Here is a 56096-nt window from a genome sequence, read left to right on the forward strand (position 1 = left end):
GACAGGCGGGACAGGCACACGGGAGTTCCTCGAGGTCCTCGAGGAAGTACTCGCCCTCGGTCGTGAGGTACTTGCCCTGCGTGCCCTTGATGGTGGCTCTCGAGGCGTCGACGGCGTCGACACCGGCGTAGGCGAGCAGGGCGACGTTGCGCGGCGTGGCGACCCCGGAGAGACAGAGGGCGGTGTCGGCGGGGATCGCCTCGCGGGTGGCGAGGACCGCCTCGACGAACGCGCGGCCGTGGCCGACGGCCGACCCCGCGTCGGCGAGGAGGTAGGCGTCGGTACCCTCGTCTCGAGGGTCTTCACTCGAGAGCACGGCGGCGCTCGGATAGTCGACGTCGGGGGTCGCGACGGCGAACGCCTCGCGGACCTCGGGGGCGGTGCCGCCGGGGAAGCCGCGGTGGGGGAGCACCGTCAGCGCCGCCGGGTCGCCCGCCGGAACCTCGCGCTCGCTCGCCCACAGGCTCCCGGCGTCGACGAGCAGGTCGTCGACGAGCGCGGGTGTGGTGCGCGGCGACTCGAGGCGGAGTTCGCCGAGGCGCGCGGCCCCGTCGCGCGCGTGGACCTCGAAGTAGTCGGTCATACCCACACTCGGACGGGGAGGGCGAAAGAGGCTGTCGATGCGGCGCGCGGACGGGTATACAGTACCACCAGCAACATCCAGCAAATCGTGCTCGAGGCGGAAACCAACAGTGTCGTCAAATGGGAGAAGGGTTTTATGATTGTGAGAATATCGTCCATATACCAACACATTCGTCATGAAACGACGTGAACTCCTCGCTACAGCTAGTGCTGGACTGATCCTTGGGGTGAGTGGCTGCCTCAGTAACCACGTGGATGTGAATTCAGATCGGGACAACGGAGGCAATCAACCGGAGGAGAAACAATTCCCTGAACAGCCGGAGACACTCGATACTGACGATGTGCGTGAATTCGTTGCAGCATACGAAGAGACCCATATTTACAATCATAACAAAAGTCCGTCGTCGGTAATCGAAGTCGACTGCGTCGAAGAGCAATCAGTGGTCAACTATACAACTGAAAAGGAGAAGTACGTGAGTATAATCGATTGTGAGTTTAACGAATTTAGAAGGGAGGGAGGAAATGGAACCGGAACTGGAGCGACCCCTCCTGCACTATATGCAGTCACACGGGAGCGGTCAGTACGGATCGAGCCAAGAATTGAACGATATTCCGACCCGTATATCACCGACGAACAAACGTCGAGAGATGCAACTGGAATCTGGCTCTCTAACTTCAGCCGACAGTCCCACACCGTATCGGTAAAAGTGGTCCATCGAACTGATGGGGACAGCCACATTCTCGAAGAAAAGTACGAGATGGCGTCCGAAAGCGGGTTACACATGATAGACATGATTGGTATGCCTGGAGCGTACGAAATACATGCAGAACTCGAGACCGGGGAAAGTGACGAAGGAATATTCAATCATGCTAACGAACAATACAGTATCTTACCATTTGCAGCAATCACCATCACATCAGGTGGACAGCTTATCGTTGATACCCTCGAATTCGCAGCAGAGGCAGATGATCGATCTCCGGTCGTGAAGTAGTAGCAGTGAATCTGTGAGCACGACTCGACTGCCACATTCCGACTACACGAAGTGCTCTTCGACCCCAAAGAGAAATACCGGGAGCATCGCCGGAGATACAGTCGCGGCTTCGAACAGGCAGGGATCGCTCGAGTGCGCAACGGAAACAGTCGGGGCGGACACTCAGCGCGCGCTACCGGCGCAACTGCCTCGCCTCCTCCTGCGTGACGTAACAGCCACAGGAAGTCTGAATCGTAAACGGACCGGTGGCGGTTACGCCGACGACCACGCTCTCACAGTGGGGACAGCGTGGCGGGTTCCAGTCGTCGCCACCCCAGCGGGCATAGTCGTCGTCGCTCATCGGCCGTCTCCGGGTGTGCGAGGTGGGAGGAGGGCGAGCAGCGGCGCTCGAGTGCGCAGTGAGAGACACACTCGAGTGACAGGGGTGGTGCTCCGAGTGACGGTGTCGTAACTCGAGAAACCGGCGTTTCGCGGGCTGTACGGTGCGTTTGCGAGCCTTTTATGGTCGCGTGGTTGGTAGGGAGTCATGGCTTCGGAACTCAACCTGAGTAGGAAGCCACGTCTCGGGTGGTAGTGACACCCGGGGCACTTTCTTGAGAGCGTGCCCCTAACCGGTGTGCGGCGGGCGCAGCTTCCACGGGCGAGTTTCACGAACAGATACATATAGTTTCTGGAAATGGTCGTCGGTGATGCGGGTAATGGGGTTGGTGACTGACCGACTCGAGGGTGAGAGCCACTCGAGTGTCCAAACAGCAACACATAATGCAACCGACCAATAACGGTCTGACAAGTACCAATGCGACGAGATACGAGGTGGAGCGGGTGAGTTTCGACCGCCGACGGCGGGAGGCGAGCGCGAACGAGAACGACGAAATGGGCCAGCGACGCACTCGAGCGCAGCCACAGACCCAGCGCGGGGCGCGGCCACACCAGTATCTCTCGAGCGTCCTGCGCCCCTCGCCCGAGCAGGCGGCCCAGCTCGACGAATTGATCCAGACGCGCGGGTTCGAGCAGGTCCAACGGTGGGGCGAACGCGGTGAACTGCCCGAAGGCATAAACACGCCGACAGGCGAGCAAGTGCGCGTCGCTCGAGCGCGCAGTCGGGCGGCAGGCGTCGAACTCGACACACCGAGTGCGATGCGCTCGGTGGAGGCACAGGCTGAGAGCGACCTAGCGGGCGAGACCGCGACGCCGGACGTGGTTCGGCGTGTGATCTCGCGACCAGGGAAGCCACTCGAGGGCTCTGTCCGCGAGGAGATGGAGGAACGGATGGGCGACTCGTTCAGTGACGTTCAGCTTCACACCGGTCCCGAGGCCGCAAAAGCCGCGAGCGCGCTCGAGGCACGTGCGTTTACGACCGGGAATCACATGGTGTTCAACCGCGGTGAGTACGACCCCGAGAACGTGGAGGGGAAGTATCTGCTCGCGCACGTCCGCCAGCAAACTGGTGGCCAGATCAGTATGCTCCCACAGAAGGGAAGTTCGCTCGTGATCGATCCCGATCCGGAACTCGAACGCGAAGCCGACGAAGTGGCTAGAAATGCACTGGAACGAGGAGACAAACCGATTATCACCCACTCGGCAGGGATTGGCATCCACGTCCAGCGGGCACCACCGCAGTCGAGGTTCGGCCGTGACGGCACCTGGGAACGGGACCCGAGCGAACTACCCGAGGTCGGCACAGCGCTCGAGATCGTCGAACGAATCGTCGCGACGATCGAAGCACGCGACCTGCTGTCAGGGCGGTCCGCCACACCGGATGGGGTCAGAAAGACGCTTGCGAAGCTACTCGAGAGCGGTGAGGTCGGGGTAGCGCAACTTGAGCAGTTCGAAGCGGACCTCGAGACTCTGCTCAAGGGTGGTGTGAAGGGTGTTGGACACGTTATCAACGACGACATTGCTAACAGTTCGCGGAACAACGTCGTCGGTGCGTTGTACGAATTCCACGTTGCGAGTGGATATGTACAGGGACAAGCGGAGGTGGACGCGATTGGGGAGACGAAGCGAACGGTTCGGTACGACGAACTGAGTGCGGCTCAGATCGACGAAATCGTAGACGAGTTCGCGGCAGCGGCAGTACCGGAGGAAATCGCTGCAGCGGATGGATCCTCGCTCGAAGCGCTTTCTGATGATGTGGTCGACGAGTATATCCGCAAAGCGGCGTTCCTCAGAGGGATTAACTCGAGAGCCGACCTACGGTTACGAATCGAAAGGGCGCTAAATCCGGCACGTGATGGAGCGAATAGCTTGACGAGTGAGTTCGACGTGATGACGACCGACGGATCGTATATCGAAGCAAAGTCCGGAAGGGTACGAGGTGGAGATATTCTGGACAAAGCGATTCGGTTCAAGGCCCACCAACTCAGTGGTGACGTCAGTGCTGAGGGGACCATGACAGTTGTTAGTCCGCAGGAACAAACGTTCATTCAAAAAGATAGGAAACCGAGAAGTGTGACACAGCTTATTGACGCCGTAGGGTTCCTCTCGTGGGACGTATTTGGAGGAGAACAATGACCGACGATCGGTTGTATATCGAGTACATCTATCGAGGTGGTACGGACAGTGAGTTGAGTGAGCAACATCGGAAAGCGATCGAATCGACAGAGCGGTACGAGTACGTAGGAGCAGGCATCCTGTCTACACAGTACGTCGGAGACGTCACAATAGAGCCATACATCGATGTACACGACCGGTGGTCGTTCGTACATGGTGGATCGCTTAGTCATACCACGCCCGATGGAGAACAGTGGGATCTGACCGACTGTCCGCTCATCGCGTATCGGTTCGACGAAAATAGGTTCCTGATCGGAGGGGACACTCATCCCTGGAGCGACAACGAACACGAACCGTTAGAAGCAGTTATCGATCTCGTTAAGCTCGGATACACTGCGACGGGTGACCGGCCTGTTGTGGTCTACGCAGAGACACCAGATATGCCACATATCGGCCACCCACCGTGTACTGCCCGATCTCTGGCAGATTGGAGACTAACTCATCTGTGCTGGCTAACGATTTTCACGCCGAATCTGGTCGACACGTATGGCCGTGAGACGTTGCTCTCCGCACCTGCCTGGCACGTCGAAGAACTCGAGGACGGGGCAATTCTCCTCGTCTGTCACGACGACCCAACCTGGGAGACGTCCCTCCAGCCGGTCGCAGACCACATCGGCCTTCCGACGCCCGAAGATGTATACCGGAACAAACGCCGCTAGAGATTCGGCCAATGGTCCCGAACAGGCCCGCATCGCTCGAGTGCGCTACCGGCGCAACTGCCTCGCCTCCTCCTGGGTGACGTAACAGCCACAGGAAGTCTGGATGGTGAACGGTCCCGTGGCGGTCATACCGACCACCACACTCTCACAGTGGGGACAGCGCGGCGGGTTCCAGTCGTCGCCACCCCAGCGGGCATAGTCGTCCTCGGTCATCGGCCGTCTCCGGGTGTGCGAGGTGGGAGGAGGGCGAGTCGCGGCGCTCGAGCGAGCAGTGAGAGACACACTCGAGTGACGGGGGTGGTGCTCCGAGTGAGGGTGTCGTAACTCGAGAAACCGGCGTTTCGCGGGCTGTACGGTGCGTTTGCGAGTGTTTTAAGTTCGCGTGGTTGGTAGGGAGTCATGGCTTCAGTACTCTCGCGAGTTGGAAGCCACGTCTCGGGTGGTGCAACACCCGGGACATTTCCCATGTCCGCTCGTTCTGGATGACGCGGCTTCCGTGAGCGTGTTGTATACTGGTTGACTTATAGGTATTGGTTATTGTCTCGAGCGCTGGCCACTCGAGCCGCCACCGGTGCTCGGTGTCCGAAAATGGCTCAGACCGGCGTTTCGACGCCGCTGATCTCGAAGCGTGCGCCGCCGGAGTCGCTCTCGGTCACCTCGATTTCCCAGCCGTGGGCGTCGACGATCTGTGAGACGATGGCGAGACCGAAGCCGGTGCCCTCGCTCGAGGTCGTGTAGCCCGACTCGAGGACGCGTTCGCGTTTGTCCTCGGGGATGCCGGGACCGTCGTCCTCGAGTGCGAAGCCGAAGCCGTTCTCGAGCGGTTCGACGGTGACGGTAACGGTCTCGCCGGCGTGTTCGACGGCGTTCTCGCGAGCGTGCGAGCGAGGGCTCGTGGAACCGTGTTCCACGGCGTTGCGAAGCAGGTTCTCGAGGAGCTGGCAGAGGCGTCCCTGGTCGGCGAGAAAGTGCGTGTCGTCGGCGATTTGGAGCGTCGCGTCGGCGGTCGAGACCTGTTCCCAGGCCGCCTCGACGGTGGCGCGCAGCGAGACGGGTTCGGGTTCGAGGACGGAGTTACCCTGGCGGGCGAGGGTGAGGACGTCCTCGATCAGGTGTTCCATCCGCTCGAGCGACTCCTCGACGTCGCCGAGTGCAGAGAGGTCGTCGGTCTCGGTGGCGAGCTGGACGTAGCCGCGGGCGACGTTCAGCGGGTTTCTGAGGTCGTGGGCGACGACGCTCGCGAACTCCTCGAGTCGCTGGCGCTGGCGTTCGATCTCCTGCTCGTGGCGTTTCTTCGCGGTGATGTCGGTGGTGGCACCGACGAGACCGCGGACCTCGCCGTCGGGACCGCGCCAGGGCACCTTCGAGGTGAGCGTCCAGCGGATCTCGTTGACCGGCGTCCGGTACTGCTCGACCTTCTCTAAGACCGGCGTCTCCGTCTCGATGACGCGGCGGTCGTCGGCGTAGGACTCCTCGGCGAGGTTCGGCAGGTAGATGTCGAAGTCGGTCAGGCCGACGAGGTCGTCCGGTTCCGAGAGGGTCGTCCCGTCCGGGGTCTCGAGCGGCGGCGTCACCTGTTCCCTGCTCGCGCGCAGGTGCCGGCCCTCGGTGTCTTTGGCGTACAGCGAGAGCGGCAGGCCCGCCAGCATCGAGTTCAGCATCGACGACTCGTCGCGGAGCGTCTCGAGTTCGGCCGGGCCGGGTGTCGGGTGGACGAAACAGGCGACCGTCCCGTCGTCGAGTTCGACGAACGTGTGTTCTCGCTCGAGGGCCGTCCCGTCGTTCGTCATCGTGAGCGGGCCGTGCCAGCGCTCGGCGTCGCCGGAGACGACGGCGAGCGGAGCGGACGGGAGTGGGCCGTAGACGGTCTCGAGTGACGTTCCACGGAGGGCCGTCGGGTCGCGGCCGACGAGCGCGGCGAACGCGGTGGAGACCTCGCGGAACACGCCGCTGTCGTCGACGGTCGCGGTGGCGTCGGTCGTCGTGTCGGCGAGCGCGCGCGTCGTCCGCTCGAACCGCTCGGCGCGAGCGGTCGCGAGCGTCGCCTCGAGTCGGGCGGTGAGGAGGGCGAGCGCGCTCTCGCTCGCGGCGTCGACGTGGGCGGTGATGGCGTCGTGATCGACGGGCTTCTCGGAGAAGTGGACGACCGGAAGCGAGGGGTGCTCGCGGGCGAGCGTCGAGAGCAGCGCGCGTTCGCCCGACGCGTCGACGAGGACGACACAGTCGGGCCGTGCGTCACTCAGTTCGGTTCGGGCCGCCGGAGCAGACACCGTGACGAGGTCGAACGGACTCGCACCGTCGCCCGCGTGCTCGAGGTGCGAAGCGAGCCGTGCTCTGCGCTCGCCGGAGGGACCGACGAGCAGGACCCTGGATCGACCTCGCGCGCGACCGGGTGGGGGCGGCTGCATAGTTGGCAGTACTCGACATGCATTCGAGAGGTGATCATATGAAAGGTGCGGCCCCGACATCGAACCGAGACTGGTGCCGGTGTGAGCGGACGTGTCTCAGGCGCGCTCGAGGAATGCCGCCCGTGCGGAGGTGTGGCCGCGGTTGAACGAGAGAATCTTGACGCGAACCGCGTCGGTGAGCGCGACGTCGTCGGGGACGTCCTCGACGAAGACGACGAAGCCCTCGACGCGGCCGACGGCGCGGCGCGCCCCCGAGTGGTGGTCGGTGAACTCCTCGATGCCGAAGGTGCAGACGTCGCCGACGTCGACCGGTGGCTCGCGCGCCTGCGCCTCGTGGTGGCGCTCGAGCGATTCGCGCGCCTGGGCGGAGCGCCCGCCGCTGCGGACCCGGCGGACGAGCCACGTAACCGCGATGACGATCAGAACGATTCCGAGAACGAGCGAGCCCGTCTGAAGCATACGAGAGCGAGGGCGGCAGGACCTCTTTGCAGTTCTGGTCGCCGGTCACTCGGTGGCCGGGCTGGAATCGGTGTCAGTCACTCGGCCGTCAGGTCGAGCAGTGAGACCGCGTCGGGGACCAGCTCGAGCGCCTCCCGATGCCAGCCGCGATGACCCAGCGTGACCGTCGCGTCGGGATTGGCTTCGACGAGGCGGGCGATACCGCGGGCGGCGGCCTCGAGTGCGGCGCGGTCGGGTTCGCCGGGCAGCTGGGCGGAGAGCGGGTAGGTCTTCGAGAGCGCGCGCGGGAACGGTCCGAACGGCGGGAGGACCCGCCAGGAGGTGTCGTAGGCGTCGTCGCTCGAGGAGGCGCCCTCGGTGAGGAACACGGAGTCGGGGAGCGAGAGGCGTTCGAGGCGGCGGTGGTGGCGCAGCACTTCGGGGCGGGCGGCGCTCTCGTGGGAGGTGTAGAAGAACGCGCCCTTCGAGACGGGGTCGGCGCGCTCGAGCTGGGCGGCGTGAGAGAGCAGCGCGCGGTAGCCCTCGAGCATGGCGGGGTGTGAGCGCGCGCGCTGGTCGACGAGTTCGAGGAGGGTGCCGGTGCGGATTGCCTGTTTGATGCGGCGAATCTCGGCGAAGGAGACGTGGAGGTTGTGGGCGGCGAGGGTCGCCTCGCGGCGGTCGTCGGGGAGCGCGCGGAGGTCGTCCGGGGTGTGCTCGAGACAGACCGGACAGGAGCAAGGGAGGTACTCGAGGTCGGTGAGGTGGCGGGTGCCGCTGACGGTGAGGTAGCGGTCGTCGCGGGCGTAGAGGGCGTAGGCGGCCGAGTCGAACAGGTCACAGCCCATGGCGACGGCGAGGGCGAACATCATGGGGTGGCCAGCGCCGAAGAGGTGGACGGGTGCGTCTTCGGGGAGACCGCGTTTGGCGGCGGCGACGGCGTCGATGGTGTCGGCGTAGCGGTAGTCGTTGAGCAGCGGGACGACCGCGCCGACGGGGAAGACGTCGAGACCGCTCGAGGCGGCGTGCCCACCGGCGCGCTCGCGGAGGTCGGGATAGGTCGATCCCTGGATGGGGGCGTTGACGAGCATCTCGCCGGTGTCGACGGTGGCGGCGAGTTCGAGGCGCTCCTGGGTGGTCTCGAGTTCGTCGGTGGCGCGTTCGCGGGAGACGTCGGGCGGGGTGGGGATGTCGACGGGGGTGCCGATGTCGGAGCCGATGTCGCGCTGGAAGGCGAGGATCTCTTCGGTGGTGACCGAAATTTCGCCGTAGGCGGCGAGCTGGAACGAGCCGGAGTCGGTGGCGATGACGCCGGGAAAGTCGAGCAGATCGTGGAGCCCCTCGGTGAGCGCGCGTTCGCGGAGGCCGTCGGTTTTCGAGATGATGTAGGAGTTGGTGATGAGGATCTCCGCACCGAACTCGTCGGCGAGGCGACGTGGGGAGATCGTCACCACGTTCGGGTTGATCACCGGCATGAGTGCAGGTGTCTCGACGGTGCGGTCGGCACTCGGGACGGACAGGTTCCCGATCCGACCACAGACATCGGTGTCGCGGAGTTCGAAGGTGGCGCCCATTGGGAGGTCGTTCGCGAGCGCGCCGGTAAACGTTCCGTTCTCTTCGTCACGCGTCGATGGATTCATCAGTGGCGGCACGCGCAAGGGTGGAGAGGATACCTGTGCGTACACCCCCGGAAACCCCCAGTGGAGTGAACGCTCTCCAGGGGAGAAATGTGAAAGACGGATTAGTGACCGTTGCGGGCGTTCTAACTGGGTTTTTCTTCGAGACAACGCTGTAACAGTCTCCTCGTTTTAGCCCCGATTTCGGTGTACTCCTGGACGCATGGTTTCACGACCACACACAATCGGTGTCGTTGTAGTCGCCGTACTCGTTGCCCTCTCGGGGCCCGCGATGGCCGGGGCAGCGGCGACCGACGACGCCGGAGACATGAGCAGTGTAACGTTCGAGAACGTCCAGGTCGGCACACTCGACCTGGATACCGTCACCGTCGAGAACGCCACGATCGAGGAACTCACGGTAGAGAACCTCGATATCGAGGACGAGGCTGAACTCGAAGAAGAACTCGACGCTGACGACGACGAGAACGAGACGGACGACAACGGCGTCGATGACAACGACGAGAACGATGTCGGCGTCGACGATGACGACAACGGCGTCGACGACAACGACGAGAACGATGTCGACGAAGAGATGGACGAACTCACCATCTCCGACGTCCACCTCGAGTCGCTCGCACTCGAAGGCGTCTCCATAGACGACCTCGAATTCGACGAAGACGAGAACGACGTCGGCGTCGACGACGATGACGAAAATGACGTCGGTGTCGACGACGAGAACGACCACGACGACAACGACGAAAACGACGTCGATGAGAACGACCTCGACGACAACGACGAGAACGACGTCGGCGTCGACGACGAGGACGAACACGACGACGCGGACGTGATCGACGAAGACGCAGACGAGATCACGATCGAGGACCTCACCATCGAGGAGATGAACGTCGAGCAGATGACCATCGAGGAGCTGAACGTCGAAGATGACGACGGCGTCCTCGAGGGCATCGGTGACTGGTTCGACGGTCTGTTCAACGGCGACGACGAGGCCGAGGACAACGAAACTGACGAGAACGGTGTCGACGACAACGACGAGAACGGTGTCGACGATAACGACGAGAACGACGTTGGCGTCGATGACGACGAGAACGATGTCGACGAGGACGAGAACGACGAGCACGAAACGCAAGAGATCGACGAACTCACCATCGAGACGTTCGACATCGACGAGGTCACCGTCGAATCGATGACGGTCGAGTCACTCGAGGAAGACGACGAGAACGATGTCGCCGCTGACGACGAAGACGAGAACGACGTCGATGACAACGGTGTCGACGACAACGACGAGAACGACGTCGGCGTCGACGACGAAGATGAGAACGACGAGAACGACGTCGGCGACGGCGAGACCATCGAGTACGTCTCCGCGAGCCAGATGACGATCGAAGACGCGACCGTGGGGACGCTGACGATCGGTGACGCCGAGGAACTCGAGGAGGAACTCGACGAGGATGACGAGATGGACGACGACGAGATGGACGAAGACGAGATGGACGACGACGAGGAGAACGACACTGACGACGGACAGCCAGTGATCGGCCTGCTCGGCTGAAGCGGTAACCGAAGTCGGAGCGACCGAACACGGCCCAGAACGTGATCTCTGGGCCGCCCCACTTCTTCCTGAACTTACTCGCCGAAGAGCCGGTAGTACGAGACGCCGAGGACGGTTCGACCGTCACGGATCTCGCCGGTCTCGAGTCGCTCGAGCAGCGCTTCGAGCGTCGTCGTCGTCACGGCGATGCTCTCGTTGTGATCGAGGTCGCGTTCGCCCGTGGGGCGACAGCCGTGTGCGACGAAGAAGTGCATCACGCTGTCGCTGACGCCGTTGGCGGGTTCGACGGTGGTGAGTGCCTCGAGCGTCTCGGCTTCGTAGCCGGTCTCCTCCTCGAGTTCGCGTCTCGCGGCGGTCTCGAGGTCGGCGTCGTCGGCTTCGGTGCTGCCGACGGGGAGACCGTAGCTGACGCGTCCGACTGCCTGTCGCCACTCCTCGATGCAGACGACCTCGTCGTCGGGGGTGAACGGCAAGATGGCGACGCTCTCGGGTTCCGAGAGGTAGTCGAAGTCGGTCTCCGATCCGTCGGGCAGGCGAACGGATTCGTTAACGATCTCGAAGCCCGGACACGTGTAGGCTACCCGGCGCTCGAGCGTCTCCCAGGAGAGGTGATCTGGCGGCATACCGGCCGCTACGGAGGTCTGGGTGAAAAACACCGCGTTCGGAACGCTGGACGGGCGAGGTGTGCGGGCGAGACCTGTCGCCGGCAGTTACCGTGTGCTACGACCTACCTTCTCACAGCGGCCGTGACGTACCTGCTGAATAACAAAGCCACGAACGGGTGAAGGTCGAGACTCAGAGGGTGATCTATGGACCAACTTACCGGATTCCAACGCGACCTCCTGTACGTCATCGCCGGAATGGACCGCCCATCCGGCCAGGAGATCCTCGACGACATCAACGCCTACATCGACCAGCCAGTGACCCACGGTCGGCTGTATCCGAACCTCGACGCACTCGTCGAGAAGGAACTCGTCGAGAAAGGCCAGCTCGACCGCCGGACGAACTACTACGCGCTCACCCCGAAGGGACGGCGCGAACTCGAGAACCGCCAGCAGTGGGTGAATCGACACGTCAACGTCTGAGCGGGCGCCTAACGCCTCCGAGACGGCCGAGCAAACGCCGCGACCACACCGCCGACGGGCGCTCGAGTCGGCGTGACTGGGCGCTGTTCGCGACCTAGCCGCACTGCTCACGGACTGACTTTTCGAGGGTGATGGACCGACTCGAGCGACGGCGCTCGGGTAGGTGACGGGTGGAAAACGAGCGCGAGAGCGTCAGCGCCGCGTGTACGAGGCGAGCGGGGTGGCCGGTGGCGAGGTGTCGGTCTCGTCGACGAACGGCAGTGCGTCGAGTGCGCCCGCGTCGGTGCTCTCGACGATCGCCTGGCCCCGATCACAGCCGTCTCGAGCGTGTTCGTACGCCTCCTCGAGTTCGGCCGCGTCGGCGAGCGGGCGCAGCGTGATCTCGGTTCCCGATGGAGCGAGACGCACGAGGAGGTACGCCTGTGGGTACGAACTGCTCGCGGGAGCGACGACCTGCCTGAGACCACCCGCTCGCCAGCAGGCGGGCCAGTGGACGTGTCCCGAGAGGACCAGCGAGACGCCACCTTCGCGCAGCACCTCGAGCACCGCCTCGGCGTTCTGGAGGCGGTAGTGCTCGCGGTAGCCGAAGGCGTCGGGAAACACCGAGGCGGGTGCGAGCGGGTGGTGGAAGACGACGACCGGCGTGGCCGCGTCGGCGAGCGTGTCCTCGAGCCAGGATAGCTGGTCGTCGGTGATGACGCCGCCGTGGCCCGCCGCGAGGATCGGGCTACTGGCGCTGTCGAGACCGATCAGGTCGACCTCGCCGGCGCTGACGCGGTAGGGAAGCCGACCGGGCGTGTAGCGAGCCTCGAAGCGCTCGAGCGCTGGCGTGTCGTGCTCGTCGAAGTGCTTCGGCACGTCGTGGTTGCCGGGGACGGCGACGAACGGAACCTCGGCGCGCTCGAGGAGTTCGTCGACGTGTGCGAACTCGTCGGGGTGGCCGTCTTTGGTGAGGTCGCCCGTGCAGACGACGGCGTCGACACCGAGTCCGGCCGCGTCGGTGAGGACACGCTGGAACCGGTCGGCCGTCCGGTGGTAGACCTTCGTCGAACCGCGTGCGGTCGGGGAGACGTGCGGGTCTGCACAGACGGCCAGGAGCGTCTCCGACTCGGTCGTCGGAGCGGCGAATCGGGCGAGCGGGTGTGTCGGGTCGGAGGTCGTGGGCGGAGACATCGGTCTCACTCGCCCCTTCGGCGGCGAGAGCTATGAAGATAGTGCCATTAATATATAGAAGAGGAGGTTGCTATATATTGTCATCGGGAGGACTCGAGAGTCCGGCGACGTGGCACTGCGAAGAAAAAACCGCGGCGGTCTCGCTCAGTCGTCGTTGCCGTTCTCGTCGTGGTCGTCGTAGCCGTTCTTCTCGTCCTCGTCGTGATCGTCCTCAGCGTGGTCGTCGTGGTCGTCGTCGTACTCGTCGTCGGGGTCGTCGGGGTCGTCGTCGTACTCGTCGTCGGGGTCGTCGGGGTCGTCGTCGTACTCGTCGTCGGGGTCGTCGTCCGGCGCAGGCTCGTCCGGCTCGTCTTCGGCTGGTTCCTCACCCGCCACCGGCCCGTCGACCGTCACGTTGAGGGCGAACTCGGGGTCGTCTCCTTCGGTCTCGAGATAGCCAGTCGCGTACGCCGTGTACGCCGTGCCCTCCTCGAGGTCGAGGTCGACCGTCGCGACCGCGTCGGCGTCGGTCTCTTCGACCGCGTCGGGGTCGTCGTCCATTTCGGCGTCGTCGTCGTGGTCGTTCTCGTCGTAGTCGTTCTCGTCGTAGTCGTTCTCGTCGTAGTCGTTCTCGTCGTGGTCGGGTGCCTCGCCGCCAGCGTCGGCTTCGGGACCGTCCTCACCCGCCGGGAGCACGTCGACAGTGTAGCTGCCAGCGGGGAGCGCGACGTAGTTCGTCGCCTCGCCGAAGGAGACGTTCTGGAACAGCGTCGGCGCACCCTCGCTGCCGATCACGTCGACCGCGGGCGCGTCGGGCGAGGCGTGTGCCAGGCGCACGAGCGCCGACCCCGCGTCGGTCAGCACGAGCGGGCGGAACGTGTCCGCCTCGAGTTCGCCGATGGCGGCGACCGTGTAGAACGCCCGGCCGAAGGAGACCTCGTCCTCGAAGGCGACCGTGTCGGGGTCGCCCGCGGCCGTGATCGTGATCGTATACGTTCCCGGTTCGAGCTCGAGATACGGCGAGACGTCGTCGTAGGGGACGTCTGCAAGCACCTGGTCGTCGTCGACGTAGACGTCGACGTTCGGTGCGTCCGGCGCGAAGTGGGCGACGCGGACGGCCGCGACGGCGTCCGGAGCCTCGTCCGCGCCGGGTGCGTCGTCCGCCGGTCGCTCGTCGTCGTCGTGTTCGCCCACCGCGAGTGCGGTCCCGCTCATCGCGACACCCGCCCCGACTGCACCGAGGGCTTTGAGCGTCGTTCGTCGTGATATCGTCATAGTGCAGGTCGAGGCTGGGGGTGTTCAGTGCAAAAATCGGCGAGTCAGTCACCTGGATTGACCCGGCGTTTATTCGGGCTACCATCCCACCACGCGAGCCTGAACCGGGTAAACGGTCCCGTACAGGCACCGAAAGTCGGGAGGCGAACACCGAATCGGTCTGCGAAACCGCTCTCGAGCGGGGGACGCGCCTCTCTGGTGAAAAGTGCGCTGTACGGCGACCGTACCGGTCGGGAAACGCTCACGTACTCGAGGAGGTCGGCTCAGACGTCCGCGAACGAGACCGTCGCGAGGTCCGCCTCGAGGTCGGTGACGTACTCGTTGAACGCCTCGACGAAGCCGACGACCCCTTCCGCGTAGCGTCTGACGTCGGGGGCCGCGGGTGGGCCGTACTGCGAGACGAGGTAGGTGCCGCCCTCGCCACCGACGCGGAGGTAGGCAGCGCGCTCGCCGTCCCACTTGAGTTCCCAGCGCGTCCCCGAGACGGTCGCCGAGTAGGTGCCGTACTCGCCGTCGAAGCGGTAGCACTCGACCGCCATCGCGTCGGCGACCGCGCGGATCTTGGCGACGATCCGGTCGCGTTCGGCGACGAGTTCCTCGGCCGTCACCACCGGGGGGAACTCGCTCGGCACGTCGGCGAGCACGCCGTCGAACGAGGCGACGTGGTCGTTGTAGGCGGCGACGAACGAGTCGTAGTCGGCCATCGCCGCCTCGAGCGCCTCCGGTTCCGGCGGCTGTTTCGTCGAGATGACGTACGTCTCGCTGCCCGACTTCGGTTTGTACCGGAGGTACTCGATGTCGCCCGCCTCGTACTTCAGCGTCCACGTCCCGCCGTCGGTGTCGAACGTCTCCTGGCCGTAGTCACCGCCCTCGAGCACGGCGAGTTCGCGAGCGATCTGGCCCGCGTGCGCGCGAACGTTCTCTACCACCCGGTTCCGGCGCTCGCTCACGTCGTCGAGACCGTCGATGTCCGCCTCGAGGTCGCGTCCGTCAGTCATACCGGAGTGAAGTGGCCGACGCGGTTAACGGTGCTGACTCGGGTCACGCCGGTTCTCGGTGACGACAGTACGGAGCAGGTACACGGCCAGGTGTGCGCAGAAAGAGGGTCCAAACGGTGCTGGTGGGGTCACCCCAACGATGTCGGTGGAGTTACAGGAAGCCGCCGAATCCGTTTCGAGCGGCGAGTGGCCAGCCAGGTGACTGGTGGGAATACGCGAACGTTGCCCCCTCGAGCGACCCCTGAATCCCGTCGATAACAAAGACAGCCCCGGTCTACCACCGTGACGATGACGTACTCGAGTCAGCGATGGCGGAGGCTACTTCGCCGTTCACCGGCGGCGACCAGCGCGTGGGGTGGGCAATGAGCGACGCGAAGACGGTCGTCTTCGGGTTCGACGCGCTCGACGGGCGCTACCTCGAGCGCTTCGCCGACTCGCTGCCGACGCTGACCGCGCTGCGCCAGGAGGGCGTCGACGCACCGCTCGAGTCGACCCACCCGCCGTGGACCGGGAGTGCCTGGCCGTCGATGTACACCGGCTGTGACCCCAGCCACCACGGCGTCTACGGCTTCTTCGACTACGACGGCTACCCCGACGATGGCCGCGTCGTCTCACGGACCGACGTCGACCGGCCAGCGATCTGGAACTACCTCTCGAGCGTCGGCGTCCCCTCGCTCGTGACGAACGTCCCCGTCACCCACCCGGCGGAGCCACTCGAGGGCGTGCTCGTTCCAGGGTACCTCGCCGTCGAGGACGAACCCGGCCACCCGCCGGGCGTCCGCGAGGAGATCGGCGACGCCATCGGTGAGACCTACCGCATCTACTCGCGGCACGAACTCAGCGACGATCCCGACGAGAAGTTCGCGGGTTACCTCGAGTTGCTCGACCTCCGCCGCCGGGTTGCCCTCGCGCTGCTCGAGCGCGAGGAGTGGTCGTTCGCGCTCTTTCAGGTCCAGAAGACCGACGCCGTCTTCCACAACTTCGACGACGAGGCGCGCTTTCGCGCGGTCTACGAGGCGGCCGACCGCATGGTCGGCGACGTCCTCGACACGCTCGAGGAGGACGTGAACGTGATCGTCTGCTCTGACCACGGCATCGGTCCTGTCACCGGCTACTCGATCTACGTCAACGAGGTGCTCCGGCGTCACGGCTACGTCGAAGCCGCGACCGACGGCGACGGCCGGCCGACGCTCTCGAGTCAGAAGCGCTCGCTGACCGGCGCGTCGGCGTCGGGAGCGAGTGCGAGTCCGCTCGAGCGCGTCCTCCTCGCCGCAGCGAGCGCCGCGAGCGACGCCGGGATTCGCCCCGCGAGCGTCTACGACGCGGCCGAACGGCTGGGTCTCGAGTCCGCACTGCTCCGGTTCGCCCCCGACGCGCTCGTGAGTGCTGCAGGCGAGCGCGTCGACTGGCGGCGTTCGCGCGCCTACTGCACCGAGGGAACGCGGATGGGGATCCGCATCAACCTCGCCGGCCGCGAACCCGCAGGAGTCGTCCCGCCGGACGCGTACGAGGACGTGCGCGCGGACCTGATCGACCTCCTCGACGGTCTCGAGACGCCTGACGGCGAGGCGGCGTTCGAACTCGTCTGTCGGCGCGAAGACGTCTACGACGGCCCACACCTCGAGCGCGCACCCGACGTGCTCGTCCGGCCGACGGCGATGAACCACAACGTCAAGACCGACCTCTACGGCCGCGAGTTCGTCCCCATCGAGGTCTACGACCACAAGGTCTGTGGTCGGTTCGTCGCCGCCGGTCCGGACGTGAACGCGTCGGCGTCGCTCGAGCGCCTCTCGCTGACCGACGTCGCCCCCACCGCGATGGCGCTGCTCGGCCAGCCGGTTCCGACGGCCATGACCGGACGCGTCCCCGAGGGACTGCTCGAGCGCCCCGTCGAGCGGGCGGCCTACGAGGGCGTCTCCGTCGGTGAGGGGGCGGGCGAGTCGAGCGCCGTTGACGACGACGCGGTGACCGACCGACTCGAGGACCTCGGGTATCTGTAATGGCCGACCGCGAGCGAGAACTCTCCGCGCTGCTCTCGAGCGCCGCGTTAGTGATGGCTGGCGGGATGGTCGGTGCGGTGGCGAAACTCGGCGAGCGGGTGGTGATCGGCCGGCTGCTCTCGCCCGAGGCTTACGGCGAGGTGAGCATCGGTCTCGCGATCTTGATCTTCACCACGACGCTCGCGGCGGCCGGCTGTACCCAGGGCGTCTCCCGGTTCGTCCCCCGCTACGAGTCGCTCGAGGACCGCCGCGGCGTCTGGGTGAGCGGAATGGCGGTCACGATGGCGCTCTCGCTCGCGTTCGCGCTCGCGATGCTCGTCGGTGCGGAGTGGCTGGCGTCGACCTTCTTCGAGAGCGAGCAGGCCGCGCCGTTCGTCCGCTGGCTGGCGCTGGCACTCCCGTTCGTGGTGGGCTTTCGCGTCGCCATCGCCGGGATCCGCGGCTACGAGAACACCGTCTACCGGACCGCCGCCGAGGACCTGCTCGATCCGTTCTTGCGCATCGGCCTGATCGCGCTGTTGCTCGCGCTCGGCATGGGCATCGTCGCCGCGGGCATCGCCTACCTGGTCGCGGCGGTCGCGACGTTCGTCGTCGCCCACCTGCTGCTCGCGCGGCTGATGCCCCTCTACGGCGAGTACCGGACGCACACGCGCGAACTCCTGGTCTTCTCCGCGCCGCTCGTCGTCTCGACGGTCGTCGGCGTCTTGCTCACCCAGACGGACACCCTGATGCTCGGCTACTTCCGCAGTTCCCTCGAGGTCGGTCTCTACAGCGCTGCCTACCCCATCGCGAGCGGCTTACTCGTCGTCCTCACCGCCTTCGGCTTTCTCTACCTGCCGATCGCCTCGAGACTCGATTCGGATGGCGAGCGCGACGCCATCGACGACATCTACGCGACGACGACCAAGTGGGTCTACGTCGTCACATTCCCCGCGTTCGTCCTGCTCGTCGTCTTCCCCGGCGACGTCCTCTCGGTGATCTTCGGGGCCGCCTACACCGAGGCGGCGACGATCCTGCCGATCCTCGCCGTCGGCTTCTTCCTCAGCGCCGCCGCGGGCCGCGACCGCGAGACGCTCTCGGCGCTCGGATCGACCTCCTGGATCGCCGTCGGCAACGTCGCGGGACTCTGTCTGAACGTCGTCGTCAACCTCGCGCTGATCCCGCGCTACGGCATCCTCGGGGCGAGCGTCGCCTCGGTCACCTCGCTGGTGGCCGTCCACGCGGTCATCTGCGGCGTGCTCGCGCTGCGCTACGGCATTACCCCGCTGTCGACGCCAGCGACCCGCACCTACGTCTCGCTCCCCCTGATTATTCTCCCGTGGAGCTTCCTGCTCTCGCCGTGGCTCTCGGTCACCGTGGTGACGGCCCTCCCCGTCCTCGTCCTCACCGGTCTCTGCTCGCTCGCCGTCGTCGCGTTCGTCGGCGGCTTCCAGCCCGAAGACGCCGTCGTGGTCGACCTCGTCGAGGACCTCGCCGGCGTCACCATCCCGCTCGTCCGCCGGTGGATTCCCGACGACCCTGCGGGCGGCTCGGTGCTCGCCGACGGCGGGGAGTAGCCACTCGAGCGTCGCCCGCGAAAAAGCAACCTCAGTCCCTACCGCGAGGTGTCCGCGTCAGCGCCGACGGCCGAGCCGGAGCCGGCGGTGAGCGCCCCCAGCAGGCTTCCCGCCGTCGCGAAGACGACCGGAATCGTGATCCCCGCCAGCAGGAGCGCCGGGAGGAGCGCAGGACCGCCGCTGGCGTCGCCGACGGAGACCTCGACGAGGAAGACGCCGACGGCCGACGCGAGGAGGTACCCCGGCACGACCGCGAGACCGGTGAGGATCCCCTCCGTCGCGTCGGTGACGCCGCGGTAGCGCGCGACAGCCAGACCCGTGACGAGCAACAGCCCCGGCGGGACGAGGTAGAGCGCCGCCGTGAAGCCGTCACCGCCGATGGCGTTCGCCGACCGGAGGAACGGCACGCCCTCGAACGCCGTGTCGACGAAGTGGGCGTTGTAGAACACCCAGCCGACGATCTCGTAGGTCGCCGGCTCGTCCGTCACGAACTCGAGACCGCGGTTTACCCACCCCTCGCGGACGTCGGAGCCGACGGCCGCGTACGTGATCGCGTAGCCGACGATCCACGCGAGGAGACCGGCGATACTCCCTTCCAGGACTGACCGGACGCGGGCTGATTGTGACATCGCTTCCGGCATCGAACGGGGGCAATAAAAATGTGTGTCAGACACCCATTAGCGGACTGGAAGGTCGGTGGGCGACGGCTCGCGGGAAGCGGAGAAGCCGGTGTGACTCGCTCAGAGCACGTAGCTCTCCTCGAGTTCCGCTGGCGTGATCACCTCGAGGTCGCCGTCCGAGACGAGTTCGTCGAGGTGGGACATGGCGGCCTCGAAGTTCGAGCGCGACTCGTCGCGCAAGCCGTAGTAGACGAGCGTCGTGATGCCGCCGTACTCGGCGGTCCACTCGAGGACGGTCCGGGCGTCGTCCGGCGAGGGGTCGTCCATGCGCGAGCACAGCAGCGGGTTGACGACGTAGCCGGTGACCGGGTAGCGCCCCGCGAAGCCGAGTTCGTGGTGGTCTTCGACCAGCTCGAGCGTCGTCTCGTCGTAGCGCCCGGACGGGTACGAGAAGTAGCGCGCGCCGTCGCCGTAGCCGTGGTCCTCGAGCCACTCGACGGCGTCTTCGATCTCTTCGTCCTGTTCGCGCGACTCGAGGGCGGTCATGTCGAGCCCGTGGGCGGCGTAGCTGCCGACCGTCCAGCCCGAATCGTAGAGTTCCTCGAGCTGGTCCTCGGTGAGGCGGTCGCCCTCGTGTTCCGGGTCCTCGCGGATACGGCCGGTGGGGGCGAAGACGGTCGCGTCGATGTCGTACTCGGAGAGGACGGGGTAGGCGTGGGAGTGGACCGTCTCGTAGGCGCCGTCGAACTGGACCATCACCTTCCCCTCGCTGGGGCGCTCGACGAAGTAGAGGTCGTCGACCCAGAGGTTGCCGCCGGGTTCGTCGCCGGTCCAGTAGATGATCTGGACCTCGACGATCTCGCTCAGGTCGGGGTCGCCGTGAACGCCGGAGATGCCGAAGTTGTAGCGCATGAGCGAGAGCCCACCCTGGACCTGCTGGCGGAAGTCGATCCGGTCGCCGTCGTCGTCGATCAACTGGATGATGGGCGCGACCGTCCCCTCGGCGGCGACGGCCATCCCCGGCACGGTGTCCGAGCAGTCGATCGGGTCCTCGAGTTCGCGGACGATCCGTGCCTGGTCGGCACCGCTCGGATCGAGACGCGCCGACTGCGAGCCCGTGTAGTAGTGGTCGGTGTCGGCCGAGACCGAGCCGACGGCGGCCTCCCAGTGCTCGAGGTCCTCGAAGTCGTCGAAGGAGTCGACCTCGATGTCGGGTTCCTCCTCTTCTTCCGCTTCGGGTTCGTCGTCGGTGATCGGATCGTCGTCGTGGTCGTCCGTTTCGTTCGTCGAGTCGTCGGGTTCGTCCGGTTCGTCGTCGCCGCCGAGACAGCCGGCGATGGCGAGCGTTGCGGTCGTCGCGGTCGCCGCGGTGAGGTACGTTCGTCGCTTCATAGCATACAGCCGATGCGAGAGAACAGACGTTTGTTATGTTTCCCAGACTGCGCAGTAGCGTTCCTGTTCGTTCTGCCACCGAACCTCCCACACCCGGCAATTGACACGTACACTGACAGGCTGCGTGGCACTGGCTGGCTACGCGTATCACGCGAATCGTCGCTGCCGGCGTTCAATCGCCGCTGGAACGGCCTGCCCCACCCCGACCACCGCCTGCTGCCCCGTCGTCCGCCAACTCGAGTGACAGTCAGTTCGACCATATAGTTTGCGTTGCAAAGTGACTTTGCTTGGGAAAGTACTATGTCCTAGTGCGGCCGAGAGGAGCACGATGGAAACGGATACACCCCCCGAGACGGCCGACGCTCGAGCGCTCGCGCCACCTCGCTGGCGGACGCGAGTGAACCAGACGTACGCGTTCACGGCCCGGAGCCTCAGAGAGGTCGCCGGGAGCGTGACGCTGCTGTTCTGGGTGCTCGGCTTTCCGCCGGTAATGTACCTGCTGTACGCCACCCAGAACAGCGACGCGCCGGCGACGCTGGCGGCGACGACTTCGGTCGGCATCGCCGTCTTCGGCGCGATATTCGTCTGTCTGTACCTCTTCGGCAACCAGCTCGTCATCGACGTCGAAGCGCGCCGGTACGCGGCCTACCGGACGATGGGAATTTCGGCCGCCGCAGACCTCTCGGGACGGCTCCTCGCGGGGCTGGTCCTCGGTGCGGTCGCGTTCGCGGCGACAGTCGCCACCGGCGTCGCTACCGGCGCGTCCTACGGTCTCCGGGGACCGGAGTCGGTGCCGATCGTCGTCCTCGCGGGGGTGTTGACCTGCCTCTTCTGGATGATCGTCGCGATTCCGCTCGTCCTCGCGACCTCGAACGAACGCGTCGCCGAGTGGACGACCACCCTCGTCGCGGTGGGCGCGTTCGCCCTCACCGGCTTCAACGGCGTCCTCCCCGAACTCTCGCCGCTCGAGGGAGAGGTGCTCAACCTCCTGCCGAACACGCTCCCGACGCGCCTGCTGGTCTACCACCTCGTTCCGGCCGAAAGCTGGGCCGACCTCGGAACCGCCCCACCGGTGATGCCTGCAGGGCCCGAGTACGTCGCGCTGCTCGTCAGCTACACCGTCGTCGCGCTCGCCGTCGGCGTCGTGCTCGTCAACCGCTCGCTCTACGGACGGGGGTGGTGGCCGTGAGTAGCCACGCCGTCGTCGCGACCGGCGTCGAGAAATCGTTCGACGGCGAGACCGTACTCGAGGGTGTCGACCTCACCGTCGAGGCGGGCGAGACGCTCGTGGTGATGGGACCGAATGGCGTCGGTAAGTCGGTCTTTCTCTCCTGTCTCGCCGGGAGCGAACGCCCCTCGAGCGGGAGCGTCGAGGTGCTCGGCCGGCCAGCCAACGGCCGACACGGTGACGTGAGCCTCCTCCTCCAGGACGCGCTGTGTCTCGAGCGACTCACCGGCCGGGAGAACATCGCGTTCTACCGCCGCCTGCGCCCAGGGTTCACCGACGAGTGGCGCGAGTACGCCTCGCGACTGGACATCGCAGCCGACCTCGAGAAACGCGTCGAGGACTACTCGGGTGGAATGCGACGCAAACTCGAGCTCACGATCGCGTTGAGCGTCGACGCGCCGATCTACGTCCTCGACGAGCCGACGGCGGCGCTCGACCTGGCGGTGATCCAGGAGGTCCACGCCCTCCTCCGTGAGAAACGACGCGCCGGAAAGACGGTCGTCATCGCGAGCCACCTCCCGATGGACGCCGACGTCGCCGACCGTCTCGCCTTCCTCACCGCCGACGGCATCGTCGCTACCGGCACGCCCGAGGCGTTGCTCGAGTCGGTGCCACCCGTCCTCACCACGGCGGACACGAACGCGCGCACGCTGGCTACCGTCGTCGACGGCGGCCGGCTGTACGAGAGCGACGGCAGCGTCCGTGGACTGCTGACGCGAGGAACCAGCGAGGACGAGGCGGATGCCATCGCCGAAGAACACGGTCTCGAGCGAACACCGGCGACCTACACCGACCTGTTTAACTACCAGACGAACCGTTCTCCGCCAACGAACGAGACGGCCGACCGAGGGCAGTGAGTCCGCACGCGCCACCGGCCACCCTCGAGCGGCTACCACCACCGCAACCGCAACCACCGCCATGACCGAACCAGACGTCGACAAAGAGCACTTACAGGAAGAACTCGGGCAGATCAAGCAGGCGATGGGGCTGGCCGAAGCCCACCCCTACTGGGTCCGGACGTGGCTCATCGAGGGCGTGAGCGTCGGCGTGCTCTTCCCGCTCTTTCAGCTCGGCCTGCGCGACGGCTTCGAGCCCTGGCTGCTCGTCACCCTGGCTGGCGTCTTCGCGCTCTACGTGCTCGTCTCCCGGTGGGCGAAGCGCACCAGCGAGGATCCGACGACCGGCGTCCCGAGCTGGACGACCTGGCACGTCGTCGTCTTCGCGGGAATCGGCGCACTGGTCGTCGGCCTGGGACCGCTCTTCGCCCAGTTAGACGAGGCGAGTTCACAGACCCTCGCGATGGTCCTCGGCGGCACCGTCGTCGGCGTCGGCTACATGTACATGGGCCAGATACTCGAGGGCTACGCCGTGCGGCGGGCCGATCGCAACGCGTTCTACGTCGGCGGCGCGTGGATCCTCGTCCTCACGGGATTCATCCCGCGCATCGACGCCGTCACCGGGTGGGAGTTCGCCGTCCTCGGTATCGGCATCGCCATCTACGGCATCGTCGCCTACCTCGTCCTCTCACGCATCTAACATGGAGTTCGACAAACTCGTCCACCAGCCGACGCGGCTCCAGATCTTCGCGCACCTCTACGCCAACGGTGAGACGAGCTTCACCGACCTGAAAGACGCCCTCGAGATCACCGAAGGCAACCTCGCGAGCCACATCGAGAAGATGGAGACCGCAGACTGCGTCACCGTCGAGAAACAGTTCGTCGACCGGAAACCCCAGACGACCTACCAGCTCACCGAGACCGGCCGGGACCTCTTCGAAGCGCACGTTCAGACGCTCGAGTCACTCATCGACAGCCTCGAGTGAGTGAGAGGCGGGCGTCAGGTGGTGGGTGTACAGGAGGCGACCCGAGAGGAGACCGGACGCGGGCGGGCCAGAGTGACTACTCACAGCCAGTCGAAAGCGAGGCTACGCTACGGGAACGTACGGTGTGTGCGCAGAAATGATACCGGTTCACGGTCGCCGAGGCGACGATGAAGTCGGAACTTAGTTGCGGACGACGTTCGTCGCGCGGGGACCCTTGGGGGCCTGTTCGATGTCGAATTCGATCTCGGTGCCTTCTTCGAGGTCCGGGCCGCCGATGTCTTCCATGTGGAAGAAAACGTCATCGTCTGCGTCGTCCGTCGAAATGAAACCGTAGCCGCCTGTGTCGTTGAAGAAATCAACCTTTCCGTTTGCCATTGCAGTAGTTCAGAGTTCGAGTATACGGATAAGGATTGTGAATTCGTCTTTAAATTCTGCGAATAAGTCACACAATGTTCAAACCGACCCAAATGTCGTGTCCATTCGTCTATTGCAGAGACTGGCCGAGCGTATTGTGTCCGATGTGGGACAATAGAGGAGAGATTTCGAGAGATACACAAGTAGTACGATCGGGCACTACGGTATCGTGTCACAAACTGCTGGCACCAACGGTCGGTTCGCTCAGTCGTCGCTCGAGTCCCCTCACTCGAGTCGGAAGAGACCGAGCGGGCGGTCCCCACCGTCGACGGTGGTCTCGTCGTCGGCGGACGCGACGACCAGCCGCCCGGGGTCGCCGTCCCGACGGGCGAGCGCGGACGCCTCGCGAATCGCGACACGCGAGCCGACGCGCTGGTCCGTCCGCGTCCCGAAGAAGCGTGCGTCCGCGTCGGCGAGGTGGGCGATTTCGGTCTCGTGCCGTCCGTAAAAGAGGTAGGCCGCACCGGCGTTGGGTCCGCCGAGGTCGCTGCTCGGAACCCCGACCAGGACGTCCGCCTCGCCGTCGCCGGTGAGGTCGCCTCGAGCGACGACCCAGCCGGGACGCTCCTCGAGCGGGACCGTCTCCGCGCGGGCTGGCAGCGGGTAGGTGTGGTGGGAGTCGAACGGAGCGGTGGCGGACGGAGCGCCTCGGGTCTCCGCAGCGCTGGCGAAACGGGTCGTGCCCGGCGAGGGGGCGACCTCGCGAAAGGCCGTACCGTCGGGACCGGTGATGATCGCCCGCCGGCCGGTGACCGTCTCCTCGCCGGTTCGGGCGTCGAGCCAGGTCGACCCGGCCGGTTCGACGAGCAGGTGGCCGACCGCGTCGGCGCGGCGGTCCACGCCGGCCGTGTCGGAGAGGCGACGAGGGCCGGGCGGGCCGTCGACGGCCCACCGGTAGGTGGCCGACGCACCGGGTTCGACCGTCTCAGCCGTGTCGAAGCCCCCGGGACCGTCGGGAGAGTCGGCTGATGGGGAGCCGGTGGAGTCAGCAGGTGGGGAGCCGAGACCATCGGCGTCGACGCGTACTCCTTCCGGGTGGAGCGAGACGCGGTTCGGAAGGTCGTTTCGCAGAGTGAGTTCGACGCAGTCGCCGACGTTCGCGCGCAACACGAGCGGACCGTCGGGACGGTCACCGCGTCGAATCGCCCCGACGTGGTCGGCGAGCGCGTAGCCGACCGGCGGGTCGGCGTCGCCCGAATTTGCGCCCTCGAGCCGTCGCTGGAAGGCGACGACCTCGTAGACGAGCGTGCGTGGGGCGTCCGGAGACGGGTCCTCCGAGTCGGGCGCGGACTCCTCGAGCGGGCGTCCAGCGCTCGGCGTCGTCGCCAGAAGAGCGCTCGAGGAAGCGACGCCGGCGGTCAGTCCAGCGAGGAGGCGGCGACGGGTCGGTTCGAGCGCGCTCGAGCGGGTGTGGTCCGGTGGGTCGGGTGGCTTTGGCGGTGACATCGGTGTGAACGGGGGCTGTGGGTTCGGGAGTACGTCCGAGGCGGCCGAGCAGACTGTGTCGGCCAGGTGGAGACGGTTCGCACCTCGGTGCCAGGGTAGTTATCTACGCACCCGTTGTCGCGCTGGTAGGCGACGCCACCGCTCGTGAAGCGGTGCGTACTCGAGCGGAGGACTGGTTCCAGGGGGTCGGTACTCGCAGTCGACGACGGCACCGACCCCACCTCGTGAACCGGCCGTCGCGCTGGAACCGAGCGGATCGTCGCTCGAGGACGCGTCCGGCTGCACGGCTCAACTGGTAGTGAGCACGTACGCGTACACGCGAGCACGATGTGAGCGAGGCACCGCCTCGGAACCGGGAGGTCGGTGTCGGCAGAGCAGGTCGCTCGAGACGAGGGCGATAACCAGTTTCGGTTACCCGTGTTCGGGAATACCTAACAGGAAGGCCGTAGTACATAACGATCGACTCTTACAATGACTACCATTGGTGGGTTTCAGGATCACGTCGCCAGGATCGACCTCGGATCGGGTGCCGTCGCGTACGAGGGCATCGACGACGAGTACGCGCGCAAGTACATCGGCGGGCGCGGTCTCGGCGTCCGCTACGTCTTCGAGCAGGGACCGGCGGTCGACCCGCTCGGGCCGGAGAACCTGCTCGCGTTCGTCAACGGACCGCTGTCGGGCACCCAGACGACGATGAGCGGGCGCATCGCCGTCTGCACGAAGTCGCCGCTGACCGGGACGGTGACCGACAGCCACCACGGCGGCTGGTCTGGCGCGCGCCTGAAGTGGGCCGGGTTCGACGCCCTCCTGTTCGAGGGCCAGGCCGACGACCCGGTCTACGCCTACGTCGAAGACGGCGAGGTCGAACTCAGAGACGCCTCCCACCTCTGGGGGCTGGGCGTCCACGAGACGCGTGAGACACTCGCCGCGGAGACCGGCGGCGAGTACGGCCAGGACCTCTCGATGATGGCGATCGGTCCCGGCGGGGAGAACGAGGTCCGCTACGCCTGCATCGTCAACGAGGACGACCGCGCCTCCGGCCGCGGTGGCACCGGCTGTGTGATGGGCAACAAGGGCCTGAAAGCCATCGTCGTCCGGTCGACGACGGAGATGCCGAAACCCGTCGACGAGGAGACCTTCGGCGAGGGCCACCGCCGGGCGATGGAACTCATCACGGAGTCGGACGTCACCGGCCCGAACGAGGGCGGTCTCTCGCTGTTCGGGACGAACGTCCTGATGAACCTCACCGAGGAGATGGACGGTCTCCCGACGAAGAACGGCCACTACACGAGCACCGAGAGCGCGAGCGAGGCGCTCTCGGCCGACCTCGAGGCCGAACGCGTCTCCGGGGAGAACGTCCGCGAGAACATTCTGGTGGACGAACCCACCTGTCACTCCTGTCCCGTGGCGTGTAAGAAGGAAGTCGAGGTCACCTACCGCCACAAGGGCGAGGACCTCAACGTCCGCATGGAGAGCTTCGAGTACGAGTCGGCGTTCGCACTCGGCCCGAACTCGATGAACGACGACCGCGACGCCATCGCCGTCATGATCGACCGCTGTAACGATCTGGGTGTCGACACCATCGAGACCGGCAACATGCTCGCGATGGCGATGGAGCTGACCGAAGCGGGGACGCTGACGGATCTCGAGGCGGACCTCGAGTGGGGAGACGCGGAGACGATGATCGACCTGATCGAGCGCATCGCCCGCCGCGAGGGCGACCTCGCGGACCTCCTCGCCGAGGGTGCCGACCGCGTCGCCGCGGCCCGGGACGCCGAGGCGAACTCGCTCGCGGTGAAAGGTCAGACCATCCCCGCCTACGACCCACGCTGTATGAAGGGGATGGGAATCGCCTACGCCACCTCGAACCGCGGGGCCTGTCACCTCCGGGCGTACACCCCCGCCGCCGAAATTCTCGGCATTCCCGAACCCGTCGACCCCTACGAGTGGGAGGGCAAGGGCGAACTCACCGCCGCCTTCCAGGACCTCCACGCCGTCTCCGACAGCTTCGACATCTGCAAGTTCAACGCCTTCGCCGAAGGCATCGAGGAGTACGTCCTCCAGTACAACGGCATGACCGGTCTCGACGTGACCGAAGACGACCTGCTGGAGGCGGGCGAGCGCATCTACACCCTCGAGCGCTACTACAACAACCTCGCCGGCTTCGACGGCGCGGACGACTCCCTGCCTGCGCGCTTCCTCGAGGGCGGCACCCCCGGCCAGGGCGCGAGCGACGGCGAGTACTGCGAACTCGAGGAGATGAAAGCCGAGTACTACGACCACCGCGGCTGGGTCGACGGCGTCGTCCCCGACGAGAAACTCCGCGCGCTCGGAATCGAGGTCGGTCCCGGCACCGGCGTGGGCGACGGCGCGGCGACCGCCGACGACTGAACGGGGCAGGTGACGACTGAGGCGGTGGAGGCAGCAGTGAGTGAAGGCCGTACGCCAGTGGGCTAGACAACGCCCGGCCATCCCGGTCAGTAGTAAAGAAATCGGCGCAAAACTTTGATAAGGATGTTCGCGCGCCCCGACCTGTACGCTTTTCAGACCGCACGGTGACCACCTCGCATGGACGAGATTACCCTCGGCGTTCCGGCACCGGTCCTCGAGTCGCTGCCCGACGACGGCGCGAACACCGCCGCCGACATGCAGCAGGCGGTCGCTGGCTGGGAGCGACGGCTGAACGGGGCGCTCGCCGACGCCGAGGACGAACGCGAGGAGACGCAGCTCGTCGCCCGCCTGGTCGACCGGTTCGAAGAGCGCCGCGAGCGCTTCGACGCGTTCGTCCCCGAACTCCGCGCCTGGGGACAGTCACCCGTCTACGCCATCGCCTGGCGAACCCTCTACGCCGACCTGATCGCCCAGCTCTACGCCCACGACGACCTCGGCGAGCGCCTCGAGCGCGAACGGAGCTACCGCCTCGTCGAGGACGGCATCCGCCTCCGCGACCGGTGACACCCCCGCTCCCGTCCGCACCGCCCGAGTGCCGACGTTTATGCGACTGGCGCGAGAACCACCCGGTATGGACGTGACGCTGCGCTTCTTCGCCACCTTTCGCGACGCCGTCGGCCAGAAAGAGGTGGGCCGCGAGGTCGACCCCGGGACGACCGTCGGTGAACTTCTCAGCGCGCTCGAGCGCGAGTACGACGGTCTCGAGGGCGAACTGCTCGCCGACGGCGAGATTCGCTCACAGCTGAACGTCCTCGCCAACGGCCGCGGCGTCCAGTACGGCGACGGCGTCGAGACCGAACTCGAGGATGGAGACACGGTGAGCGTCTTCCCACCGGTCGCCGGTGGCGCGAGTGACGCGGTGGTCCCGAACACCGACGGGCAGTGACGTGGAGACCATCCAGCGCGAGCGCGCCTACCGCGGCATCTCGCTCCGCCTCGCACGCGAGTACCTCGAGCGTCTCGGCGGCGATTCCACCGATGAGAGCCTCGTCACCGGCGATGGCTGGCGGGCGACCCTCTCGGCCGAGACCGTCTCGGTCGGTCCCTCGCTCGAGCTGACGGAGGTGACGGTCGTCTTCGAGGGCGAGGCGGCGGCCGTCGAGGCAGTCCTCGAGCGGTTCTCACAGAAGGCGATGCGTGCCGGTGGATGAGAACTGGGGGCACTGCACGATCGCGAGCGCCCCGGCCGAGACGCCTGCACGACTGCGACTGCCGGGAACTACCACGAGCCGCGCAGGCCGAGGCTATACTCGAGTGCGGTATCGACGTCGTCCAGCCGCTCGTCGGGAATGGACCCAACGACGGTTTCGATCCGGTGTTCGATCGATACCGTTCGGATCTGACTGCAGATCGCGACGGAGTCCTCTCGAAGGTGGCTCTCGTCGGCCGTCACGAGCACTTCGAACGGATACAACTCGTCGTCGAACGCCGTCGTGAACGGGACGACGATCGTCGTGGGTGCGTTCTCGTTCCCGACGTCGTTCTGGACGACGAGACACGGCCGCGTCCCCCGCTGTTCCGATCCCTCCGTCGGGTTGAGTGCGACGATCACGATGTCGCCCCGGCGGACCTCCATCTACTCCCACTCCGGCACGTCGCCGAGATACTCGTCGGTCTCCTGTGACACGCCAGCCAGCTCGTCGTGGAGCGCTCGGAGGTGGTCGGCGCGCGCGCGGTAGCCCGCGGCCAGGTCGTCTCGAGTGAGTGGCTTCTCGATGACGATCTTCCCCGACTCTTTGCGGATTTCGACCTCGTCGCCGCCACCGATGTCGAACTCCTCTCGCAGTTCCTTCGGCAGCGTGACCTGCCCGCGCTCGCCGACCCGTCGCCTCGTCACCTCGGACATACGTATTCATATCATATCCATACTCAAGAGGCTACCGGTCGGGCCGCTGCAGGGGCCGGGCGTAACGCTCACACGGACGGATCCACCACCCGCGACCGGAACGCTGAACCCTCGAGCCACCCAACACTCGGCCATCGGAGATGAGCGCAGAGATTCCCGAGGACCACCCCATCGTCCTCTTCGACGGCGTCTGCAACCTCTGTAGTGGCTTCGTCCAGTTCATCGCGCCACGCGACCCCGACGGCGAGTTTCGCTTCGCCTCCCTCCAGTCGGAGACCGGCACCCGCCTCCTCGAGCGCCACGACCTCCCGACCGACGACCTCGAGTCGGTCGTCCTGATCCAGGACGGAGACGCCTACGTGAAGTCGAGCGCCGTGATCCAGATCGCGGTGACGCTGGGCGGACTCTACCGCCTCGCCGGACCCACCCGGTTCGTCCCCCGCGCGATCCGTGACTGGCTCTACGACTTCGTCGCCGCCCGCCGCTACCGCTGGTTCGGCCAGAAAGACCGCTGTGAGATCCCGCCGGGGGATGTGGGTGCGCGGTTTCTCGAGTGAGTGGGGCGTGGGCTCGAGGTCGGTGTCGGTCAGTGTTCGCTGTACGCGTTCGTCGCGTTGTGCTCAAGCGCCGTTCAAAACAGCCACTCGAGAGCTTAACAGATAGCAAAATGGCCAGAAACTGCCAATCAGCATTAGTTACATATATATTGACCCCGTCAAAACGCGTAGTCAATAGATACAACCGCGGAGAATTAAACTAACATGGGACAATCAGGGTTACTTGACTTTACAGATTTACAAACCCAAGAGCAACTGGACCTGTTTGTTCAACAGAATATAAAACAAGATGAGAGCGAATCAGTCCGTGGAATCACATTCTTAAGTGACGATTCTCCATCAGATATTGTACGAGAAAATGAACTGGGGAATATTTCTGTGGAAGTTACTGAAAAGGATGAGTTTACAAAACTGAAGGTTATACGGACAGTAGAGCACTCAAAGTACGACGGGGGGTCTAAGGAATTTGTTGGGGACGTCTATATAATATCCAATAAAATCGAAAAAAGCCACACTGCATTTTCGATTTGTAACAAAGACATATTTGAAAAATGTGTGAAAGGGTACCTACCGCGACTCCCAGGGTTATCAACGTCTTATTTGACTACACCAGAGCTTCGTGGGGTTCTAGATGTGTTGGATGATCAAATTGCGGGAGACATCATCGTTGAGGAAGCAGTGATAAAATCCCCTAATTCGAAAACAGATATTCTCTATCTGAAAGAGCCATATTACAACTTATTTAACGCGAAAAAAGTCGACGAGGGTGATTTTTACGTTGACAAGATTAAATTCACTATAACTGGCCGTAGCTCGTTCTCTGGCTTTTTGTCAAGGCAGGGTGATACAAGGTATAGCCGTGGGTCCAGTGACATATACTTTGATTATTTGTTAGATATTGTTGGAGAAGCTCTGGTTGCAAAGGGGAGTATCTTCGAAGGGAAAGCTCGAGAATACGGTAGCAGAGATGCGAGCCGATTAGAAATTGAATATGAACCAGGAACGATCCGTGGGAAAGAAGCCAACTACGAGCTGATTGATGCTCTTGGCAATATGAGTTCGTCGTCTATTACCGTCTATCACAAAAACCCGTATATGCATGCCTCTGTGCTTGATTTCAATGATGGAACAACTGCTGATGTGTTTATAACTTCTGATAAAAAGATATCAATTATACCAGGTTTTGAAGCTTCTAAGGGATCTCTTTCGAGAATATGTGAGAGGATTAATTCACATTTTAAGGAAGGGGAAGTGGCGGAGGCAGATTCAGGTAACCCTGATTTTGATGACTTCTTTAGTGGGTGATTTTGAATGGCTGAACAACGCTTTTTAAAATGTACTCGCGATGCGGTGGAGGATTTTACAATCTATGATAAGAATTCAGATGTAGTTACTTGTTGGGAATACTTTTCATTGGCATATAGTAGTTATTTCCCAAGATTCGAATTTGATCGGTTTCCATCGTACAAATCAGGAGGTGAAGAATGGATGAACCCCGATTTTACAATATTCTTCGATGATCGATATGCAATTGCAGCGATCACACTCCACAGAGAGGGAGTCTGCAAAGCACCAAGCCTATTTGATGATTTGCTTAACCAATTATGTGAGATTGACGGTGATTTTAAATTCAAGGACGGTGATGGGAACTTTGCCAAACCCAAATCATATGATATTGCTCTATTGTCTGACTCTGGGCACTCCCAGACCCTTGGCCATAAGATTAGACAAAGCATTGATACAGATGATCTGGACGTTTCCGCGAATATTATTGTTCTTGAATTTGATTATTTGGAGGAAGCCCAGTCAAAGTATAGGTTTAAACGGTTGTCTGATCCATCGGATAACTTTAGAGACGACGTTCTACCAAATCGAGGAAAGATCAGCCAAAAGCTTTCAATCCAAGGTGGAACTTACGAAAATATTCAAATACCATTAGATGAAGATTTTACTGAGTTGAAAGCGACAGGTATGTTCACTAACAAACCAACATCAGACCTCTACTTAGCGTGTAGACTATGGGACACAGTCATAAAAGATGAGCTCACCGATGATGAGTGGGCAATTTGGAGAAAGGGAGACCCAAATCGGGCAATCCAAAAGGTTGTGTCGTGTGAAGAGCTGAGCAAGAAAATAAATCAAGAATATGTCCCTGAAGCAAATATATCGAAAGAAAATATAAAAGATGCGTTGAGGTTTATTGCTGTGGCAAAAAGGGCAGTTCAAGTCAGCGATGATGAATTTCAGGTTGATTACTCTAACTTGCGAGATAAGCGAAGAAAGCACAAGGATGCTGCAAGTGAGAGAAGTGATATTGAGGACCTTGCATACCTGCTTGCAAGTTGGCACTGTGAAGTAAAGGTAGGAAATAGTTTGAAGGAAATTGCCGACATAATCACTACTGATGATTTTAATAAAGCTGATCTTAGTGGTCTTGCAGGGGCAAATGTTATGGATTACTGATCCACATGGATGACAGTAGTTCACATAGACCGCGTGAGGATTTGTGTAATAGATATCAAGATGTAGTTGAGATTCAAACAAAGTCAATCAGGAACTTTGATGATAAAACATGGAGAGTGATGCGGGTAACAGGTCTCATTGTTGGGATAGGAATCGCTGCGCTGTCCTATGGCGGTAACATCGGGAATGGATTAGAAATATTGTCGCAAAGGCCAATTCAAATCACGCTTTCTATAAGTCTATTATTTTTTCTGGGGTCATTCGGTTTAGGTATCCGGAGTTATAAAAGCGCAGAATTCTCGACTGCACCAAACACGGAATTGGGCAACGTTATCAAAGATGAAATGCCAGACCCAGAGGAATATCAATCCACTGTCGTTGAAAGTTATGTCACCGCTATAGAGGCAAATAATACGACATTAAGCAATAAGAAGGACCGATTCCGACTTACTCTTGCGTCATTATTTATTGGGATCTGGTCTTTAGGAGTAGCAATTATGCTCGGGATATGGACTCCGAACTGTCCGTACGCATATGTAGCCGCAGGTCTCCTAAGCGGCGGAATAGTTGGATACTGTTCGCTATATCCAAATCCACTCTATCGGAGTCAAAAAGTGGATGGAGAACCAGAGAGATAGTCAAATTACAGAAGTCGGAGTACGGCATCCGCAAGAGGCTGGAGGTTGTCTGCTTGAGCCCGACGCTCATTGATCGCGCGCCACCCCCGTTACGCCGTGTGGTCCGTTCTTGTAGATCTGGTAGGAGTACCGTCAAGACTCGTATCGAGCTGTCACAGTGTGGCAGTGTGGCCAGGAGGATTACTGACGACACACCCGCTCTCGAGCGCCGGACAGCGTTAATTCGTAGATGAGGCCGCCGCAACACTCGCAGACGACGCGTCCGTTGAACGGTTCGATGCTCACGCAGAACTGCCGCTACTTACCAAAGAATTCGGGGGAATATTGCCAGTGGGCCGGCGCAGATTGCGAACACGGGAAGACGGTCGCTCTCGCTTCGCTCGAGCGCTGCGACTTCCCTGCTCGAATCTGCTTGGGTGCATTTTCCCACACCGCAGACTCGTCACTCCGTTCCTCGTGTTGCGGTGCGGGAAAAGTGGGCCGGCGCAGATTCGAACTGCGGTTACGGCCACCCGAAGGCCGAAGGATACCAGGCTACCCCACCGGCCCGCAGGTGGCCAGAAGGTGGGCGCAGGTATAATTCTTGCTTTGTGGCCCCAGGAGCGGGGTATGACAGCCAGCGACACACTCGAGCGAGCCACACCGATCCTCACCCCTACAGAACCGAACACGCCGACCTCGAGCGCGCCTCAGAACTGCGTATACCCCTGGGTATCGAGGTAGTGGTGGGTGATCGTGATCGCGTGGTCGGCGTGGAGGCGTTCGGGACCGAGGCGGACCCGGCGGTCGGCGGCGGCGTCGATGAGCGTCGCCTCCTCGTCGGTGAAGTCGCGGTGGTCGGAGAGGACGAACACCGGGTTCTCGGGGAGTCCGGCGTCGACGACGGCGTCGCCGTCTTCGTGTAGCTGGACGAGCGCGCCGTCGGTGGTGACCGCCTCGAGCGTCGCCTCGAGTCCGCGGCGGTAGAGTTCGACGCCGGGGCTGGGTTCGGCGGGGAGTGCGCCGATGGCTTCCGCGCGGTGCTCGAGGGCGGTGCGGACGAGTGCGGCGGTCGAGCGCTCGTCGGGGTGGAGGTGTCTGAGGGTCGCGCCGTCGAAGGTGATGGTGAGTTCGTCCTGGCAGACGAGGTGGACGCGGACGTCGGTGCGGATGCCGTGGGAGAGGACGAACGCGGCGGTGATCGAGCGACAGAGGGCGTCGAGGCGGCCAGCGCCGCCAGCGAGGTCGTCGAGCGAGAAGTCGGGGTCGGTGGGGACGTCGTGGCCGAGACAGACGAACTGGCGCATACGGAGGCGACGGCGAGCGCCCGGATAGGCGACTCGGTTTCGCGCGAGGGCGAGGCAGTGGGTGGCGAGCGCTCGAGCGGGCGAGCGGTGAGCTACCGGCCGAGCGAGGTGTAGCGCTCGAGTGTGAGCCGGGCGGAGGCGAGACCGGGTGTGCCGTCGCGGTACCAGACGGCGAGTGCAACGACGAAGAGACCGAGCTGGATCCACTCGTAGGTGCCCATCGAGTAGCCGAGGAAGCCGCCGGTGACGCTGTCGACGGACTCGTAAGTCTCGGGCTGGGTGAGCGGCCAGAGGAGGAACTCGGTGTCCGAAAAGTCGCCGACGAGGACGCCCGGCGGGAGGTCAGCCAGCAGGTGTGAGAGGTGGCCGATGGCGAACGCGGTGGCGACGTCGACGCGCCGGAGGCGGATCGCGAGCGCGTAGACGGCCGGGAGCAAGAGCGCGGCGAACAGCAGCGAGTGGCCGAGCGTCCGGCCGCCGGGGAGGACGCCGAGCGACCAGGCGAGCGGTTTGTCGATCAGGTCCGGTACCTGTGAGCCGAGCAACAGCGCGGCGAGGGCGAGCGCTTCGGGTGGGCGGCCGTACCGGCGGCGGGTGTAGAGCGTGTAGAGCAGGTAGGCGACGGCGAGGTGTCCCCAGGGCCACATAGTTGTGACGCGGGTAGTCACGACGGGGCGAAAGGTGTGTCGACTCGAGCGTGGCTCCGTGGCCGCCGAGTTCGATTCGAGAACGAGGGCGCTAGATTTAGGTTCCGGGACGACGGGTCTCTGGATAATGGCGACTCAGCGACGACTGCGCTACGTGTCCGGACAACTCGCGTGGATGGTCGGGACGGTGCTAGTGCTCTCGGCGCTTGGGTCGTACTCACACGAACTGTTCTTCGTGCTCTCGCTGGTCGGCCTGCTGATCGTGACCGAGCTGACCGCGCCGTTCAACGTGAGACCGGCGTGGCGGGCGCGCTTGCCCTGGCTGATCGCGCTGGGGCTGCTCGGATTCGCCTACGTCGTCACCCGGCGCATCGTCGCGCTGTTGCCGCCGGAGGTGGTGCCGTGGTGAGTGCCTGTGCGGTGGTGGGCCAGCCCACCGGCTCGAGACGGCGCGCGGGGGTGGGGGCGTGAGCCGACGTCTCCGGGAGTGGGTCGTCGAGGACGGCCGCGTCGACTGGCCGCGTGCGTTGCTGGCGGGGCTGGTGGTCGCCATCGTACTCTCGCTGGCGGTGGTCGCGAGCACGTCGACGACGGCGTTCGACCCCTACAACGCTGGCTGGGAGGGGATGACCGACTTCCGCGAGGAGGTCGAGAGCGACCCGGCCGTCGAGAGCCGCGTCGTCCAGGACGCCACGCAGTACGACCGCCTCGACGCCGCGGAGACGGTCGTGTTCGTGATCGCACCCGAAGCGCGCTACGACGAGGCGGACGCGACGCGGGTTCGCGAGTTCGTCGAGCGCGGCGGGACGCTCGTCGTCCTCGAGAACTTCGGTGAGCCAGGGAACGCCCTGCTGGCCGACGTGGGTGCCGAGGCGCGCGTCGACGGACGGGTGGTCCGTGACGAACGCCACTACCACCGGGGACCGGTGATGCCGGTCGCGACCGAGGTCGAGAACCACACCTACACGGCCGGCGTCGAGCGACTCACCCTCAACTACGCGAGCGCAGTCGAACCCGGCGAGGCGACCCCCCTCGTCCGGACGAGCGCGTTCGCGACGCTGACCGACGAGGACGGGCGCACCGAGTTCGACAGCTACCCGGTCGCGACCGTCGAGCCGCTCGGCGAGGGCGAGGTGGTCACGGTGGGCGACCCGTCGATCGCGATCAACGTCATGTACGGCGAACCGGACAACGCGGCGCTGCTCACCGCACTCTCGAGCAGCCGGTCGACGGTCGCACTCGACATCTCCCACGTCGCCGACGTGCCACCGCTGACGCGCGCGCTGTTGACCGTCCGGGCGACGCCGACGCTCCAGGTCGCGTTCGCTGCCGCCGGTGTCCTCGTCGTCGGTGGTCTCTCGAGCGGCCACCTCCGCCGGGTGCCGGCGCTGGTACGAGCCACAGCGAGGCGTAGACGGGAGGGCGTCGAGAGCGACGGCGCGTCGGCAGCCACACTCACCGACGACGAGCGGGTCGCGTTCCTCAGGCGTCGCCACCCCGAGTGGAGCGAGGCACGGATCCAGCGAGTCATAGGTGGAATTAATGAGGAGGGGGTTGAAGGGCGGCTGAGTGACGGCGCTCGCGTCCGCTCGCAGACGCGCGAGTCGGACGGCGAGCGCGTATCCGGGGGCAGTGCGGGAGCGACACCGAAGCGAGGGAGATACAACGAATGACAGACGACGATTCGACACACGACGACGGCCGCACTCGGACGGGAGCCGACGGCCCGCGAGCGATCTACGACGCCATCGAGGCGGAGGTCTCACAGGTCCTGATCGGGAACACGGACGCGCTCGAGCACCTCACGATTTCGCTGTTGACCCGGGGCCACCTCCTGCTCGAGGGCGTACCGGGCGTGGCGAAGACGACGCTCGCGACGCTGTTCGCCAGAGCCAGCGGTCTCGAACACGGCCGTATTCAGATGACGCCGGACATCTTGCCGGCGGACATCACGGGGACGCACGTCTACCACGCCGAGACGGGATCGTTCACCCTCCAGCGCGGGCCGATCTTCGCCGACGTCGTCGTCGCAGACGAGATCAACCGTGCGACGCCGAAGACCCAGAGTGCGCTGCTCGAGGCGATGCAGGAGCGCCACGTGACGATCGAAGGCGAGACGCTCGCGCTGCCGACGCCGTTCATGGTGGTCGCGACGCAGAACCCGATCGAGATGGAGGGGGTGTTCGAGTTGCCGGAGGCACAGCGCGACCGCTTCCAGTTCAAACTCACCATCGACGTGCCCGCGCGCGAGGACGAGCGCGAACTCATCGAGCGCTTCGACGAGAACCCGGAACTGGCACCCGACGACGTCGAGCAGGTGGTCGGCCGCGACGCGATTCTCGCGGCGCGCGAGACGGTGAAGGGCGTCCACGTCGCGCCGCCGCTGAAGGAGTACATCCTCGACGTGGTCGCGGCGACGCGCGAGCATCCGGACCTCGTCCACGGGGCCTCCCCCCGCGCGACGCTCGCGTTCCTCGACGGGGCGAAAGCGCGGGCGGCGATCCGCGGCCGGAAGTACGTCATCCCCGACGACGTCAAGGCGCTGGCGGAGCCGATACTGGCCCACCGGCTGGTGTTGAGTACCGAAGCCGACCTGAGCAGCGTCGGAGCCGACGACATCGTCGCCGAGGTCCTCGAGAACATCGAGCCACCGGGTGCCGAGACGAGCGCGGGCGACGCGACCGCGGTGAGCGACGGCGGCGGCGAGACGCGTCGGTGAGCCGACGGCGGGGTGTCACTCCTCGAGCGACCACCGACAGGTGACGAGCCAGTCGGCACGCCCGTCGCCGCGTGCGACCTCGAGTTCGACCGGGCGGCCGAGACCGACCGCGAAGCCGACGGCGAGGAAGGAGGCGACCGGGTGGTCGAAGCGGTCGACGTCGCCGAAGGCGCTCTCGCTGACGGCGACGGTCGCCCGGCCCTCGGTGCCGTCGACGTCCGTCTCGGCGCTGGTGACGAGTTCGAACTGTTCGACGAGCGCGTCGCTCAGTTGGCCGGCCAGCGGGGCGGGGGCGTGAGACAGGTCGCCGGTGAGCGCCCGCTGGAACTCCCCGAAGAGACCGGTGCCGGTCGTCTCGAGGACGAGGCCACGCGTCGTCGGGCCGGTGACGATGGGGGCGGTCGGGTCGACGGGAATCTCGTAGCCTGCGCGCTGGGGGACGAACAGGCGGGCGAGCGTCGTCTCCTCGTCGCCGCCGGGGACGTAGATGCGGTCGTCTCGGAGGCCGAGTTCGTCGGCGATCGCGGCCTCGTTGACCGCCATCGCGGCGTAGACACGCTCGCCGACGTCGGCGGCGACGACGCCCGCCGGTGAGAGGTAGTAGGTGAGCGCCGCGGCGAACAGTCCCGTCGCCGCCAGCGCGAAGAGGACATCCCGGCCGTCGACGAAGAGCACGCCGCCGACGGCCGCGAGTACGCCGACGGCCGCGAGCGCGTAGGCCGTCCGCCGGTAGCGTGACTGGCGGGCGCGGGCGTACTCGCGTCTGAGTCGGCGGTTCTCCTCGGTGAGGAGTTCGACCTGAGCGGCGAGTTCGGCCCGGGCGTCGTCTCGAGCGCCGTCGGTGGAGTCGTCTGCGAACGGTGTCTCGGCGGTCTGGTCGGGGTCTGTCGTACTCATTGTCGGGTCTCCGTGTCTGTGTCGCCGTCCCCGTCGGTGGGTGTGTTCTCCGTGTCTGTGTCACCGTCCCCGTCGGTGGGTGTATCGTCGCCTGTGTCGTCGTCCGCCTCGGAGACGAGTCCGAGCGCGACGAGTTCGGAGCGGTGGACGCCGTAGGCGGCGAGGGCGAACACCGAGAGCGAGGACGCCGCGGCGAGCCACAGCGGCCAGGTGGTGGCCGCGTACCACGTGCCGCCGACGAGGGCGGCGCTCGCGACGAGGGCGGCCACGACGAACCGTACCGGACTCGCGGTGACGCCCGCGGAGGCGAGAATGCAGACGACGAACGCACCCGTCACCAGCGCGAGCGAGAGGGTGTCGGTGCCGGTGGGGAAGACGACCAGCAGCGAGGCGTAGCCGACGGCGACCGCGTACGGCGTGCCGGCGACGTACCAGACGACGCCCGCGAGGAGTCCGGCGAGCGCGCCGACGGGACCCGCGACGAACGCGAAGGTGGCGGGGAGGACGACCACCGTCAGCAGGAGCTGCCAGAGCCACGGCGGGTCGGAGCTGAGCCGGCCGGGGTAGCGACGGCCCTCCGGGCGGGCGTCCTCGAGCGGGGTGGCGGGTTCTCGAGCGCTCACGGGGAGACACCTCCACGGCTCGAGAGGACGGCCGAGAGCCGGTCGGTCGGGGCGACCTCGTACGCCCGGACGCGATCGAGCCCTGCGAGGTCGCGTCGAAGCTCCTCGGCGACGACGTAACGCTCGTAGGCGCGGTCGGCGTCGGCGAGACCGCCGGGTTCGTAGAGGACGGTCGGGGCGATGAAGACGGCGACCTGGTCGCCGCGTTTGCGGGCGACTTTGACCGTCTCGCGCAGTTCGCGCGGCCGGGTGTCGTCGGTGAAGACGAGCGTCCAGGCCGACCCTTTCGAGGTTGGAAACGCCGTCGAGACGGCGCTGTAGAGCGGGTCGGACTCGATGCGCTCGCGGTAGGCCCGGCGGTCGGCGTAGAACGGCCGCAAGGTCGCGGCGAAGGGGCTGTGCTCGCCGCGGAGGGTCGTGAACGCGCGGTGGACGTCGGCGGGCGTCGAGCGCCGCCGGGCGCGTGACCAGGAGAAGCGGTCGTCGGCGTCTTCGAGCGGGGCGGCGGGGTCGAGCGACGGCGCTGGCTCGAGGTCGAGGAGCCGTCGGCGGACGGCCGCGTAGGTGGCTGGGGCCGCCGAGGGGTCGGTACGGGCCGTGATCCCGCCGTCGGCGACGGTGAGCAGGGCGACGGGGTCGCCGTGGGCGCGCGTGCTGGCGAGCGCCGCGAGGGCAGCCTCACGCAGGTACTCGAGTTTGCTCTCTCCCGGCGGGCCGACCGCCGTCGAGTGTCGGTGGTCGACGACGAGTATCGCCCGGCGTTCGGTCTCGGCTTCGAACTCGCGGACGTGTGGCGTGCCGAGTCGGGCGGTCGCCTTCCAGTCGATCCGGTTGGCGACGTCGCCGGGGACGTACTCTCTGATCTCTGCGGGTTCGATGCCGGAGCCGCGACGGCCGCCCTCGTGGTCGCCGTAGGCGCTCAACAGCTGTGAGCCGCCCTCGCCGACGTGGACGAGGCGAGGGCCGCGCGAGTCGACGGTGACCGACCCGCCGGAACCGAGGGGCAGTCGCTCTCGGAACAGGCCGTCCGTCGCCGTCACCGACGCGCCCGCAAAGCGGTGCTGGCCGGTGACCGGCCAGTCGACGTCGACCGTTCGCTCTGCGCCTCGCATCCCCGGGCGCAGTGAGACCGAGAGGTCGTCGATGGCTCTGGCGGCCGTCGGCAGGCCAGCCTCGACCGTCAGCGAGAGCGACGACGGCCGCTCGAGCGAGATCGAGAGCGCGACGGGGACCGTCTCGTCGGTGAGGAGGTCGGTGCGGGCGGGGACCTGCTCGACCGAGAGGTCGGCGGCGACCCGCTGGAGGTCGCGAGCGAACGCGTACTGGCGGGTGAGCAGCCAGGCGCCGACGAGCGAGGCGGCGACGAGGAGTTCGACGCGCGCGAAGACGACCGAGAGCGCGGCGAACACCCCGACGAGCGCGAGCATCGCCCACAGTCGGCGCGTCGGAAACATAGTCTCGCCAACCACCGGCCTGAAGTTTAATGTACTGGTTCGGCCGGCCGCGGGCGGTCAGCGGGGCGGCGACGACGGACCCGGCCGGGAGGCGGCCGCCCGGCGGCGCGTCTCGCGCCAGACGGCCGTCGCGACGAGGGCGGTGAGCAACAGCGGCCAGCGGTCGTAGCTCCGGTAGAAGCCGTCGACGGCGAAACGGTGACTCGAGAACGGCCAGAGGTACGAGCCGGAGAGACCGGTGGGGTTGTACATGAAGACGTCCGTGAAGAGGTGTGAGAGGGCACCGAGGAAGAACAGACCCAGCACGGGGAGGCGGTACTCCGGCGTGACGAGCGCTGCGACGAGCAGGGAGACGACGACCGCCGCGCCGAGGGTGTGAAACGCAGACCAGGAGAACGGGAGCGAGAGCGTCGACTCGACCGCCGTGGCGGGGAGCACGAACTCGAGGCGGTTGAGGTCGGGGAGGATCGCCCCGGCCATCGCGACGGTGACCAGCGCGGGGGTGATCGAGTCGACGTACCACGAGAGGGCGGTCGCGAAGATGTAGGCGACGAGGACGTGCGTGAGCAGGTCAGCCATCTAGTCACGCCTCCACGTCGCGCGGGGGTGCGAGCGGGTCGACCTCGAGAGGAGCGTCCGAATCCAGGCGAGCGGCCGGACGCGTGGGTGTTCGCGCGGTTCGAAGGCGAGCGCCTGGCGGTCGAACCGCCAGCGGTTGACCCCGCGTGCGAGCGTCCAGCAGAGCGCGACGACCGACACCGCGTACATGAACACCAGGTCCCAGTAGCCGGGATCGATTGGAGGGCCACGCAGCAGGGTGTGGTCGGGTGGCGTCACCTCGAGTGGGCCGGCCGAGACGATCGGCGAGTCCGGACTCGAGTCGGCGGGGAACGTCGGCGAGGAGTGGATCGACGAGTGGTTCGCACCGTCGAGGACGAACAGTCCGAACAGCCCCGCGAGGAGGGCGAGGACGACGAGAACGCGGGCGGCCGTCGCGAGCATACACACGCGTTCGAGTGGGGTGACGTTAAATATTAGCCACGGTGACGGGAGGACACGAGGCGCGCCGTCGAAAGATTCGACCTGCACGAGAATACTTTTTCACTACCGGCCGCGAACGAACGGGCGTGAACGACGCAGGGTCCGACCGTTCGGCGGCCGTCGCGACAGCCTGGCTCCTCTGTGTGCTGGCGGTCGCCGGTCTGGCCGTCGCCGGCGGCGCGGTCGGCGACGCGAGCGCGCAGGCCGACGAGGCGGTGAACGCGACCGGCGTGAACGAGACGGCAGAGGGCGAAGACGAGCCGATCGTCCGCCACCAGAACCCCGACGAGTACGCCGAGTCGGGCGACCTCGAGGGACTCGAGTCGGCGCTCGCCGAGAGACTCGCCGAGAGACTCGCCGCCGGTGCGCTCGACGCCGACGACGGCGAGTACGAGCTGGCACTCGAGCGCCTCGACGAGGAGTTCCTCGCGGACCTCGATCGCTACGCGGAGATCGCCGCCGAGACGGGCAACGACGAGTACGTGGCGGCCTTCGAGGAGGCGCGAGCGGATCAGGTACACCTGGTCGAGACGCTCCAGGCGTACGAGGAGACGTCGGACGCCTACGAGGACGCGCGCGAGCGCGGCGACGACGAACGGATGGACGAACTGGCGCGCGAACTCGACGAGCTGGCGGTCGAACTCGAGGAGACACGTGAGGGACTCGACGAGCGCTACGAGGGGCTCGAGTCGGGAGTCGGCGTCGACCTCTCCGGGGCGAGCGAGAGCGTCTCGTCGGTGAACGAACGGATCAGCGACGACCACGAGGAGATCCGGGCCGAACACTTCGTCGCGACCGCCCTCAGCGTCACCGTCGAGAACGACGCGCCGGCCGACGGCGTGGCGACGGTTTCGTTTCTCGAGCCGCTCGAAGCCAGCGGCGTCCTCCAGACGGCGGACGGGACGCCGGTCGCGAACGAGGAGATCGAACTCGCGGTCGGAAACGGGACGGTGGAGACGGAGACGGACGCCGGCGGCGCGTTCGAGTTCGTCTACCGGCCGACGACGGAGAACGTCTCGGCGACGAGCCTCGAGGTCGTCTTCGTCCCCGAGCGAACCTCGGAGTACCTCGAGAGTCGGACGAGCGTCGAGGTCGGACTCGAGCAGGCCGACGCCGAGGTGCGCTCGCTCGAGGTCCCCGACGTGGTGGCCTACGACGAGACGGTAGCGGTGCGCGGCGACCTCGTCGTCGAGGGGATTCCCGTCGACGGCGTCCCGCTGGCCGTCTCCCTCGACGGGCAGGAGATCGGTGCGGGCGAGAGCGAGGCGGGGACGATCAACGCGACGGGTCTCGTGCCGGCGTCGGTGCCCCACGGCGAGCGCGACCTGCGCGTCGGGTTCGACGAGTCCGACCGGGCGCTCTCGCCGGTGAGCGAGAGCGCGAGCGTGACGGTGCTCGAGACGGCGACCGACCTCACGGTCGACGCGAGGGAGACCGACGAGGGCCTGCGCCTCTCCGGACGGCTCACCGAGGCCGACGGCGGGGCGGGGATCGCGAACCAGACCGTCGGTCTCGTCGTCGACGGGGCGGCCGTCTCGAGCGTGACGACCGACGCGAGCGGGCGGTTCGACGAGACGGTCGCCGGGCCGGCCGACGCCTCGACGGCGTCGGTGGAGGCCGTCTTCGAGGAGTCGCGCTCGAACCTCGCACCGGCGAGCGCGGAAGCGACGGTCACGCTCGCGGGAGGCGAGGGGGCGACGCTCGCCGACGACCGTGGGACGCTCGTCGGGGCGGGGGTCGCCCTCGCCGCGTTGACCGGCGTCACGGTCGTCCTCTACCGTCGGCGCAGCCAGCGGGCGGCGGACTCGTCGAACCCGTTCGAGGCGGTTCGGACGGCGACGACGGCCGACGAGGAGGACGGACGCCCCTCGCTGACGCCCGCCTACCTCGCACGCGCCAGCGACCACCTCGCGGACGGCCACCCGAACGCCGCCGCCGAGAGCTGTTACGCGGCCGTCCGCTTCGAACTGTCCGAGCGACTCGAGGACGCGAAGGCGCTGACACACTGGGAGTTCTACGAGCACTACCGTCGGGAGCGGGCCAGCGACGGGCCGGACGACGTCGACCGACTGCGGGACGTCACCCAGCGCTACGAACGCGCCGTCTTCGCCATCGAGGATCTCACACAGGCCGAAGCGACGACGGTGCTCGAGCTCACGCGAGAGCTGTGTGGACTCGAGCGAGAGGAGCCGACGGCCCAGGCGAGCGCCGACGACTGACGAGTCGAACCGCCCGACAGTCGCGTGCAATTATCCATCCACATCGGATATCGTGCAAATAATAATCATCAATAGTATAGTTCCTCACGTACCAATATATTATTTATAGCCCACTAGCAATAGTCCAGACGATAGCAGACGGATATGAAGGACTTTGGGACCGTCAGGCGCCGATCGACATTTCCAATGTCCACAACATATCCACGAACCTACCTACCATGACCGCCCAAAGCCACGGTACGACCGCGCCGGAGATCGACTCGTCGCTCGCCGAGAGTGACGGTGAATCGCCAGCGTCTCAGCCCTCGACTCGAGCGGCGAAGATACGAGACGCAGACAGCCTCCTGAAAGGACGAGACAGCGAGACCGACCCGACGATCAGCGTCGTCATGCCGACGCTCAACGAAGAGGAGGGCGTCGGCGAGTGTATCGAACGCGCCAAACACGCCATCGCCGAACTCGGGACCGAAGCCGAGATTATCCTGAGCGACAGCTCGACCGACCGCACGCCCGAGATCGGCCGCGAGATGGGCGCGATCGTCGTCGAACCCGACGCCCCCGGCTACGGCTACGCCTACCGCTACGCCTTCGAGCGCTCTCGCGGTGAGTACATCGTCATCGGCGACGCCGACACCACCTACGACTTCGAGGCCATCCCCCAGCTGCTCGAGCGGCTGGAAGCCACCGACGCCGACATGGTGATGGGCTCTCGCCTCGAAGGCGAGATCCTCCCCGGTGCGATGCCCCCGCTCCACCAGTACGTCGGCAACCCCTTCCTGACGCGGTTTCTCAACGTCTTCTACGGCGCCGGCGTCAGCGACGCCCACAGCGGCTTCCGCATCATCCAGCGCGACTCACTCGAACAGCTCGACTTAAAGACCACCGGCATGGAGTTCGCCTCCGAGATGATCATGGAAGCCGGTGCCCAGGACATGCAGATCGAAGAGGTCCCCATCACCTACCACGAACGCGAGGGCGAGGCCACCCTCGAGAGCTTCAAAGACGGCTGGCGACACGTCCGCTTCATGCTCGTCAACGCCCCCGGCTACCTGTTCTCGGTCCCCGGCGTCCTGCTCGCCACCTTCGGCGCACTCGTCATGGCGCTGGCGGCGACCGGCACCTCCATCGGCGGCGCCACCTTCGGCATCCACTCGATGATCGCCGGCAGCCTCTTCGTCATCGCCGGCTACCAGGTCACGAGCCTCGGCGTCTTCGCCAGTGCCGCGAGCAACCCCATCCGCAAACCCGGCGACCCACTCACCCGCAGACTCGAGTCGCTCTCGCTCGAGTCCGGCGCGACCCTCGGCGTCGCGATCCTCGCCGCCGGCGGTCTCTACGCCGGGCTGTTGGTCTACCAGTGGATCTCGAGTGGCTTCGGCTCGGTCGCGTTCACGATGGGGTCGCTGGTGGCGTTCACCGCGATCGTCATCGGGTTACAGACGATCTTCTCGTCGTTCTTCCTGGGTGCGGTGAAGGCCTGAGGCGGCGGCGAGCTCGAGTGTATGGATCGTTATCAGATTCGAGTGACTAATTCCGAAGTAATTATACTTGCCAAACCACACACGATGAATACAGTTGTAGCTAATCGATGGGGCTAATAAATAAATTTGGAGCCAAGCTGAAAATCGAGTTTCTCTCTAAGCTCGTAGACACTGTTTCCGGTGCTTTGATGATCGTGTTTCTGGCCCGGTTCTTAGACACGGGCCAGTACGGACTTCTATTTCTCGCGATCTCAGTGTTCACTATCGCAGGTCTGTTCGGAGAGTTTGGCCTCGCAAAATCGGCGGCACGATATTTGACAGAATATAATGAGAAGGACAGAACACAGATACGATACATTCTCTCATCGTCGCTAAAAATAACCATAGGTGCACTGACACTGGTCTCAGTAGTGATCGTCGTTGGGCATGAACTGCTTGCGGACGCATTAGGAGAATCCGATCTGATTCTGTTACTGCTACTGGCACCGGGATACATCATATTTCACGGGTTGATCACATACCTACGACGGGTCTTTCAAGGGTTCCAACAGATTAGGGTGGGTGCTCAGATTCAAGCGGTTCGTGGCCTACTGAAACTACTCTTCGTAGGTATCTTCGTAGTGCTTGGCTATGGTGCGGTCGGTGCACTCATCGGACACATTTTGGCCTTCGCAGTAACGGTCGCTCTTGGGTTCGTTGCACTCTACTACCTCGTCTATCCCGAGTACGAAAAGACGGAGAGTCCTGAACCTGGACTTCTAAGAAGGATGTTAGAGTACAGCGTTCCGATATCGTTTACAAAGAGTGCTGATAAAATCGTCAAAGAGGTCGACGTCGTACTCATAGGACTGTTTCTGAATCCTGTAGCAGTAGGGTATTACGTGATAAGCAAACAAGTTGTGACGTTCACACAGCTGCCATCTGCAACGTTGAGTTACACACTATCACCAGTATACGGTGAGAAGAAGTCTGCGGAGTCGATAAAGCGCGCTTCAGAACTGTACGAAGAAACGCTAATATACACGCTAATGATGTACGTTCCGGCCGCGCTGGGGATCATCATCGTTGCTGATCCGATGGTAACACTTGTCTTCGGTACCGAGTACGCTGGCGCAGTCACGGTATTGCAGATCCTCTCATTATTCGTCATCTTCCAAGCACTCACGAGAATTACCAGCGGTGGGCTGGACTACCTTGGTCGAGCGACCGACCGCGCAAAAGTCAAATCCGTATCTGCTATCGGAAACATCATTTTGAACATAATCTTCATCCCACAGTACGGAGTGGAAGGTGCCGCAATCGCGACAATAGTGACGTACGGATTCTATTCCTTCGCAAATGTCTACATTATGCATACAGAGCTCACGTTCAGATTCGGTTTCCTCGCTCGACAAATCGCGTTAGTACTGCTCATCTCTGGTACAATGGCAGGGGTTGTCCTCTTCGCAATGTCATCTGTTGCTGGGCTCGTGTCGTTGATTTCGGTCGTCTTACTAGGAGTGGCAGTCTGGGCCGTTCTTTGTACTGTCACAGGGTTACTAGATGTTTCAGAAGTCCGTGCAGCCTTCGGATAACAGACTGAGACGTCAGTCGTCGAGATTGATCTGGTCAATATGATCCCACACGAACGTGACCCACTCCCGTTTCTCGTCAGGCCGTGCCGTGTACGTCATTGATGTCCCAATCTCGTACTCAATACCGAGTTGATGTATCCAACCGCTTGGGAGGTGAAGAAGAAATGTTTCCACATCGACTCCAGAGTCTCTACAGAGGGATTCAACGTACTCTCGGGCGATCGATGCGTGTTCAGTATCGTCGAGGAAAATTCGTTCGAATCCCGTTTGAAGATCTCCAAATATGATACGGGAGACTTGCAAGAGGAAGAACGTCGGGTCGACGAGTGGGTTTCCACGAAGTACAGCGTGTTCCCAGTCGATTACTGTCGTGACAGTATCCTCATTAGCAAAAATATTTTGTGGATGAAAATCACCGTGGACGGGTGTATAATACAACTGTGAGTGAGAGTCAATGGACGGCGGTGACACCTCGAGTTCCTCGACAGTAAGCTGTTGAGCGAGGTCATCTACAGAGAGGGTACTCTCGTCACATCGGTAGTCCCGTTGAAATGCAGTGATCCACTCAGCACCGATTTCGAGCACCGTTCGAAACGTCTCGGGGCAAGAATCGAGCCGTGACGATAGTGGCGTCCCTGAGGCAGGTTGTTCGACCCGAGCCGACCCAAACCGAGTCTCGATCGTCTCCCCATCTGGGAGATTAGTGGTGGTCGAAGATTGAGTTTCTTTCAACGAAGTGAGAACTCGCCCCTCACGTTCTGATATTTCGCCATGCCGAGTTCGATTAGGGACTTTGACCACCTTTTCGAGAGAGCCACTCTCGAGATGTAACAACGCTGCACGCGAACGACCGTGAGAGAGGATGACGTCTTCGCTTTCGACGAGGGAGCTGTCGCGAGTATCTATAGAAGTATCGTTCGAAGCAACGACAAGGTACGAGGGATAGCAGTGTTTGAGAAGCCCGGTTTGATCTCCGACAAGTGATAATCGACGCGCGATTCGGTAGCGAATATCTGCATGATTGCGATACCGAGAGGTCAACCATCTAATTGGTTCGTGGCTACTGGCATTGAAGCTATATTGTACATTAGCCACAGTTGGAAGGTGTGTGTAACAATCAATCACTGTGAAACCTGCGGACCGGAGCGTTTTTTCGTAGCCTCGGGGAGTAGCGGACAGCGATTTAGAAAGGCGACCAAAGCGAAGGGATGCGTTTGATGTGTCCCCGATACCAAATTGCCCTGCAATACCTGATGTCGTCGGCCATCCAGGCAGATTAATTATCAGAGATCCATCGTCTTTCAGCAATGTTTGTAACTCTGCAATCCGTTCTCGCATCGGTTCCCCAGTACACCACTGAAGCCACTCTTCACCGGTAGCAACGATGAGATCGAATGAATTCGGAGAGAAGGGAAGCACATCAACAGGAGCACAGACAGAATGTATCCGATCGTGACAGTCAAAATCCGATCGGTCGGTGAGAAATTGCAGTCGATTGTCCCGAGGATCGACAGCGTACACAGCCTCACACAGTTCTGCCAAGAGAAACGAACGGGTGCCGAAGCCAGCGAACAGGTCGAGACACGTTCCACTGATGTGCTCAGAGAGGAGCATTCGCCAGTCGAATCGGCGAAGGTCATAGGGATCGTGAGAAAGATGATATGCATCTGGTGCTACGGTCTGTTCAGAGGTCATGGAAGAACTCACATGGTTGCTGGCAGTCATTGGTGAAAAACTAAGCCCCAGAAATTAGGATGGGGAACATACCATAATAAACCAGAGATGGCTGTTTTTCGAGATAAATCGTTTATCATCTCATAACGAACCGCTTGCTTCCGTAAGTATCCGACAAAATGATTTTGCGAGGTGGTTTCTGTCAGTCGTGTAGAGTTTAGAACACTATTCTCGTGACCAAAGAGGTGGGACATTGTGGCTATAATGGGGACAATACCATAACTAGTTTTTGTACTCAGCCGAAAGGTTGGGGACCCAAGATCGCTCTTCAGTGGGAGATCGTTGATACTGAGGACGATGACTGCCGAACTGAAGAGAACAAAGCCACCGTATCAGCGGTGTTCGATACGCACTAACGTGTTAGATGCGGTGATGGACGACATGATCAGAACAAAACACCGGTATTCACAGTCGTCAATCGTACTACGGAAACTGGGAAGAAGTGCTCAGACGTGTCATCAAAGTACGCAGTGAAAGGCTCTGGTGAATCGCCATACTGCGTCGAATTGTAGTGTCTCGCAGTCATCCTGAAGGCGGCTAATAAGCTTGCCACCGCCCGATTCCTTGAGCGGCGCAATCCCACCGAAAATCGCCGCCGCCTAGTGATTTACCAAAGCCAAATAAACAAATGCGACACTGGAGGGTAGTCCAGAAGACTTTTAGAAATACAGATGTCTTTCCGGTAAGATTATTTCACCAACGGTTGAACAACTTTGCTATGATCGTCCGACTTGGGTTCATAGCTATTTCACTCTTATTCACGGTTACTATTATGGGTGTTCATTTCACAGAACAACTGTATCCCTGGATGGGGATATTTATATTTTTTTCACTCTCAATTATTATTTTCCTTTCTCGCAGCCTTCAACCAGTGGTAGGAGTTAGCACAGTTATTATTGTTGCTCTGTCACATAGACTAGTATCGTTTTATCATCCGGCGACGCTATCTGGACAAGATCCAGACAAGATAGCTGCTGCAGTGAACAGAATAATACACACTGGTAAGCTGTCATCGATAGAGGGATTAAACTTCTACTCCGGGGCTCCACTTTATTTTCTCAATTCTGTAGGGATCTCTCATTTTATGGGTTTGGAAGCACAGTATTCGGCTGTCGCATACGTACTAATTGTAACTATTATAACACCATTAGCTGTCGCAGTTTTAGTCCAGTCTCTGTCGTGGTTGCCAGATTCTGCAGTAACAATTGCTGCATCCATCTCAGTGGTCTCGACAGCAAGCTCAATAGATTCACTGTGGCCGATACCTCAACAACATGCAGTGGTCCTATTTTTCATTACATGTGTATTGTTGTTGATTTACCACAGATTTGACGCGAACGATAAAACCATACCAATCCTATTAATTCTCAGCCTTGCATCAATTGTGGCATCCCACAAGATTGGAGGATTATACACACTGGCAGCGTTACTTGGAGTGCTGGTAATTGGGTTAGTAAACGAAAAAGAGTACATATCAAAATATCGGATGCGAAAACACCAATCACAGAATACAGCACCTTTACTGATATTAACCATCTTGTCGACAATATTTCTGTTAATAGTTTGGACATATACTACAACCCAGATTCGGCCTGTTGCGACATTATTTTTACAAACAATAATCCATAATCCCGGACCAGTATCAGGCGCAGTACTTGATTCAACTGCAGCAGAACCGACGACAAGCGGGATAAGCGGAATTATTATCCGACAGGGTCACTGGTTGATATACCTGCCCTTCGTTTCAATAGGGTGGGTCATATTATGGAGAATGGATAAGTCACCAGTTTTGGCAGGGATAGCAGCAGCAGTTGGTTCACTGTTCATTATCACATTCATAGGTGCTGTATCCACTCGACGAATGTTATTGTTTGCTGAGCCAATATTCTCAATTCTTTTGGTCGTATTAGTATTTGCAGGAATTTTCTCGGCACGGAAAGGAACAACGACGGGGAGTATACTGCTTCTATTTGTCATCATATTTGCGCAGATCAGCGCCCCATTAGCTACTCTTGACCATCCACAGGAATCGCGTCAGTACTTAACGCATGGAGAGTGGGAAGGAAAGAAATTCGTAGCTGATCACACAAGTGGAGAGGTCTATGCAGATTATTATTATGCAAGGCAGAATGTAGAGTATTTTGGGGAAGGAGTATCGTACCGACCAGGGGGTGCTGACCCTACGCCAGATGGATTCTCCCAACTAGGACCGGACATTCTAGCTGGAGATACGCATGAACAAGGGTACCCGAATGTGTTGATTAGAACGAACGTAGACACTGTAATGTTCGGTGGACATTGGAATCTTGAATGGAATCCAAGTCAAGAATTCGATAATTCTACTGATTACAGTAAGGTGGTCGACAATGGAGAAGTTAGCTTATATCACAAATCCAATGATTCATCAGCTAGAATCAGGAATGGTTTATAACTCTTCTACACCGACCGAACTAAGAACCCGCCATTTTATTGTGGCTCTTTGACTTGATAAAGCCAAATATCCACATACGGTACCGAGAGTCAGTGACCCAGAACCACTAATTAGAGGATTCAATTAATCGCCACAGTGGTCCAGTGGTGGACCCAGTAGTCTGCGTTGTCAGGGCGGGGTTCATCCGGCACCGAACCCGTATACACCAGCCACTCAAGGCGGATATCGTCGCCAAGCGTTTCGGGTGAGATACTGTGTCCGTGATACACCGTCTCTCCATGTGGTACCCGAATAGGTAACCGTTTCATCTCTCGCCAGTCACCAAACGATGACTGATCAGCTGACCACTCGCGTTCGACAACCACGACAGTATACTCGACAGTCTCGTATTCGTTATTCTCAAGCACCAAGTGCAGTTCGTGGCTGTCCCCCGGAGTGAAATCGCGAGGAATATTACCGGCAACGTATTCATCGGAGGCGGTTTCCGTTACGATCCCAACAGTGGTGAGGTGCTCGCCGGACTGAGGCGTACTAACGACGTATCCGACACTTCCGGCAGCGAGTACGATAGAAACAATGAGTGCAAACGTCAGCGCTGAGTCGATGGACGCGGTGGGCCTGGATAGTTCGTCCCGTGCCCGATTTACCCATGCTCGGTACGGTACAGAGAAGCGGTAGTCTGGGGCCAACAATCTCCGCCTGACAGTAGCGACGAGAGAAAAGATGACGACGACGAGGCTGAGAGAGATCACCACTGGTCTCGGTTCGAGACCCCACGGGGAAAAGCTGACTAGCAGAACGACGAGTGGAACGAGGACGAGACTCAGGCCAAACGAGAGAACGATTCGCTCGAGGCCGGTGATACCAGATGTTCGGTGGGTGTGCTTGGTGGAAGATCCAGCAGCACTCGTTTTGCTGGACTGGGTAATGTCACGCGCTGGAAAAAGCGCTGCTGTGAGTACGTACCCTGGAACGAAAATGACAAACAATAGCCCAGCGAGAATCCGAAGTGGCGTCTCTCGAAGTAGCGGTGCAAAAATAAAGACGTTTACGAGAACCACTGACACGAGGGTGGCCACAATATCGGCCGGTGCGTCCCGTAGTTGACGGGGAAGGAATAGCCAAAGAGACCGACTGCTACTCATCAGATGTCCAGTAGCACTCCCCACGGTAAAAAATATCTGAAAGGCTTTGGTGAATAGCCACGCAGTGTCGGGAGTGTTGTGTCAAACATTTTATCATATTTCAGTCAATTCTTTTGTCATTTATGAATTCTTTAAGTGTGATCATGACAGTTTCAGCGTGAAACCTTGAGCGACGTGATTCCCAGTGATAAGTCGATGCTATCTATTGATTCACCAGAGGCAAGTAAATCAATTCAGTACGACGGTTCATTGCATTAGCACCTACAAATAGCCAAGGCTTTCGAGATGTTTTCGACTATGTTCATCGATGTTCCCTTTTTCGTTTTCGACGTACGAAAGCGGTGTGTTTTCGTCGTCCATCTGAGTAATGTGATCAGCGACGATATCCGGGTGCTCAGCTGAGAGATCGTGTTCTTCAGTGGGATCGGCGACGACATCGTACAATTGCGCAGAGCCATCCGACCCCTCGATCGTTTTCCACCGGCCATCTCGAATGCTTCGGAGTGTGCGATCGTACCGACGGATCGTCTCAGGGAGTTCACCGAGATGTGCGTCCATTGACTCCATCGACGGTTGGGGTGCTCTGTACTCGCCGATGACGTACTCGCGGTATTCTTCGCGGAGGAAGCTCTGGGTCGAGATTGTTTCTGTAGATGGTAGCTCTATGCCAGCTAAGTCTAATAGCGTCGGATAGAGGTCTCGGACTTCTACTAGTTCATCAACAGTCGTTCCCGACTGGAACACCTCTGGATAGCGCACGAACAGTGGAACGTTGAGCAGCGTATCGTACAGACAGTACTGGTGGTCCATCAGATTGTGGTCACCAATGTTTTCACCGTGGTCGCCAACGACGATCAGGCACGTATCCTCCAGTAAGTCACACTCGCGTAACGTTCGATAGATACCGCCGACCAGTTCGTCGACGTAGGCGAGTTCGCCCTTGTACAGCTGCAAGAGGATGTTCAGCTCTCTGTCCGTCAGTTCCGAGTGTCCAGCGATGTACTCCCACGGATCTTGGTTGATACGGTCTACTTCTTCAGGAGTGACATCGTCGGGCAAGAACTGTTCCAGATAGCGATCCGGTGGCCAGTACTCGAGGTGGGGCTCGAGATAGTTTACGAAGAAGAAAAACGGGTCGTCAGTGGGCTCACGGTTTCGGAGCCACTTCGTGACTCGTCTGGTGGTGTTCGCACCACCCATCTGGCGACTTTTCGAGAGATATTTCCCGTACGCGGCGTTCACGATCGTCTTCGGCAGTTCTCGGGGAGAGACCTCAGAGGTGAACGCACGAATCATCTCCCGTTTCGAGTTGGCTTCCGAGACCGACGAGAGATCGGCATCCGTCCAGTAGTAGTCCCACTTCATCGAGAGGTTATCGAAGCCGCGGTGGAAGCCGAACTTCTTGCTCACCCAGACGTTCCCAGAGATGCCGACGGTGTCATAGCCACCGTTGGATAGCTGTTCAGCAAGTGTCGGGACGTGAGGGTCAAACCGTTTGGTTCCGGCGTGCGTATTGTGGTCGCTGGTTCGCTGGCCAGTGAACAGTGAGGCGTGTGATGGGAGTGTCCACGGTGCTGTCGTGAACGCAGAAGTGAAAGAGACACCCTCTTCAGTGATTGACTCGAGGGTTGGCAGGTGTCCATCGTCGATAAGAGAGAAGACAGTCTCTGCCCTCGCTGTATCGAGAACGATTAGAATGATATTTGGCTGCATCTTCACAGAGATACGATCGATATCATATTGAATGAATCTTTCCCTTCACAAACATAGTTTCGAAGTTGATTAGAGATATGATTTACACGCGAAAATTCGGAACAGTATGGTCGGTGGCTCGGGCTAACTGGTAGGCAGTGGTGAATCGCACATCACGTAATTACCGAGCGGAATGTGCGAGCGTAAGCTTGTGCAGCATTCTTACCTGAAAATCGTTCGATCCGCTCGTTGATAATTGACGTCATGTTCTCGCTGTAGGACTGATCGGACAGGGCTTGGGATAATTCCCTCCCTAATGCACGCGGTGACTCAACGGGAACGAACGCTGGGTAGTCTTCACCGAGAGCATCGACAAAAGCAGGGATATTCGATGCTACAATCGGTACCTGATGGGCCATCGCCTCGAGCATGCTGATGCTGAATCCCTCTGCCTTGGATGGGAGAGCGATGACGTCGGCGTGATAGTACACACTTTGCGGATTATCTACGAACCCTACGAAGTGGACGTTATCGGCAATTCCGAGTTCGATCGCTCGATTTTCGAGTCGCTGTTGGCGTTTCCCAGTTCGCCCAGTTAGCACTAACTGTGCGTCGGGGATGTTGTTGAGAGTGTGTTCAAAACCTTCGACGAGATCGATCCGTCGTTTTTTGGGATCGAACCGTGCCACGTTTGCGACGACCGGCGCGTCCGGGTCGAGGTCGGCAGTCCACTCGAGGTCGTCCCAGGGAATGGCGCCCGCTTCACGGACGGCCTCGACATCAATACAGTTGTAGATGACCTCCGTATCGGCGAAATAGTACCAGGGAAGTGATCGGGCGACGGAATCGGACACGCACACCGCGCGATTTGCGAATGGGGCCGTCAGTACGTCAGGGAGTTTCGCGGTCAGCGGCCGCATTTTGTAATTCGTGTGGACGGTGTGAACGACCGGGATGCGATGCAGCCTCGCAATCGGCCGACCGATCAACGCAGCGCTGATCATGTGCGTGTGGACGACATCATAGTCGTTCTCGCGAAGGTGCTTATCAAATGCCCGTGCAGCACTAACGGACAGCATGTCCTCGGCTAGGCGTTCGACGGGAATGCTCTCGGCTTCGAACTTTTCGACGAGTCCGTCGCGTCCGCCGAGATACGCGACCTGGAGGTCGACGTCGTCGGGGAGGTGGCGCGCGACCTGATAACAGACCCGAGGTGCCCCACCGGAGCCGAGTTGTCCGCTGAGCAGTAACACGTTCATTGAATAGGTAATGTCGAGAGAAAATAAAAAGCATGTCGACTTCTCCTACTGCCGTGTCAGTTTTGGTGCGAGGGCTTTGGTGAATCACTAGACGGCGACTTTCGATGAGAAATTGCGCCGCTCGAGGCGCCAC

Annotated in this window: 54 protein-coding genes and 1 tRNA gene (1 of these 55 cut by a window edge); 27 read left to right on the forward strand and 28 right to left on the reverse strand. The window is 62.4% G+C overall.

All coding sequences use genetic code 11. From position 1 onward, the window contains the following. Positions 1-583, reverse strand: partial view of an archaeosine synthase subunit alpha gene (arcS, locus tag N0B15_RS03300; RefSeq protein WP_263018005.1) — the 5' end (the start) only. It extends 1190 nt beyond the left edge of the window; 583 of the gene's 1773 nt are visible here — the first part of the coding sequence; the start codon lies at positions 581-583; its stop codon lies beyond the left edge, outside the window. A 175-nt stretch (positions 584-758) separates the two neighbouring features. On the opposite strand from arcS, the gene N0B15_RS03305 reads away from it, so the two are divergent. Continuing rightward, entirely contained in the window at positions 759-1574 is an 816-nt protein-coding gene (locus tag N0B15_RS03305; RefSeq protein WP_263018006.1) for a hypothetical protein, read from the forward strand. Positions 1575-1746: 172 nt separating this feature from the next. Here N0B15_RS03305 and N0B15_RS03310 read toward each other — a convergent pair whose 3' ends face one another. Continuing rightward, complete coding sequence (locus N0B15_RS03310; protein WP_263018007.1) at positions 1747-1914, reverse strand: hypothetical protein; 168 nt, start codon at positions 1912-1914, stop codon at positions 1747-1749. 797 nt (positions 1915-2711) lie between these two features. On the opposite strand from N0B15_RS03310, the gene N0B15_RS03315 reads away from it, so the two are divergent. After that, on the forward strand, positions 2712-4088 hold the full coding sequence (locus tag N0B15_RS03315) for an eCIS core domain-containing protein (RefSeq protein ID WP_263018009.1): 1377 nt from the start codon (positions 2712-2714) through the stop codon (positions 4086-4088). After that, positions 4085-4786 (forward strand): hypothetical protein, encoded by a 702-nt coding sequence (locus tag N0B15_RS03320; protein ID WP_263018010.1) that lies wholly within the window; start codon positions 4085-4087, stop codon positions 4784-4786. The genes N0B15_RS03315 and N0B15_RS03320 overlap by 4 nt, the downstream gene beginning before the upstream one ends. 45 nt (positions 4787-4831) lie before the next feature. Here the strand turns inward: N0B15_RS03320 and N0B15_RS03325 are convergent, their stop codons facing one another. From N0B15_RS03325 to tgtA, 4 genes are all read right to left on the reverse strand, one after another. Next, positions 4832-4999, reverse strand: coding sequence for a hypothetical protein (locus N0B15_RS03325; RefSeq protein WP_263018011.1), 168 nt, complete (start codon positions 4997-4999; stop codon positions 4832-4834). A gap of 380 nt (positions 5000-5379) precedes the next feature. Beyond that, on the reverse strand, positions 5380-7194 hold the full coding sequence (locus tag N0B15_RS03330) for a PAS domain-containing sensor histidine kinase (protein ID WP_263018013.1): 1815 nt from the start codon (positions 7192-7194) through the stop codon (positions 5380-5382). A gap of 96 nt (positions 7195-7290) precedes the next feature. Continuing rightward, positions 7291-7653: a TRAM domain-containing protein gene (locus tag N0B15_RS03335; RefSeq protein WP_263018015.1), complete on the reverse strand. Its 363-nt coding sequence runs from the start codon at positions 7651-7653 to the stop codon at positions 7291-7293. A gap of 77 nt (positions 7654-7730) precedes the next feature. Next, entirely contained in the window at positions 7731-9206 is a 1476-nt protein-coding gene (tgtA, locus tag N0B15_RS03340; RefSeq protein WP_263018093.1) for a tRNA guanosine(15) transglycosylase TgtA, read from the reverse strand. A 265-nt stretch (positions 9207-9471) separates the two neighbouring features. On the opposite strand from tgtA, the gene N0B15_RS03345 reads away from it, so the two are divergent. Continuing rightward, positions 9472-10818, forward strand: a complete 1347-nt coding sequence (locus N0B15_RS03345; RefSeq protein ID WP_263018017.1) for a hypothetical protein — start codon at positions 9472-9474, stop codon at positions 10816-10818. 74 nt (positions 10819-10892) lie between these two features. Here the strand turns inward: N0B15_RS03345 and N0B15_RS03350 are convergent, their stop codons facing one another. Then, positions 10893-11441: an NUDIX hydrolase gene (locus N0B15_RS03350; RefSeq protein ID WP_263018018.1), complete on the reverse strand. Its 549-nt coding sequence runs from the start codon at positions 11439-11441 to the stop codon at positions 10893-10895. A 186-nt stretch (positions 11442-11627) separates the two neighbouring features. On the opposite strand from N0B15_RS03350, the gene N0B15_RS03355 reads away from it, so the two are divergent. Continuing rightward, entirely contained in the window at positions 11628-11903 is a 276-nt protein-coding gene (locus tag N0B15_RS03355; protein ID WP_263018019.1) for a PadR family transcriptional regulator, read from the forward strand. 192 nt (positions 11904-12095) lie between these two features. Here the strand turns inward: N0B15_RS03355 and N0B15_RS03360 are convergent, their stop codons facing one another. The 3 genes from N0B15_RS03360 to N0B15_RS03370 form a co-directional block, all read right to left on the reverse strand. Further along, positions 12096-13076: a metallophosphoesterase family protein gene (locus N0B15_RS03360; protein WP_263018021.1), complete on the reverse strand. Its 981-nt coding sequence runs from the start codon at positions 13074-13076 to the stop codon at positions 12096-12098. A gap of 144 nt (positions 13077-13220) precedes the next feature. Beyond that, a complete protein-coding gene (locus tag N0B15_RS03365) occupies positions 13221-14330 on the reverse strand; it encodes a DUF4397 domain-containing protein (protein WP_263018022.1) in 1110 nt (369 codons plus the stop codon). A 263-nt stretch (positions 14331-14593) separates the two neighbouring features. After that, positions 14594-15328: a profilin-fold protein gene (locus N0B15_RS03370; RefSeq protein WP_263018024.1), complete on the reverse strand. Its 735-nt coding sequence runs from the start codon at positions 15326-15328 to the stop codon at positions 14594-14596. Positions 15329-15636: 308 nt separating this feature from the next. Between N0B15_RS03370 and N0B15_RS03375 the strand changes: the two genes are divergently transcribed. Together N0B15_RS03375 and N0B15_RS03380 are read left to right on the forward strand one after the other, a co-directional pair. Then, a complete protein-coding gene (locus N0B15_RS03375) occupies positions 15637-17328 on the forward strand; it encodes an alkaline phosphatase family protein (protein ID WP_425494206.1) in 1692 nt (563 codons plus the stop codon). Continuing rightward, the gene (locus N0B15_RS03380; protein ID WP_263018025.1) at positions 17328-18884 is read left to right on the forward strand and encodes a flippase; all 1557 of its coding nucleotides are present in this window, start codon (positions 17328-17330) and stop codon (positions 18882-18884) included. The genes N0B15_RS03375 and N0B15_RS03380 overlap by 1 nt, the downstream gene beginning before the upstream one ends. Before the next feature lie 38 nt (positions 18885-18922). On the opposite strand, the gene N0B15_RS03385 is transcribed toward N0B15_RS03380, so the two are convergent. Together N0B15_RS03385 and N0B15_RS03390 are read right to left on the reverse strand one after the other, a co-directional pair. After that, entirely contained in the window at positions 18923-19513 is a 591-nt protein-coding gene (locus N0B15_RS03385; protein WP_263018027.1) for a DUF7978 family protein, read from the reverse strand. Between the two features lie 111 nt (positions 19514-19624). After that, positions 19625-20896 (reverse strand): polysaccharide deacetylase family protein, encoded by a 1272-nt coding sequence (locus tag N0B15_RS03390; protein WP_263018028.1) that lies wholly within the window; start codon positions 20894-20896, stop codon positions 19625-19627. Positions 20897-21224: 328 nt separating this feature from the next. On the opposite strand from N0B15_RS03390, the gene N0B15_RS03395 reads away from it, so the two are divergent. The 4 genes from N0B15_RS03395 to N0B15_RS03410 all read left to right on the forward strand — a co-directional run bounded on the left by N0B15_RS03395 (position 21225) and on the right by N0B15_RS03410 (position 23946). Then, positions 21225-22085, forward strand: coding sequence for an ABC transporter permease (locus tag N0B15_RS03395; protein WP_263018029.1), 861 nt, complete (start codon positions 21225-21227; stop codon positions 22083-22085). Next, a complete protein-coding gene (locus tag N0B15_RS03400; protein ID WP_317618582.1) occupies positions 22082-22981 on the forward strand; it encodes an ABC transporter ATP-binding protein in 900 nt (299 codons plus the stop codon). The genes N0B15_RS03395 and N0B15_RS03400 overlap by 4 nt, the downstream gene beginning before the upstream one ends. A gap of 61 nt (positions 22982-23042) precedes the next feature. Then, entirely contained in the window at positions 23043-23660 is a 618-nt protein-coding gene (locus N0B15_RS03405) for a hypothetical protein (RefSeq protein ID WP_263018031.1), read from the forward strand. 1 nt (position 23661) lies between these two features. After that, positions 23662-23946: a winged helix-turn-helix domain-containing protein gene (locus N0B15_RS03410; protein WP_263018033.1), complete on the forward strand. Its 285-nt coding sequence runs from the start codon at positions 23662-23664 to the stop codon at positions 23944-23946. 180 nt (positions 23947-24126) lie between these two features. Here N0B15_RS03410 and N0B15_RS03415 read toward each other — a convergent pair whose 3' ends face one another. Both N0B15_RS03415 and N0B15_RS03420 read right to left on the reverse strand, forming a co-directional pair. Then, positions 24127-24321, reverse strand: a complete 195-nt coding sequence (locus tag N0B15_RS03415; protein ID WP_263018035.1) for a cold-shock protein — start codon at positions 24319-24321, stop codon at positions 24127-24129. 264 nt (positions 24322-24585) lie between these two features. Beyond that, a complete protein-coding gene (locus tag N0B15_RS03420; protein ID WP_263018036.1) occupies positions 24586-25806 on the reverse strand; it encodes a hypothetical protein in 1221 nt (406 codons plus the stop codon). A 471-nt stretch (positions 25807-26277) separates the two neighbouring features. Here N0B15_RS03420 and N0B15_RS03425 point away from each other — a divergent pair, with 471 nt between their 5' ends. The 4 genes from N0B15_RS03425 (at position 26278) to N0B15_RS03440 (ending at position 29408) form a co-directional block, all read left to right on the forward strand. Further along, positions 26278-28197, forward strand: coding sequence for an aldehyde ferredoxin oxidoreductase family protein (locus N0B15_RS03425; protein ID WP_263018038.1), 1920 nt, complete (start codon positions 26278-26280; stop codon positions 28195-28197). A gap of 177 nt (positions 28198-28374) precedes the next feature. Beyond that, positions 28375-28761: a DUF7971 family protein gene (locus N0B15_RS03430; RefSeq protein WP_263018039.1), complete on the forward strand. Its 387-nt coding sequence runs from the start codon at positions 28375-28377 to the stop codon at positions 28759-28761. Positions 28762-28828: 67 nt separating this feature from the next. Further along, entirely contained in the window at positions 28829-29143 is a 315-nt protein-coding gene (locus tag N0B15_RS03435; protein ID WP_263018040.1) for a ubiquitin-like small modifier protein 1, read from the forward strand. A gap of 10 nt (positions 29144-29153) precedes the next feature. Next, the gene (locus N0B15_RS03440) at positions 29154-29408 is read left to right on the forward strand and encodes a MoaD-like domain-containing protein (protein WP_425494207.1); all 255 of its coding nucleotides are present in this window, start codon (positions 29154-29156) and stop codon (positions 29406-29408) included. Between the two features lie 68 nt (positions 29409-29476). Here the strand turns inward: N0B15_RS03440 and N0B15_RS03445 are convergent, their stop codons facing one another. Both N0B15_RS03445 and N0B15_RS03450 read right to left on the reverse strand, forming a co-directional pair. After that, positions 29477-29833, reverse strand: a complete 357-nt coding sequence (locus tag N0B15_RS03445; protein WP_263018042.1) for a type II toxin-antitoxin system PemK/MazF family toxin — start codon at positions 29831-29833, stop codon at positions 29477-29479. Beyond that, complete coding sequence (locus tag N0B15_RS03450) at positions 29834-30103, reverse strand: AbrB/MazE/SpoVT family DNA-binding domain-containing protein (RefSeq protein ID WP_263018043.1); 270 nt, start codon at positions 30101-30103, stop codon at positions 29834-29836. Positions 30104-30243: 140 nt separating this feature from the next. Here N0B15_RS03450 and N0B15_RS03455 point away from each other — a divergent pair, with 140 nt between their 5' ends. The 4 genes from N0B15_RS03455 (at position 30244) to N0B15_RS03470 (ending at position 33761) form a co-directional block, all read left to right on the forward strand. Beyond that, complete coding sequence (locus N0B15_RS03455; RefSeq protein ID WP_263018044.1) at positions 30244-30660, forward strand: thiol-disulfide oxidoreductase DCC family protein; 417 nt, start codon at positions 30244-30246, stop codon at positions 30658-30660. Between the two features lie 204 nt (positions 30661-30864). Further along, a complete protein-coding gene (locus tag N0B15_RS03460; protein ID WP_263018046.1) occupies positions 30865-31965 on the forward strand; it encodes a hypothetical protein in 1101 nt (366 codons plus the stop codon). A 6-nt stretch (positions 31966-31971) separates the two neighbouring features. After that, positions 31972-33123 (forward strand): hypothetical protein, encoded by a 1152-nt coding sequence (locus N0B15_RS03465; protein WP_263018047.1) that lies wholly within the window; start codon positions 31972-31974, stop codon positions 33121-33123. 5 nt (positions 33124-33128) lie between these two features. Beyond that, positions 33129-33761: a hypothetical protein gene (locus N0B15_RS03470; protein ID WP_263018048.1), complete on the forward strand. Its 633-nt coding sequence runs from the start codon at positions 33129-33131 to the stop codon at positions 33759-33761. A gap of 476 nt (positions 33762-34237) precedes the next feature. Here N0B15_RS03470 and N0B15_RS03475 read toward each other — a convergent pair. Together N0B15_RS03475 and trmY are read right to left on the reverse strand one after the other, a co-directional pair. Next, positions 34238-34310, reverse strand: a tRNA-Pro gene (locus N0B15_RS03475). Between the two features lie 140 nt (positions 34311-34450). Next, the gene (gene trmY / locus N0B15_RS03480; protein ID WP_263018050.1) at positions 34451-35047 is read right to left on the reverse strand and encodes a tRNA (pseudouridine(54)-N(1))-methyltransferase TrmY; all 597 of its coding nucleotides are present in this window, start codon (positions 35045-35047) and stop codon (positions 34451-34453) included. Here trmY and N0B15_RS03485 point away from each other — a divergent pair. Beyond that, complete coding sequence (locus tag N0B15_RS03485; protein WP_263018051.1) at positions 35021-35161, forward strand: hypothetical protein; 141 nt, start codon at positions 35021-35023, stop codon at positions 35159-35161. The two genes, trmY and N0B15_RS03485, sit on opposite strands and share 27 nt — an antisense overlap. Here the strand turns inward: N0B15_RS03485 and N0B15_RS03490 are convergent. Continuing rightward, positions 35140-35694 carry a metal-dependent hydrolase gene (locus tag N0B15_RS03490; protein ID WP_263018053.1) on the reverse strand — a complete coding sequence of 185 codons (555 nt, stop codon included), beginning with the start codon at positions 35692-35694 and terminating at the stop codon, positions 35140-35142. The two genes, N0B15_RS03485 and N0B15_RS03490, sit on opposite strands and share 22 nt — an antisense overlap. 127 nt (positions 35695-35821) lie before the next feature. Between N0B15_RS03490 and N0B15_RS03495 the strand changes: the two genes are divergently transcribed. Genes N0B15_RS03495 through N0B15_RS03505 form a run of 3 tightly spaced genes read left to right on the forward strand, consistent with a single transcriptional unit; the run spans position 35822 to position 38413 of the window. Further along, positions 35822-36103 carry a DUF8044 family membrane protein gene (locus tag N0B15_RS03495; protein WP_263018055.1) on the forward strand — a complete coding sequence of 94 codons (282 nt, stop codon included), beginning with the start codon at positions 35822-35824 and terminating at the stop codon, positions 36101-36103. A 58-nt stretch (positions 36104-36161) separates the two neighbouring features. Next, positions 36162-37367 (forward strand): DUF4350 domain-containing protein, encoded by a 1206-nt coding sequence (locus N0B15_RS03500; protein ID WP_263018056.1) that lies wholly within the window; start codon positions 36162-36164, stop codon positions 37365-37367. Further along, positions 37364-38413, forward strand: coding sequence for an AAA family ATPase (locus N0B15_RS03505; protein WP_263018057.1), 1050 nt, complete (start codon positions 37364-37366; stop codon positions 38411-38413). Before N0B15_RS03500 ends, N0B15_RS03505 begins: the two co-directional genes overlap by 4 nt. Before the next feature lie 15 nt (positions 38414-38428). Here the strand turns inward: N0B15_RS03505 and N0B15_RS03510 are convergent, their stop codons facing one another. The 5 genes from N0B15_RS03510 to N0B15_RS03530 are packed head-to-tail and all read right to left on the reverse strand — an operon-like array spanning position 38429 to position 42389. Then, a complete protein-coding gene (locus tag N0B15_RS03510) occupies positions 38429-39310 on the reverse strand; it encodes a DUF7982 domain-containing protein (RefSeq protein ID WP_263018058.1) in 882 nt (293 codons plus the stop codon). Continuing rightward, complete coding sequence (locus tag N0B15_RS03515) at positions 39307-39933, reverse strand: DUF8163 family membrane protein (protein WP_263018059.1); 627 nt, start codon at positions 39931-39933, stop codon at positions 39307-39309. Before N0B15_RS03515 ends, N0B15_RS03510 begins: the two co-directional genes overlap by 4 nt. Beyond that, the gene (locus N0B15_RS03520) at positions 39930-41387 is read right to left on the reverse strand and encodes a DUF58 domain-containing protein (protein ID WP_263018060.1); all 1458 of its coding nucleotides are present in this window, start codon (positions 41385-41387) and stop codon (positions 39930-39932) included. The genes N0B15_RS03515 and N0B15_RS03520 overlap by 4 nt, the downstream gene beginning before the upstream one ends. A 57-nt stretch (positions 41388-41444) precedes the next feature. Further along, on the reverse strand, positions 41445-41966 hold the full coding sequence (locus N0B15_RS03525; protein WP_263018061.1) for a metal-dependent hydrolase: 522 nt from the start codon (positions 41964-41966) through the stop codon (positions 41445-41447). Continuing rightward, a complete protein-coding gene (locus N0B15_RS03530) occupies positions 41967-42389 on the reverse strand; it encodes an OB-like fold-containing membrane protein (RefSeq protein WP_263018062.1) in 423 nt (140 codons plus the stop codon). Between the two features lie 125 nt (positions 42390-42514). Here N0B15_RS03530 and N0B15_RS03535 point away from each other — a divergent pair, with 125 nt between their 5' ends. The 3 genes from N0B15_RS03535 (at position 42515) to N0B15_RS03545 (ending at position 47702) form a co-directional block, all read left to right on the forward strand. Continuing rightward, the gene (locus N0B15_RS03535) at positions 42515-44647 is read left to right on the forward strand and encodes a peptide chain release factor 1 (protein ID WP_263018063.1); all 2133 of its coding nucleotides are present in this window, start codon (positions 42515-42517) and stop codon (positions 44645-44647) included. A 218-nt stretch (positions 44648-44865) separates the two neighbouring features. After that, positions 44866-46128 (forward strand): glycosyltransferase family 2 protein, encoded by a 1263-nt coding sequence (locus tag N0B15_RS03540; protein ID WP_317618583.1) that lies wholly within the window; start codon positions 44866-44868, stop codon positions 46126-46128. 107 nt (positions 46129-46235) lie between these two features. Next, the gene (locus tag N0B15_RS03545) at positions 46236-47702 is read left to right on the forward strand and encodes a flippase (RefSeq protein ID WP_263018065.1); all 1467 of its coding nucleotides are present in this window, start codon (positions 46236-46238) and stop codon (positions 47700-47702) included. Positions 47703-47714: 12 nt separating this feature from the next. On the opposite strand, the gene N0B15_RS03550 is transcribed toward N0B15_RS03545, so the two are convergent. Next, positions 47715-49427, reverse strand: a complete 1713-nt coding sequence (locus N0B15_RS03550; protein WP_317618584.1) for a phosphotransferase — start codon at positions 49425-49427, stop codon at positions 47715-47717. Positions 49428-50307: 880 nt separating this feature from the next. On the opposite strand from N0B15_RS03550, the gene N0B15_RS03555 reads away from it, so the two are divergent. Then, positions 50308-51867 carry a hypothetical protein gene (locus tag N0B15_RS03555; protein WP_263018066.1) on the forward strand — a complete coding sequence of 520 codons (1560 nt, stop codon included), beginning with the start codon at positions 50308-50310 and terminating at the stop codon, positions 51865-51867. A gap of 119 nt (positions 51868-51986) precedes the next feature. Here N0B15_RS03555 and N0B15_RS03560 read toward each other — a convergent pair whose 3' ends face one another. The 3 genes from N0B15_RS03560 to N0B15_RS03570 all read right to left on the reverse strand — a co-directional run bounded on the left by N0B15_RS03560 (position 51987) and on the right by N0B15_RS03570 (position 55963). Next, on the reverse strand, positions 51987-53012 hold the full coding sequence (locus tag N0B15_RS03560) for a DUF1616 domain-containing protein (protein WP_263018067.1): 1026 nt from the start codon (positions 53010-53012) through the stop codon (positions 51987-51989). Between the two features lie 261 nt (positions 53013-53273). Next, positions 53274-54725 (reverse strand): sulfatase family protein, encoded by a 1452-nt coding sequence (locus tag N0B15_RS03565; protein WP_263018097.1) that lies wholly within the window; start codon positions 54723-54725, stop codon positions 53274-53276. Positions 54726-54877: 152 nt separating this feature from the next. Then, positions 54878-55963, reverse strand: coding sequence for a glycosyltransferase family 4 protein (locus tag N0B15_RS03570; protein WP_263018068.1), 1086 nt, complete (start codon positions 55961-55963; stop codon positions 54878-54880). Positions 55964-56096: the final 133 nt, after the last annotated feature.

The organism is Natronobiforma cellulositropha (genome assembly GCF_025629245.1).
Lineage (GTDB): Archaea > Halobacteriota > Halobacteria > Halobacteriales > Natrialbaceae > Natronobiforma > Natronobiforma cellulositropha.

Bases quoted from the DNA above. Each gene is read 5' to 3' on its own strand.
- N0B15_RS03505 (WP_263018057.1), top strand. From the start codon at position 37,364: ATGACAGACGACGATTCGACACACGACGACGGCCGCACTCGGACGGGA.
- N0B15_RS03525 (WP_263018061.1), bottom strand. From the start codon at position 41,966: ATGGCTGACCTGCTCACGCACGTCCTCGTCGCCTACATCTTCGCGACC.
- N0B15_RS03385 (WP_263018027.1), bottom strand. From the start codon at position 19,513: ATGTCACAATCAGCCCGCGTCCGGTCAGTCCTGGAAGGGAGTATCGCC.
- N0B15_RS03370 (WP_263018024.1), bottom strand. From the start codon at position 15,328: ATGACTGACGGACGCGACCTCGAGGCGGACATCGACGGTCTCGACGAC.
- N0B15_RS03445 (WP_263018042.1), bottom strand. From the start codon at position 29,833: ATGGAGGTCCGCCGGGGCGACATCGTGATCGTCGCACTCAACCCGACG.
- N0B15_RS03520 (WP_263018060.1), bottom strand. From the start codon at position 41,387: ATGTTTCCGACGCGCCGACTGTGGGCGATGCTCGCGCTCGTCGGGGTG.
- N0B15_RS03405 (WP_263018031.1), top strand. From the start codon at position 23,043: ATGACCGAACCAGACGTCGACAAAGAGCACTTACAGGAAGAACTCGGG.
- N0B15_RS03415 (WP_263018035.1), bottom strand. From the start codon at position 24,321: ATGGCAAACGGAAAGGTTGATTTCTTCAACGACACAGGCGGCTACGGT.
- trmY (WP_263018050.1), bottom strand. From the start codon at position 35,047: ATGCGCCAGTTCGTCTGTCTCGGCCACGACGTCCCCACCGACCCCGAC.
- N0B15_RS03320 (WP_263018010.1), top strand. From the start codon at position 4,085: ATGACCGACGATCGGTTGTATATCGAGTACATCTATCGAGGTGGTACG.
- N0B15_RS03395 (WP_263018029.1), top strand. From the start codon at position 21,225: ATGGAAACGGATACACCCCCCGAGACGGCCGACGCTCGAGCGCTCGCG.
- N0B15_RS03510 (WP_263018058.1), bottom strand. From the start codon at position 39,310: ATGAGTACGACAGACCCCGACCAGACCGCCGAGACACCGTTCGCAGAC.
- N0B15_RS03470 (WP_263018048.1), top strand. From the start codon at position 33,129: ATGGATGACAGTAGTTCACATAGACCGCGTGAGGATTTGTGTAATAGA.
- N0B15_RS03410 (WP_263018033.1), top strand. From the start codon at position 23,662: ATGGAGTTCGACAAACTCGTCCACCAGCCGACGCGGCTCCAGATCTTC.
- N0B15_RS03335 (WP_263018015.1), bottom strand. From the start codon at position 7,653: ATGCTTCAGACGGGCTCGCTCGTTCTCGGAATCGTTCTGATCGTCATC.
- N0B15_RS03455 (WP_263018044.1), top strand. From the start codon at position 30,244: ATGAGCGCAGAGATTCCCGAGGACCACCCCATCGTCCTCTTCGACGGC.
- N0B15_RS03345 (WP_263018017.1), top strand. From the start codon at position 9,472: ATGGTTTCACGACCACACACAATCGGTGTCGTTGTAGTCGCCGTACTC.
- N0B15_RS03390 (WP_263018028.1), bottom strand. From the start codon at position 20,896: ATGAAGCGACGAACGTACCTCACCGCGGCGACCGCGACGACCGCAACG.
- N0B15_RS03495 (WP_263018055.1), top strand. From the start codon at position 35,822: ATGGCGACTCAGCGACGACTGCGCTACGTGTCCGGACAACTCGCGTGG.
- N0B15_RS03315 (WP_263018009.1), top strand. From the start codon at position 2,712: ATGCGCTCGGTGGAGGCACAGGCTGAGAGCGACCTAGCGGGCGAGACC.
- N0B15_RS03545 (WP_263018065.1), top strand. From the start codon at position 46,236: ATGGGGCTAATAAATAAATTTGGAGCCAAGCTGAAAATCGAGTTTCTC.
- N0B15_RS03420 (WP_263018036.1), bottom strand. From the start codon at position 25,806: ATGTCACCGCCAAAGCCACCCGACCCACCGGACCACACCCGCTCGAGC.
- N0B15_RS03550 (WP_317618584.1), bottom strand. From the start codon at position 49,427: ATGACTGCCAGCAACCATGTGAGTTCTTCCATGACCTCTGAACAGACC.
- N0B15_RS03310 (WP_263018007.1), bottom strand. From the start codon at position 1,914: ATGAGCGACGACGACTATGCCCGCTGGGGTGGCGACGACTGGAACCCG.
- N0B15_RS03355 (WP_263018019.1), top strand. From the start codon at position 11,628: ATGGACCAACTTACCGGATTCCAACGCGACCTCCTGTACGTCATCGCC.
- N0B15_RS03325 (WP_263018011.1), bottom strand. From the start codon at position 4,999: ATGACCGAGGACGACTATGCCCGCTGGGGTGGCGACGACTGGAACCCG.
- N0B15_RS03530 (WP_263018062.1), bottom strand. From the start codon at position 42,389: ATGCTCGCGACGGCCGCCCGCGTTCTCGTCGTCCTCGCCCTCCTCGCG.
- N0B15_RS03465 (WP_263018047.1), top strand. From the start codon at position 31,972: ATGGCTGAACAACGCTTTTTAAAATGTACTCGCGATGCGGTGGAGGAT.
- N0B15_RS03435 (WP_263018040.1), top strand. From the start codon at position 28,829: ATGGACGTGACGCTGCGCTTCTTCGCCACCTTTCGCGACGCCGTCGGC.
- N0B15_RS03540 (WP_317618583.1), top strand. From the start codon at position 44,866: ATGACCGCCCAAAGCCACGGTACGACCGCGCCGGAGATCGACTCGTCG.
- N0B15_RS03330 (WP_263018013.1), bottom strand. From the start codon at position 7,194: ATGCAGCCGCCCCCACCCGGTCGCGCGCGAGGTCGATCCAGGGTCCTG.
- N0B15_RS03570 (WP_263018068.1), bottom strand. From the start codon at position 55,963: ATGAACGTGTTACTGCTCAGCGGACAACTCGGCTCCGGTGGGGCACCT.
- N0B15_RS03380 (WP_263018025.1), top strand. From the start codon at position 17,328: ATGGCCGACCGCGAGCGAGAACTCTCCGCGCTGCTCTCGAGCGCCGCG.
- N0B15_RS03365 (WP_263018022.1), bottom strand. From the start codon at position 14,330: ATGACGATATCACGACGAACGACGCTCAAAGCCCTCGGTGCAGTCGGG.
- N0B15_RS03425 (WP_263018038.1), top strand. From the start codon at position 26,278: ATGACTACCATTGGTGGGTTTCAGGATCACGTCGCCAGGATCGACCTC.
- N0B15_RS03430 (WP_263018039.1), top strand. From the start codon at position 28,375: ATGGACGAGATTACCCTCGGCGTTCCGGCACCGGTCCTCGAGTCGCTG.
- N0B15_RS03560 (WP_263018067.1), bottom strand. From the start codon at position 53,012: ATGAGTAGCAGTCGGTCTCTTTGGCTATTCCTTCCCCGTCAACTACGG.
- N0B15_RS03360 (WP_263018021.1), bottom strand. From the start codon at position 13,076: ATGTCTCCGCCCACGACCTCCGACCCGACACACCCGCTCGCCCGATTC.
- N0B15_RS03450 (WP_263018043.1), bottom strand. From the start codon at position 30,103: ATGTCCGAGGTGACGAGGCGACGGGTCGGCGAGCGCGGGCAGGTCACG.
- N0B15_RS03350 (WP_263018018.1), bottom strand. From the start codon at position 11,441: ATGCCGCCAGATCACCTCTCCTGGGAGACGCTCGAGCGCCGGGTAGCC.
- N0B15_RS03460 (WP_263018046.1), top strand. From the start codon at position 30,865: ATGGGACAATCAGGGTTACTTGACTTTACAGATTTACAAACCCAAGAG.
- tgtA (WP_263018093.1), bottom strand. From the start codon at position 9,206: ATGGGCGCCACCTTCGAACTCCGCGACACCGATGTCTGTGGTCGGATC.
- N0B15_RS03305 (WP_263018006.1), top strand. From the start codon at position 759: ATGAAACGACGTGAACTCCTCGCTACAGCTAGTGCTGGACTGATCCTT.
- N0B15_RS03375 (WP_425494206.1), top strand. From the start codon at position 15,637: ATGGCGGAGGCTACTTCGCCGTTCACCGGCGGCGACCAGCGCGTGGGG.
- N0B15_RS03565 (WP_263018097.1), bottom strand. From the start codon at position 54,725: ATGCAGCCAAATATCATTCTAATCGTTCTCGATACAGCGAGGGCAGAG.
- N0B15_RS03490 (WP_263018053.1), bottom strand. From the start codon at position 35,694: ATGTGGCCCTGGGGACACCTCGCCGTCGCCTACCTGCTCTACACGCTC.